Origin of the sequence: Cohnella hongkongensis, assembly GCF_042654645.1 — a bacterium.
Taxonomy (GTDB): Bacteria; Bacillota; Bacilli; order Paenibacillales; family Paenibacillaceae; genus Cohnella; species Cohnella hongkongensis.
Window position 1 is genome coordinate 1 of sequence record NZ_JBHSEP010000032.1, and the last position, 48,136, is coordinate 48,136.

Below are 48,136 nucleotides of genomic sequence, written 5' to 3' on the forward strand. Positions count from 1 at the left end.
TCTACACCACGAATCCAGGGGGCTGGCCCCCATCGATTTATCGTGAAAGAATGCTGTCACAAGCAGCCTAGCAACAGGATTTCTTCATGAGTGTGTTTTCAAACTGCACTTTTCTTGACAACTCCAGGTTGGCGTGGGTAGGCATGGTACAGCTGCCGAGTGAGACGATCATGTTGCGAAACAACACATAGTATTCCATAGAACGGGATGGTTCGTTACGCTTGTCTGACCTGGCCGAACCCGGTTTGCGCTCCCGGAAAACGGGCATGTTGGAGGGAACGATTTGTTTTATGGAATGGCTGGAGGAGGTTCGGATATGGTTTCGATCTTCAGGAAACAAGGCAGCATGGCGTTGCGCTTAAGCCTTTGCAGAGTGGGTGGAGGAAAACAGGCATAGGTTTGACGTTAACTAGATGGCATTTGATGATAGGCTTTAAAACTTGCAACTGGGAGACCAAGATGCAAAATACATGCAGTCTCCCCGTTTTTCTTTTTCGCCCTCTGCGCTGCAATGGAGCATCGCCAAACCTCTCGCACACCGGCATCTCCCCCGTAGATCCGTTCTGCGGGCGTTAGGATACGAAAGCGAAATCTAACCACAGCCTTCCCCCCCTCCTTGAATGGCAGAAGGTTAGGCTGTGGTGGATCGACTGCTGGCCATTCGCAGCTTGCCGACGCAATAGGCTACTGCTGAGATAATCTCGTCAGCAATACGACTGTCTCGGCGCGAGTTACGCTATCTCCCGGCGCGAACCGATTGCCGCTGCGTCCTGCCACGATGCCCCGTTCAACGGCTTTGCTAACGTATCCTTTGCCCCAATCCGGGATGTCCCGATCGTCTGCAAAATCCGTTTCGGCGTCCGTGGACGGTGGTTGTTTCACCAGCCGCATCATGACGGATACCGCTTCCGTGCGTGTGATAGGCTTCTGCGCTCGGAACGAACCATCCTCATATCCCGTCAGAATGCCTTCCTTGACTGCTATGGCCACATGTCCCTGCGCCCACGACGGGATGTCATCCAGATCTGTGAAAGGAAGCGCGAAGTCGCCTGAATTTGTCCAGCCCTTGGATTGGGCAATGAAAGCGACGAATTCAGCGCGCGTAACTGGTTGGTCCGGGCGGAAGGTTTGATCCGGGTATCCTTTCGCTATTCCCTTGCCGATCGCTTGTATGATTGCTTCCTTCGCCCAATGTCCCGCCAAATCGGAAAAACTCACTTGCGGTGTTTCAGTAACGGAGTCCGGGTCCGGCTGAACAGGAGGAGCGGCGCGTTCCACCTCAAGGACATACCGTTTCTTGGTACCGTTTTGCGCCGTGACTTCAATTTCTATCGTATTGCTGCCAACTTCTAGCGGGATCAACAGCGCTTCCCCGCTCGTCCGCTTGGTTTCGCCAATATGCAAGACAGCGTTGGCATCGTCGAGTTTCGCCGTTACTTCAATCGAACGGATCTCGTGTGCGACTTTCGCCTGGTAGTTCGTCGCGCTTCGACTAAACTGCGGACTTAGCGTGCCGGTATTCAGCGATAATGCCGCCAGATCAGCGTTGCTGCTTAAAACTGGCGCTCCTCCTCCGCCGCCGTTGCCGCCCCCATTGTTACCCCCGCCACTGCCGCCGCTGCTGCTCGCTTGCGGTGCGGCACTCGCAATATTGGACGTGCCCTGATGCTTGCCTCCCAGGACGTTCAGCCGGAACTGATAGGTCGCGCCGTTCCTCAGCCCCGTTACGATAGCGCTGGTTGAAGCGGCAGTGAGCGGAGCGGCAGTTTCTCCCCATTCCCAGGTCGCTCCGCCATCTTCGGAATACTCGACATTGATCGATGCCGCTCCCGTCGGCGGGCTGAACGACAGCGTCACCGTGCCGTCACCTGCAACAGCGGTCAAATCCGTCAACGGCTTCACTTCCGTGTAAAACACAACCTGATTAGGGACGAGATTCATGACCGCAATATCGCCGGAGCCGGTGACGGCGATCCCTCGCGGATACGACAAAAATTCGCTCCACTTCGTAATAAACTCGCCTTCTGTCGTAAAAGTCTGCACCCGGCCCCAGCCGGAATCCACCACATAAACGGTGCCGGCTTCATCTACCGCTACCCCGAAAGGTCCGGAGAATTGCCCGTCCGCATTGCCGGAAACTCCCCATTTCGTCAATAAGCTGCCGTTCGCCGTATATTTGACGATCCGATGATTATTGAAATCCGCAATATATAGATTGTCGCTGGCATCGATCGCAATGCCCTGCGGGTTGTTAAACTGATCATCCCCGGCGCCTTGGGCGCCCCATTTCGCTTTCACAATGCCGGTCGAAGAAAACTTTTGAATAGTATGATTATGCCCATCGGCTACATATACGTTATCCAGCGAATCCGTTGCTATGCCGGTGATAAATTGAAATTTCCCGGCAATAGTGCCGTCTCCGTCCCATTCCGTGATAAAGCTTCCGTCAGCCCCAAACTTCTGCACCCGGTCATTACCGTGATCCGCGACATATACGGCTCCGGCCTTATCGATCGCGATGGCCATAGGCTCGTCGAACTGTCCCTGACCCGATCCATAGCTGCCCCATTTCAACACAAACTGTCCCGTCGAATCGTATTTCAGAATCCGGTGATTCATCCGATCCGCCACATAAAGGTTGCCTTCGCTATCGGCAGCCAGATACAGCGCCTCCAGAAACTGACCGTCCTTGGAGCCGCCCAGCGAGGCGATATAGCTGCCGGTGGCGTCGAACACTTGCGCACGATATCGATCGGTCACATACAGATTTCCGTTGCCGTCTACCGCTATGCCCTTGGGGGCGTTCAAGAACCCTTCCCCGCCCCCAGCGCTCCCGATCGCCTCTGCATCAATCATTGTAAGTTCCAGATTGATCTTCTGCACGCGGCCGTTAGAGTCGGTAATATACAAGCCTTCATGCGCCCCGCCGTCAACCACGTAGAGTTGGGAAGGAAACTGCAGCTGATTGGGATTGCTGCCTTGCGAGCCCCACACCACCGGATTGGCGCCGTTCGCATCGAACTTTTGCACCCGGTGGTTGTTCTGGTCGACGACATACATATTTTTGTCCGCATCAACCGCAATCCCTGTCGGCTTGTCGAACTCTCCAACGTTCACGCCAACCGCGCCGGTGCCGAGTGTCAGGACATGATTGCCGCTGGGATCGAACTTCTGAATCCGGTTGTTGCCCGAGTCCGCCACATAAACACTGCCGTCGCTGTCAACCGCAACATCCTCTGGAAACAGGAAATATCCCGGCAGAGTCGAGCCCGCTCCCTTGCCGATATTGCCCACCACTCCCCCGCTTTCATCGAGAATACGCACGTACCCCTGCCCCTCAAGCACATACAATCTGTTGTTTATTCCCGCTGCGATGGCCACCGCGTTGTTCATCGGCCAAGTCTCCACATAGTCGCCATGGGCATCGAATATAACGATGCCCAGCCGTTCATCGACCACATAGCGGTGGCCCGCAGCGTCGACCGCAATGTCTTTCGGTTTGGTGATGTGACGGTTGTCCGTCTCCGCAGGAATGGCGGATGACAACGTATAACTCGGAGCCGCCGCCGCGCTCGTCAGCGGAAGCAGGTTGCCGAGCAAGCCGGCCAATGTGATCATGATCAAGCTTTTTCCTAATCTCATTTCGTCACTCCATTCAACATATTATTTGTATTGCAGTTTGCGCATACAATAACTATCATTCTAAAGCCGTTTGCTGGAAAAAGCGTCTATCCTCGGGTATACCGGATCGGTATACCCGATCCGGGAACCGGATACATCATAGGGAGAAAACAAAAAATCTGTCCCGGAACAATAGGACAGACCAGTCAGATCGAATATTCTCATTCGCTTTTGGGATCACTCTTGAATAAGTCGCAGTTCCTTGCTTTTGCGTGCCGCCTCGAAGCGGCTGCTCACGCCCAGCTTTCCGTAAATACGGTGAATGTGCGTTTTCACTGTGCCGACCCCGATGCCGAGCTCTTCGGCAATGCGCGTATTGGGCAGCCCAAGGCAGATCAACTCCAGCACCTTCGCTTCTTTCCTCGTGATCGGGGTCGTTAGCTTCGGCGCCAGGTCTCTATGGAGATTATGTGCCTCAGTCGGTATAGAATGGGCAAGTTCAAATTCGATAGCAAGTCGCTTCACATACTGCATGGGAACGCCGTCAGGAACCCGCATATGCTTCAGCTGCCTTAGGCGCATATACTCCGCGAGAATAAGTGCTGCCACCTCCCCTTCATCAACAAATAGACGGATCAGCTTTTCTGGCACTGCCAGCTGCAACGCTTTGGAAAACAGATGTACTGCAGCTTTCAAATCCTGTCGATAGAAGAAAATGAAGCTTTGTAACAGCAGCACTTCGATCTTGTCCAGCAGGAATCCGTCCTTCTGAATGTGTTCCGCCAAGCGTTCCAGCCATGCTTGCGCCTCATCATACTGTTTCGCCCCGATCATCGCCCGCGCCCGTGTAATCGACTCCAGCACGCTCCATCCCGGCAGATGATCGGCTTCCTTCCAGGCAACGGATTGCGGATGATCGTTCAGCCACCTGACGGAAATCGCCTGTGCCTCCGCCCCTTTAAGATCAATGCACAACCGGTGCAGCTTGAGGCAGTTCATCCAATACGGATTCGCAGCGACGGCCGGATGCTGTTCAACTTCCGCAATAATCCTCAGGTGCGCCGATACGTCCCCCTTCGCCAGGCGGATACGCGACAGCAAGATAGCCGCCAGTACGATGATCCCTTCATGACCGCATTTTAATCCGATGGCCAAGCTTGCGTCGGCGTATCTTTGCGCTTCCTCAAGACGGTTCCATTCATAGATCGCTTCCGCGTAACCATGTGCGCATATCGCCCTTCCGAGGGTCTGACTATCCGCGGCATGCTGAAGCAGCTGTCCGAAAAACACCTCGGCCTGGCTCGGTTTACCCTCAACTTTAGGATCGTGACGCATCGTTGAGATGGAGTTGAACTTGTGATTGACGAACAGGAACAGCCCGTCCTCGCGAATTTCCTGAAAATATTGCAGGATATAGCCGGTTGTAGCGGCGACATCCGACCGTTCGGTCGCGATGTAAATACGGATTACGAGTGAATCCGCATACAATTGTTCCGCTTCTTCCGTCGACCATCGTCCGACTAGTTCGGCGCGCAGTTCCTCCCAAAGGGACAGCAGATGTTCCGCCTCCTCGATCTTCCCATGCAGACAAATCAGGAATATGTACGTCAAATAAAGCCTCGGGTATTGCCGCAACCGGTCATCCGGCAGCTTCTCCAGCCAAACCGCCAGTGTGGACCACTCTTGCTTTAATTTCGAGGGCAACAAGCGCAAGATGATCGTGGCCGCATTGTCCGGCTGACTGGCCGCAAAATATTGTTCAATCGCATCCTCATCGTACCCGTGCTCTTCAAACCAGGCAGCCGCGGCGGCGTACAAATCAGCCAGCTCATCCCGTTCTCGTTTTCTCAAGCGGTCTTGCAGAAAATCGCTGAACAGATGATGATAGCGAAACCATTCCTTGCGCCGATCCAGCGAGATGAGAAATAGCTGGTTCTTATCGATATATTCCATCATCGACTGGCTATTCGGCCATCCGGTTACCCTGTCGCACAGCGAGGCGCAAATGCGAGGCAGAAACGAGGTTTTGAGCAGAAACGCCTGTACGTCTTCCGGCTGCTGCTCAAATACTTCTTCCCACAAATAATCGGTGATCGGCCACTCTTCGCCTCTGGGCGCGCTATGCAGCTCCTTCTGCTGAAAGGAAAGGGCGGCAAGCTGCATCCCGACAATCCAGCCTTCCGTTTTGTTCACCCAATCGACGATCTTTACGTTGTCCGCTTCCGTGTCCAGCCGAATGCGAAAAAACGCCGCGGCCTCCTCGTCAGAAAAACGCAGATCCTCATGGCTCAGCCGCTTCAGTTGATCCGTCGCCAGCAGCCTGGACAGAGGCAGCGGAGGGTCTGTACGCGAGAGCAGGATCAGGTGCATGTGGACAGGCATTTGCTGGATGAAATAGGCAAGTGTTTCGTGAATGTCGGGCATTGTGATGACATGATAATCGTCGAGCAGGATGACCATGTCGTCGGCAGCAGAGTGGCGGTTCAATTCGTTCAGCAAAATCGCAAGCCCCTGTTCGCAAGAACCGGGAGCTTTATTGATGAATAGCAACGGAAGTTGGCTGTCCAGTAACGAGTAGCCATCCGTCAGGCTTGAAGCGACATAACTCCAGAAACGCATCAGGTCATTGTCCCTGGCGTCCAGCGACAGCCAAGCAACCGGTTGGCGCTGCTCGCGGACCCAGGAGACAGCCAGCGAGGTTTTACCGTAACCGGCAGGCGCGCACAGAAGCGTCACTTTGTTGAAGAAGGCTTGGTCCAACTGCGAGAGCAGACGCGGTCGCGTGATATGATCGCGAGAGATGCCCGGCACTTCCATTTTAGTCATAATCATGACCTAGTTCATGCTCACAGTCCCTTCTCTGAAAAAATAAGCACCATTATACATTTGGTACACATTGTTAAGAGCGGGTGCAGTTGGAATCAACATAAATGATATTTTTATACGTGTCAACGCTATCCACAAAAACCTGGCGCGTAAAATGGCTGCGGAGGCCCGTTCTCACGGAGCGCGGATTGCGGTTCGTCGGTGCTGGCCGACGCTGATCGATGCGCTCGCCATGCCTATCGAGTCCAGATACTGCTATGCGACCGGTTATTCGTCTCCAATCGCGGCGACGATAACCAGCAGCGAACCGGTTACCGCGGACGCGGACCCTGGGGATGATCGGATGGCGTCAGATCGCTGAATGCCTACTTCGACTCATGAAGCCCCCTATTCACAATGCACTCTTGTTTTCTTGGTCCGGCATTGCTTTCATAATATCCGCTAATTTGCGCTCGTTGCAGATTAGACCGGAATACTGCCAGGTGCCGGACTCAACCTCAAACACCTGGCCTTGCCGGACTGCGGGCAATCCCGTCCAAAGCGAATTTCCCTCCAGATCCGAAATCAGATACCGTTCCGTCTTGATCACAAAAATATAATCCGCATCCAACTCACCCAATTTCTCCAGCGACAGTGCGCTCCATTCTTCCTGCGCAGGCGTCAGAGGATGCGGCCGCACTCCAAGCTCATCAAACAACAACCCGCCGCCTTGTACATGTCCCATCGTATAAAACTCTTTATCCGACAACACGATGATAGCCGCCTCTTTCTCCCCAATCGTCTGCCGCAAATGCTCCTTCGTCTGCTGTATCTTTTGATCATACATGGCCAGTTTTTCTTCCGCTATCTGTTTTTTCCCAAGCAGCTCACCCAACTGAAGCAGCGTCTCTCTCCAGTTCTTGTTCACGTTGTCAACCACAAAGGTTGGCGCAATTTTGGCGTATTGTTTGTAGGCGCCCTCTTCCGCCATTCCCTTGCCTAAAATGATCAGATCGGGAGACAGCTCCAACAGTTTTTCCAAAGGAAGCCCGCCTCCGGTGGTATCGATGATTTCCACGTCGGAAAGCTCCTCCTTCAAGTAATTTTGCTCCAAGTTTCCGTATAAGACTTGGGCAACCGGTTTTTCGCCCAGCACAACCAGCGGATCCTCCAAATAAGGCGCAATAATGCGCTGAGGATCAGCAGGCACAACGACCTGGTGGCCTGCGTCATCGACAACCGTTTTTTCACTCGCTTCTTGATTATCAGCAGCACTTCCCCCTGCCGCAGGCGATTCAATGGAGGCATTGCCTCCTTTGTTATCCATGTTATCGTCAGCGCAAGCGCTTGCCAGCAAAGCGAACAAGAGCGTAAACCCGACGATCACGGCCATTGAACGAAACCGTTTCATACAGCTTGTCTCACTCCATCCAAGGTTGTTCATGGATTCTCATTTCTAGACACTCCGAAAGAAAATGAGAATCATTATTATTAAATGAATGATATCAACCTTTTGTTCTGCTGTACATAAACGATTCTGATTGGATGGCATGGATGAATCTGATCGGCCGTTTGCCATCCTCTTCCACGAATGAACATGAACGTTAGAGACGACTCACGATCTGCTGGAGCTGTGCTTCGGTCGAAGCCGGGTCGTATCCGTAAAACCGGCCTCCGTCAAATTCGTAGACCCGGCCATGCTTCACTGCGGTCAGTGCTAGCCATTGCGGGCTGCGTTTCAGGAGCGAGGCCGTTCGTCGGCTCGTCTGATCATCGTGAACGATCAGAAATACAAGATCCGCATCATATTCGACAAGCTGCTCCTTGACGATATACTTATAGCCGGCTCCATCCAATACCTGTTCTCTAACGATCGCTGGCGGTGAAAAACCGATGGACCGGTACATAATATGCCCCGCTCTTCCATACGTATCGCCATAAACCATCAACTCGTCGGACCAGACTTCCAGAATCAACAGCGTTTCAATGAGATCGAATTTCCGGGCGATTCGCTCCCTTGCCGCATCGATCGCGGCGTCGCAACGGTCCAGCCAGGCCCTTGCTTTGCCGACTTCGTTCACCAGTTCGGCAACGATTATAAATTGCTCCCGCCAGTTCATCCTGCCGAATGGAATCGATAACGTGGGAGCAATTTCGCGAAGCCTTTCCAGCTGCTCCGGATCGTATTGTTTATCGTGGCATACGATAACGTCCGGACGAGGCTCGTCTTTCAGTGCGCCAATGTTGCAATCGTCCCAATAAATCGGTTTGAAGCCCCCCTGCTGCAAAACATTGCGGTAACGCCACTTCAGCCAAGGTGTGAGACTACCGATGTAAGGTACGTGACCAACGGCAAGCAAACCGGCCGTAAAATTGCTCCCCAGTGTAAATGCTTTTTTCGGCTTTTTGCGATAAACCGTCGGTGCAGTTCCGACTACCTGTTTAAATTTGCGGCTGAAGTAAAACTCATCCTTGTATCCGACTCTTCTGGCGATCTCAAACAAGCCGTCGCCGGAGGTCAGCAACTGTTCGCTCGCTCTGGACATGCGGATTTCCGCCACGAAGTCGACGAAGCTCCGGCCCGTTACTTTCCGGAACAATCTGGAGAAGTGATCAGGATGAACGCCAACCATGGCGGCGACCTTGTCGCGTGTCAATTGGTCCGCATAGTGTTCCCGTACATAGGAGACGACGTCCTCCATTCGTGCGGACTGCTCACTTCCGGCAAAATTCTTGTCAGCGATCATGTACAGCAATTCATAAAACAGGGACTGCACCTTGAAAAATCCGTTTGAGACGTCCTTCCGAAACGCGCTCGCAATGTCGCGAACAAGCCGGTAGGCCTTGCTTGGAGCATCGAGTCCCAACTCGCGCGTTCCCCAAAGGTTAATGAGTCGGTAATCGTCTTCTGAATCTCTTCCCGTCCTAGCCGTCGACAGAGGGACAAAATCGAATGAAATCCGGTAAACGCATACCGGTTCCATAGTTATCGAATGCATGACGACTTCCTCGCCCGGCTTGCACCAGTAGAGCTTCATCGGACCAAATGCGGCCGAATCGTTGCCGATTCGAATCAGGCCATTGCCAGCCGATATAAAGATCAGAGTAAAACGATTGGAGGAAACCGGCGACCGCAGTTCCCTCCAATTCGTTAGAAAATCGAATCCCGTTAAATGATAACAAAACAAACTTATGTCCATCGCCATCTCCATAAATGATAGATAAATGATTACCCTCATTCTATTTGATAACGATTCTCATTGTCAATTTGGTTTATACCCGTGTCCGTGTCCGGCCAAGCGGCTGAAATTTCAGTATGTGATACTTTGTTCCAGTTCCCGCTTTAGTTCGTTTTGGGAAAACTGTTCCCCCATAAACACAGCGACATCATGCACTTTGCCTTGCGGATTGATGCGAATTAGCTCCAACTGGCGGAATGCAAATTGAAACAGCATTCGTTCTCCGGTTTCTGCTGAGGTAAAGACGCCTTTTGCCCGATAAACGCGATCCGGCAACTGGCTTACAAACTGTTCGAACCGTTTACTCTCCACCGGCTGTTGAAAGTAATGGGTATAAACCATGACATGATCGTAGGAATGTGTGTGATGCCCTTCATGCTTGGGATCGGAATGGTCATGATGATTATGGTGATGATGGTCGTGATCATGAGGATGGTCGCATGTATCATAACCATCATCTTCATCATGATGCTGGCCTTCTACAATAGGAACAAATTCATGCGCTTGAAATACGCCCTCTATCAAAGAATGGTCGACTTCACAATACACCGTGGAGTGCATAACAGCTGCCGGATTGATCGTTTGAATCCTTTGTTTCATTTCATCCAACTCCGCTGTGCTTATCAGATCCGACTTATTGATCAAGAGAATGGATGCGCATCGAATTTGATCCTGCATCAGCCGATAGGTTCTTCCTGTTCCTTTTTGGTGCCAATGCATGAAATGCGCCGCATCGATCACCGTGATCATCGCTTTGATTTCAATATGAACCAGCAAAGCAGCTTCCGTTACGCCATCGAAAATTTCCATCGGGTTTGCCACGCCTGTTGCTTCTATCATAATCAGGTCGGGTGACCAATCTTCAACAAGCTGCTTAATCTCTAACCCCAGATCGCCTCGAATTGTGCAGCAGATGCATCCGCTCAACATTTCACGCATAGGGATGCGCTCTTCCAGGAGTTGTCCGTCCAGGTTGACGTCACCCACTTCATTCATGATGACGGCAGGTCGCATACCTTTCGCCACGAAGGCATTCAGCATCTTCTGGAGCAGCGTTGTTTTCCCGCTTCCAAGAAATCCGGATAAAACGAGGACAGGAACCTTTTTAATCAATTGATGAAGCCTCCCACTATATTTTTATCTCCCAGCCATCCGGCAATTTATTGTCGAATGGCTGGCTTGTACCCGGCATCGGGCTTCCAGTGCAGCAAAGCGGTCTTAAATCTATGTTTATAGCTGTAAACGCCGTCCTCTATCGTCACATGCCTCAGTACAATATCCTCTGCTGCTTTGCGATCATACGACGGATCGATAATGTCCTTCAGACAAGAGCGCAGCAACTCTTCTTTCGACGCATATAGATAGTTACGTTCCAATTCAAGGATCTTGCAGTTCGTATCAATGCCGAGCTCGTACAGTAAATTGGTCAGATGAATATAATCTCGCCGCTGAAACTTTACCTTCACCCCAAGCTCCTGATGAAAGTCCAGCAGATGCGGTCTTTCCGGTCCGCTCGTCCATCCGATCACCGCGTATTTTCGGGCTGCTTCATTCATGTGCAGCAACGTCTGCTCAATGTCCTCCATCCGATAAAAACAATTGACGCCAAATACCACATCGTATTGCCGCCCCGGCGTATATTGCTCCCACTTGGCATGGATCATCTCCATCGGACGAAGCCCTTTTCCGGCAGCTTCCTTCTGCAGAAAGTCCAGCACGCTGCGCGAGCTGTCCACGCAAGTCATCGCCGCGGCCTTCTCCGCAACGGAGAACGTATAGTTCCCCCATCCGGGTCCGATCTCCAGCACATCGTCCCCCGGCGCTATATACCGCAGCAATTCCTCGCGGATTCCGGCAGAGTACGCATCCGGCTCGCCCTTTTTCTCCTGCAGAAAGGTTTGCCAGAACGCCTCTTCCTTCTCGTCATCCGTCATGCGTTCCGAAAGCCCGCCGTTCCAATCCTTCATCCCCTCCACCCAAAGCTGCTTGTAGTCAGCTTTTAACCTTACACCGTGGTACAAGCGTATACAACTCCTTCTATAGTTCGCATTCGCGTATCATGATCCCGATTGCACCGGCTTCAATGCCGTCATCTTTAATCCATGCCCGGACGGCTCGATGATCATATGAACACCGTATACCTGCCTCATATGGTCGGCAACAAACACCTCTTCCGGCGTGCCGGAAGCATAGATTTTGCCCTTGTAAAGCATATGGATTGTATCGGAGTACCTGGCCGCCAGCTCCAGATCATGGAGAACAAGCACGACAAGCATATTCGATTGACGGGCAAAACCGCGAATAAGCTCAAGCACCTCCAGCTGATGGCGGATATCCAATGCAGACGTAGGTTCGTCAAGCAGCAAAATCTCGGGTTCCTGAGCAAGCGCCCTGGCAATCAATACTTTCTGCCGCTCGCCGCCGCTAAGCTCATCCATATATCGATCGGCGAACGCTTCGAGCTTCAATTGGTTCAGCAACTGTTCAACAACTTGCAGATCACGGGGCGATACTCGCCAGCGCATATACGGTTTTCGTCCAAGCAGCACCGTCTCCATCACCGTAAGCGGAAAAGAGAATGAGGCCTGCTGCGGTACGTAGGCTTGCTTCCGCGCCAACGCCTCCGGCTTCAAGGCACGCACATCCTGACCATCCACCCATATCCTGCGCTTTTCGGGCGGGAAGATCGCCGCCATACTTTTGAGCAGTGTCGTCTTGCCAGCGCCATTGGGCCCGACGATGCTGGCCACCTCGCCTTTCGCAAGCTTCATGCGAATATCGCTTAACACAGAATGGCGTGCGTATCCGAAGGAGAGCCCGGTTACTTCCATCATGGTCGTCCCTCCTATGCCCAATATTCTCTGCGCTTCTTGACCAACAGATAAATGAAGAACGGCGCTCCGAAGAAGGCGGTAACGATGCCCACCGGAATTTCAATCGGCGATAACAGCAGCCGGGCAACGGTATCCGACAACAGAAGAAGCAAGGCGCCCATAAGACAGGAGCACGGCAGCAGGAATCGATAATCCGTGCCAATCAGCATCCGGCTAATATGGGGAGCTACCAGCCCAATGAATCCGATAATGCCGGTAAATGCGATCGTCGTAGAAGCGACCAAGGTGGCCAGAAGCAAACAGATCCAGCGCATGCTCCGTATGTTAACGCCGAGCGTGCGAGCCGCTTCTTCCCCGGAGCTGAGCGCATTCAAGCTCCAGGCGTATTTCATCAATACCGTCAGCGACACCGCCAACAGCGGCAGCAGAATGCCGAGCACCTTCCAATTGGCGCCCCAGAACCCGCCCATCAGCCAAACAACCAGATCCTTAAGCGCCTCGTTATTGGAAAAGTACTTGAGGATGGACACTCCTGCGGCGAATAATTGACCGATCGCCACTCCCGCCAGCAGCAGTACGGTGATCGAGCTGTTTTTGAGCTGCGAGATGCCGTAAACGAGCAAGACGGCCAAACAACCGAACACAAACGCGTTAAAGGCAATCAGCCATTGCCCGCTGTATACCAGATTAACGCCGAAGGCGCTTGCCCCGGCCACGATCGCAAGCGCCGCTCCGAATGCCGCTCCGCTGGATACGCCAAGCGTGAACGGATCGGCCAACGGATTTTTGAGCAATGCCTGCATAATCGCCCCCGCCGCTGCCAGAGCCATGCCGGTTATGATCGCCATTACGATTCTTGGCAAGCGAACCTCCTGAAGAATGTACCTGTTCATCTCATCCGTTTCGCCGCCAACCAGCATCGCCCACAGATCGCCGAACGGGATATTCGCCGAGCCCTTCAGCGTTGCAAACGCCGCAACGAATACCAGGAGGAGCGTAACCCATACCACCATGAGCAATCTGCGCCGCACGCTGCGTCGGTATAGATGAACGACTGAATGATCCACGGTTATTGACTCTCCTTGAACGAATAATACCAGGTTCCCTGATAAGGCACTCCCAGCCATTCCTCAAAGTATTGCCTGGCGTACTTGTCAGCCTCCACATCTGCAAACCGTTCAGGGTACAGCCACTTGGCCAGCTGCAGAACGCCGATATATCGTTTGTCGGAACCGATGAAATTGGTGTGGAAGAAATAGACATCGCGAGTTTTACCTGCATCCAATTGCTTAAGCGACGATATCGCCATGATGTTGGCAAACGCTTCTTCGAATGGCGCGTGGTCTGCTGCATCGTATCCGCCAAGCCATGTGCCGTGCAAGGTGACGACTTGCGGATTACGGGTGAGCACATACTCTTCATCCACCAAAATCGTCGTAGACGCTTCAGCCGGATCCCACTGTAAATCGGCCGCGTCGACCCCGCCTGCCGTTATGGTGGCGTACCCTTCTCCAACGCCCGGCTTCCCGCCGAGAGATTGGCTGGGGAACACCCGGTAGCCTCCGTTGGAATTGAGGAAGCCTGCGGATAAGGCCAGCACGCTTTTCTTCTCTTCTTCCGCGAGTCCGCTCAACCGATCAGCCGGAATTTGTTCAATCGCATGCTTCCACTCCAGAAACTTGGCCGCACGCTCTTCTTTGCCGAACAACTGACCTAGCAGTTCCAACTCGGCATCCATCTGGTCCGGCAAATAGTTATTCATCCGAACCACCTGGATTCCTGCCGGCTCCAGCTTGTCCTCCAACGTCTGATCCGGTCTGTTCGTGTAGGCAAAAACGACCTGGGGCTTCAAGCTGAGAATCGTCTCCAGATTCACTTCACCGGTTTCTCCGACATCCGGCAAATCCTGCAAGCCCAAGTAACGGTTGTTCTTGACTGTCGTATCGCCTGTTGCAATAATCCGATCTTCTGCGCCTAACAGTTTGATGGCCTCCGCCGTATTGCGGTTGATCACAATCGCTCTTTGTATTGGAAATTTAAGCATGATCTCGGTTCCCGCTGTATCCGTGAAGGTGATGGACGTCTCCTGTACAGGCTGGGCGGCCGGATTGTCCGACGACGGGGACTCTGACTGAGCGGAGGGTTGCGGGGAGACCTTCGCGTTGCCCGGATTCCCGGTTTCGCCCGGATGGCTCGCACCTTGCGAGCAGCCCGTCACCATTACAGAAATCAGGATGAACAGAACAACCATAAAGGCAGGCATCTTGTTGCGCACGACCATTTCAGACAACTCCATTCTCAAATTAAATGTAATTTTTACAATTATAAAACGAGCTTGAACGCATTTTATTCACGCTGTCCTATAACAATCATTCTTGGCGACTGCCGCACATGATAGGTTTTTTCTTGATAATCGCCGTAAACCTGGTCCATCCGTAAACCTGCTGCATGCAGCAGGTTTTTCATCAACGGAAGCGTGTACAGCTTGACGCGTTCCCAATAACGGCGAGAGGGCGCTCCGACTTGTTCGACATGAATCTCTTTTTCTACAAAGCCGTTATGAAGACGTCTCGTTTCTGAAATCGTTATTCCGTCGACTTCCCGCTGGGAAAAAGGAACAAGATGCTCCTTGACGTATTCTTCGTTGAGTAGGTCTATCATATATTTGCCCTGGGGCTTTAACGCTTTATGAATTTGCTGCAAGACTTTAAGTTGCTCGCCGTCTTCTTCGAAATAACCGAATGAAGTAAACAAATTGACAACCGCATCGAAGCTCCCCTGCAAAGCCGGCTCTTCCGGCAATCTTCGCATATCGCTCTTGATCCAGGTAATCTGGCGTTTTTTATCCGCCTTTTGCGCTTCGTTTAGCAGACATCCGGATAGATCAATACCCGTCATCCGAAACCCAGCCTCCGCCAATGCCAGCGCATGTCTTCCCGCCCCGCAACAGAGGTCGAGGACATGACTGCCCACAGGCAGCTTGAGCCACCCTATCATTCTTCCGACTTGCTGATAAGCTTCATGCCGATCCCGATGCCTGTAAATCCGCAGATAATCTTCCCCAAAGCTTCTCTCGTACCAGTTGCTCAATTGATTCCCACCCCTTGATCATACCAAATATTAAAATGTAATTTTTACACTTTAAGCTCGTGTCTTATGTCATCTTATCGACATTCCACAAACAATGACTTCTCTATTTATTCCTCCCTCCTGAGAGGCGCGATGTTATAAATTGTAATAATTACATTTTATCATTATATTTCGGCCCTAGTTCTCTGTCAACGATATACTGAATCTGATGACACAGGAACCGGCCGGGGGAACGAAGCCTCTGTCCGATCTCGGCAACGCTCTGGCGAAGCCGTTTCGGATAAACGAAATAGGCCGTCAGGTTGTCTGTGGCCTGCAAATGGGCAAATAGTCGATTAAGGATCGGACTTACGTTTGACAAACTTCGCATATTCCGTACACCTCAAAACGATGACGTAAAATTTTGTAGTTGCCAGGTAATTGCGGCCCTTGATCCATCGGACAATATTCGAACGGAATCGTTTTTTCACAATTCACACAAATCAAGTGATGATGGTGATGAGAGACGCAGTTCTCCCTAAACTTTAGTCCTCCCTCCATAAAATAAAAATGCTCTAACACGCCCATTTCACTTAGCATGCGGAGATTGTTATAAATGGTGTGAAAACTGACGCTCGGGTATTGGACGGTCATTAGATCGTATACATCCTTCGGAGACAAATATCCGTCATGTTCAGCAAAAATTTTGGCCAGCATTTTGCGCTGCTCGGTCACCCTCCAGCCATTTCTGGACATTGTCTTCAGCATATCGTTTATCCTATCGGTTGTTTCATTCATGCTCCCAATTCCTTTCCTAAAAAAAGGTCTATGTGCACCTTTCATATACGGCGATGAGCCGCTCATCCTCTTTGTATTTTAACAAGAAAATGCAGGCTTTGTCATATGCACATTTCCACAAGATCGAAAAGCCCGACGATTGCGTCGGACTGTCCATCCATTATTTTGGGTACCTTTCTCTACGCTTTATCGATGCCTGTCACGGAGCGGCCCGTCGCTATGAATTGGTGATCAAACGCATACACGGCCTTTTCTTCCACTCTCGTCCCGGTGAGATGTCGACGCACCAACAACCGGCCCTCTTCCGGTGTAATGTCCTTGTACCATACCCCTTCAGGATAAGCGATGACGACACAGGCATCAGCACATCGACCATTGCAGCGGGTACGTGTAGTATGAATAAGCCGATCCAGTCCAAGGCTCGTGATCTCGTCCCGAATCGCCAGCGTAACTTCATCCGCCTGCCTCTTCATGCAGCTGTCGCCATTACATATCAACAGATGGCATCGAGTCTGTTGTAAATTCCAAGTCGCCATAAAAACTCCTTTTGCGTTTTAATTGTAATTATTACAATTTTAAGCGATCTGATTTCAAATGGCAACTCCTTCTCCTATTTGACAAAATGGAATCGGCATCTTATACTCGTTTTAATAGTAAAAATTACATTTAAACAAAAAGGACGGGATTTCATGTCTGATGTACAAATGGATCGGCGTATTCCTGTTAGCGTTCTGACCGGCTTTCTCGGCGCAGGTAAAACGACCTTGCTGAATTATATTCTTACCGCCAATCACGGCCAGAAGATCGCGGTCATTGTCAATGAATTTGGCGAAGTCGGGATCGACAACCAGCTTGTCGTCGGAGCGGACGAGGAAATTTTTGAAATGAACAATGGATGCATTTGCTGCACCGTACGCAGCGACCTCATTCGCATACTCGGCGATTTGGCGGATGCCAAATTCGGCAAAGGCAATCGAAAGGTCGATTTTGACCGCGTCGTGATCGAAACGACCGGATTGGCCGATCCCGCACCGGTAGCGCAAACCTTCTTTGTCGACCAGGAAATCGCCGAAAACTTCAAACTCGATGCCATCGTTACCGTTGTGGACGCCAAACATGCCGATCAACATCTGGATGAAGGGCATGAGGCTCAGGAACAAGTCGCCTTTGCCGATGTCCTGCTTCTGAACAAGACGGATCTCGTCTCTGAAGAAGATCTTCAAAAATTGGAGCACCGACTGCGTTCTATGAATTCGGCGGCGAAGCTTTACCGTACGCAGCAATCAGAAATCAATCTGCAGCATATTTTAGGCATCAACGCCTTTGATTTGCATCAGAAGCTGGAGATCGATCCCGGCTTTCTCGAAGAAGAAGACCATGACCATGATGACGATGTTACATCCATCTTCTTCCGTGAAACAAACCCGCTTGATCTGAATAAAGTGGAACGCTTCATCAACGAATGGCTGGTGGAGCACGGAGCAGACACCTTCCGCTATAAAGGCGTCTTGAACATCAAGGGAGTCAAAAGGCGCGTCGTTTTCCAAGGGATCCATATGCTGTTCAGTTCCTACCCGGACCGAGAGTGGAAATCAGGCGAAGCGCCGGCGAGCGAGTTCGTTGTCATTGGCCGCAACTTGGATGAAGCTTGGTTTCGACAGCAATTTGCCAACTGCGTCGCCAGCTGATTCGTAAGCCCCCGCGTTGAAAGGCCTCCCGTCCGGAGCTATACGGACTGCGAGGTCTTTTCTTCGTGTCCCCGCTCCATTCGTCATAAGAAAAAGCGGCGATATTTAAGATGCCAATATTCTGCCCTGCCGTCAATGATCGGAAGCGGTGCACGGGTAGAAAAATGCGGCCATTGTCAATGATTCGGTGTAGTCGGCATCGTGCCATGTTCGAGGTTGTGGATGCAAAACAATTATCAGGGCATTGGCACAGCCAGACAATACAAGCCACAATGTGGGAAGGATGGCCCCCTCATGCAAGAACTACTAAGGGTTTACGCCTATGCGAAGCAATATAGAAACCAGATGTACAAAGCAATCATTTGTTTAACGATCAGTGTAACGTTGAGTATAGTACCTTTTTATATCATCTCCGAAATGATCATGCGATTCACCGACGAAGGTAGTGTGACGATAAGCGATTTGGCCATGATGGGCAGTATGATGTTTATTGCCTTGGTGCTTCGAACGTACACTCATAATAAAGGACTATCTGCCTCCCACCATCTCGCTTACGATACGCTCATGGGCATGCGGAAGCGTACCGCTGACAAGCTGAGGCGGATGCCGATGGGAGCGATCCAGCGACAAAGTGCAGGCAGTCTGAAGAAAAACTTCGTCGAGAACATCGAAGACATGGAGATCATTTTGGCGCATAGCGTTCCTGAAGGCATTTCCAATCTGCTCACCGTCCTGGTCGTAACATGCACCCTCTTTCTGCTGGATTGGCGCCTCGCCTTGCTCTCCCTTGGCACATTGCCAATCGGCATTACAGCGATCTCCATGATGATGAAGAATGGCAAGAAACGAATAGGGCCTTACTATCAGGCGGCCAAAGAGATGAACGATACGATTATCGAATATATTTCAGGCATAGAAGTCATCAAGGTATTCAACCAGACAGCGACATCTTTTCGCAAATATACGTCATCCGTGGAGCATTACAAACGGACTGCGCTTGACTGGTATCGTGTATCGTGGCGCTTTATGACGGTTTACACCATTGTCTTGCCGTCAACCCTGCTTTTTCTTCTGCCTGTTGGAACGATCCTGTTCAAGAACGGCTCACTTTCGCTCGGCACATTTGTCTTATGTATACTGCTGGCGCTCAGTATGGGGCTGCCTTTGATGCGATTGGTCGAGCTTGTACCCGAACTCCCCAACCTGAGGGTTAAAGCGAAAAAAATCGAGCAATTGTTCGATGAGCCGGAGATGCTGGACGGGACGATTCATAAGGCGCCGCCCAACCACTCGATTGTGTTCCGCGACGTTTCGTTCGGCTATGCGGATCACAATGTGATCGAGAAGCTGACCTTCACAGCGGAAGAAAACCAGGTAACGGCGCTGATCGGGGAATCAGGCGCAGGCAAAACAACCATAGCCAAGCTGCTTGTACGGTTCTGGGACGTGAAGAGCGGAGAAATTACGATCGGGGGAATTCCTGTCCAGCACCTGACGTTCGAGGCGTTAATGAACGCCATCAGCTATGTGTCGCAGGACGTGTTTTTGTTCAATACGACCATTATGGAGAATATCCGGATGGGCAAGCCGAATGCTTCCGATGAAGAGGTCATTCAGATGGCCAAATATGCGCAATGCCACGATTTCATCATGGAATCAGAGCACGGCTATCAGACCCTTGTCGGCGAAGCGGGCGATAAGCTGTCTGGCGGACAACGTCAGCGTATCTCGATCGCGCGCGCCATGCTAAAAAATGCGCCAATTGTTGTGCTTGATGAAGCGACATCGGCGACCGACCCCGAGAATGAGGACAAAATTCAGGAAGCGCTCATTCCTCTTATTGAGGGAAAAACGCTGCTGGTTATCGCCCACCGCCTGTCGACGATTGTCGAGGCGGACAAGATTATTCTGATGGATAAAGGAAAAATGGCCGCTCAAGGCACACACGAGGCTCTGCTTAGCTCTTCCCCGCTCTATAAGCAGATGTGGCAGTCGCATATGGAAGCTATGAATTGGGATATTACGGTAAAGGAAAGGAGCGAGCTGCATGCTTAAATTTATTAGCAGAATGCTTGCTCTCGCAGGCGAACACTCGTGGCGGATCAAGCTCGCATTCGTCTTCAGCTTCCTGGAAAGTCTGTTAGCGAACACGCCTGTCTTTGCACTGCTTTATATCTTTACAAAAATCATGAACCAGTCCTTAACGAGCTTTGACGGCTGGCTGTGCGGCGGCATTATGCTCGCTGCTATTCTGGCGCGCTTTGCGCTGCGGCGTCTTTTCCTCAGCTTGCAAAGCGGTACGGGCTATGAAATATGCGCCCGCGAACGATTAGTGATCGGCGACTTATTCAAACGATTTCCCATGAGCTACTTTACAGAAGGCAATCTGGGCAGGATCACTTCATCCATCTCGGTTGACTTGGTTTATATCGAGGTACAGGGCATGAAGGCGATGGATAGAATCGTGAATGGATTCATGTCCTTGTTCATTGGTTGTGTTGTGATTCTCTTCCTCGATTGGCGGATTGGGCTCATGACTGTCGTCCTTGCCCTATTTGCATTAGCTGCCCTCGAACGGCTGCAGCGAGTCGGAAAGCTGCACTCTCGAATCAAACAGGAGCAGCAAGCCAAGCTGACTTCGTCTATTCTGGAATATGTGCGCGGCATGTCCATCATCAAATCGTTGAACATGATTGACGATAAAGCCAGCGCTGTCAATAAAACCATTGAGAATGCCCGCGACTCTTCCATCGACTTCGAGGAGAAGTTCACACCGCCAAGCTTTCGCTATCAATTCTGGTTTTCACTCGCTACTGCATTAACGGTTTTTATGGCAGCAAGCTTTTATCAAACCGGTACGATGACCATGCCGCTAATGACGATGCTCATTATTTATGTGCACTTCATGTATATTCCTGTCAAAGCGTTGGGTTCCCTAACTGGCCAAATACGGGTTATGGAGGCAGCATTGGATCGGTATGAGCAGTTGCTTAACGTCAATGTTATCGATAGAGACTGCAAGGATATTCCCTTGAAGCGATTCGATATCGAGTTTAAGGATGTATCCTTTTCTTATGAGGAAAACGCAACGTTGCGCAACATCAGCTTTCATGTGCCGGAGAAGAGCATGACTGCGCTTGTCGGAGCATCCGGTTCGGGCAAAACAACGATAGCTAACCTGATCGTCCGCTTCTGGGATGTCCAGCAGGGCGAGCTCCTTGTTGGCGGTATTAATGTAAAGGAGCTGACTTGCGAAAGCTTGTTGCAGAATATCAGCATGGTATTCCAGAACGTATATTTGTTCCGTGATACGATCTGCAACAACATCAAATTCGGCAAACCGAACGCCACATTTGAGGAGGTTGTCGCAGCAGCCAAAAAAGCGCGTTGCCACGAGTTCATCACCTCGCTGGAGGGTGGCTACGATACGATTGTTGGTGAAGGAGGAGGAACGTTGTCGGGTGGCGAAAAGCAGCGGATTTCGATCGCCAGGGCCATCTTGAAGGACGCGCCGATCATCCTGCTTGATGAAGCTACTGCAAGCGTCGATCCGGACAATGAGAAGCATATCCAGAAAGCGATCAGCGAGCTGGTAAAGGATAAGACACTCATTATCATCGCTCACAGATTGTCAACGATCCGCAACGCTGATCAAATTATCGTTCTGGATAAAGGCAGCCTGATTCAGAAAGGCACCCATGAGGAACTAATCCAGCAGGATGGCCAATATCGGCATTTGTGGAACAAGCGAATGACATCCCGCAGTTGGAAAATCCCCGCTTCTACAGCAGTTTCCAGCATAGATCGTTAACGATACCTGATCGAAAAGCCCGCAACCTGACTAACGGTGGTTCCGGGCTTCTAAATCATTACCGGGATTGCTACGCAATGACCATCTCCAGCAATTTCCTTGCATATGCGGACTGGACGTCCTTTAACTTTTCAATTTTGACGATTTCTTCAATTTGTCCATCTTTAACAATCATGACTCTGTCACAAATATAAGCAGCGGCCTGTATATCATGAGTAATAAAAATATAGCCCATATTGTAAATTTTTCGCAAGCTTTTTAACAGTTCAAGTACCTGGGCTTGAACAGATCCATCCAAAGAGCTGATGGCTTCATCTAATACCATACACTTCGGTTCCGTTGAAACAGCTCTAGCTATACACACTCTCTGAGCCTCGCCGCCCGATAACTCATGAGGGTATTTGGTTCGATAAGACGGGTTCAGCCCAACTTGATGCAAGAGCTGCTCAATCTTGCTATCCGCCTCCTGGTTAACTATTCCTCGCAGCTTCAGGGGCTCCATCATGGCCTGCTCCACGGTATAAAACGGATTAATGGATGAGGTATAATCTTGAAATACGGCACTGATATTTCCCAATCTCGCTTTTGGATTCTCTACGCTCTTTCCCTCAAGCAAAATGGTTCCGCGATCAGGCTTTTCAATTCCTAAAAGCAATCGCCCCAAGGTAGATTTGCCGCTTCCGCTTTCTCCGATAATGCCCAAACATTCCCCTTGCCGGCATTCGAAGCTAACATTTTTCAAAACCTTCTGCCGTTCTTTGGAGAACAATCCGCCCTTTTTATAGGATTTCTCAACGCGTTCAACACTCAGCAACGCTAACGCCCCCTATGATTCTCTTAAAATGATGATTGAGCGCCAGCTTCGTAGAAACCAAATAGCGGGTATACTCGTGCTGAGCATCCGAGAAGATGGTCCGGGTTGTCCCTCTTTCCACAATTTCTCCGTCTTTCATGACCAGAACCTCATCCGCAATTTTTTGGACAATGCCCAAATCGTGAGAAACAAAAATCATCGAGCAGCCCATTTTCTCCCGCAACTGTACGAACTGTTCCACAACCTCAAATTGCGAGATCGTATCGAGTGCTGTAGTCGGTTCGTCAGCGATCACAATGTCGGGTTCCAATACGATGGCCAGGGCAATCATGACCCGTTGCAGCATACCGCCCGACAACTGGTGCGGATACTGATTCATCACCGCGATCGGATCCTTCAGCATTACGCTTTCCATCGCCTCTTTCATTCTGTCAGTGATTTCGCCACGGCTCCAGCCGAAATGCCAAGCAAGGGTCTCCTTTAAATGAGCCCCGATCACACAAGAAGGATCAAAGGCACGCATGCCATTTTGTAAAATCATGTAAAGCTGTTTTCCTCTTTTTTTTCGTATCTCTTTTTCGGAAAGCTCGCTTAAATTGACCCCGCAGAGCAGAATATCTCCGGATTGGCTGAGCCCGGCTTTATTCAATCTCATGATGGCCCTGCAGGTCAGAGACTTACCGCTTCCGCTTTCCCCAACGATGGCCAGACAGCTTCCCTTTTTGACCTCAAATGAACTATTCGGAATCAGCACATTGCCGGTGTGGCTATCCCAAATCTTCAAATTGGCTACCTCTAAAATATTCATCAATGGATTGCGCCACCTCTTTCCCCCTGCAGCTTCGCTGCCGCTGCACGGGTTTGTCCTTGCCGCTTGTATCGCGAGGTCCTTAACTTCGGATCTAACGCAACTTGAAGCGAATCAGACAAAAAGTTGATGGCCGAAACGACAATAATGAGGGTTAAGCCGGGCGCCAGCATAAGCTCAGGCCTTGTGAACATGACCTCCCTCGCCTCATTTAACATCATGCCCCACTCCGCCTTCGGCGCTTGAATGCCTAATCCGAGGAAGGAAAAGCCCGATAATTGCAAAATCATAGTACCGAAGGAGCTGCTGGAGATGACTGCGATGTCCGGAAACGAAACGGGAACGATATGTTTGATCATAATTTTGATGCTGCCGACACCAAGCGTCTTGGAGAATTTCACATAACCGGCATCGGCATATTGCATAACAGACGTTCGGATGACGCGGGCAAACCATGCCCAGTTCACCAATACAAGCGCGATCAAAATATGATGAAAACCAACGCCCATAATACCAATCACGGCCAAGGTCATCACATATCCCGGGAACGAAAGCATCACATCGCAAGCTCTCATCACAAGGGCATCCGTCTTTCCCCTAAAGTAGCCCGCTATAAAACCCAGAATCGCTCCAATTCCTACCGATATCGCCAATACAACCAGTACCCAAAGCACACTGGGACGGATGCCATAAATGAGTCGGGATAAAATACACCGCCCCAGATGATCGTTTCCTAACAGGTATGCCCACGATGGGGATGCAAAGCGGAGCTCCATATAGACTTCTTCGGGATCGTGCGGCGCAAATAAGGGGGCAAATATCCCGACAATCATGGTAGCCGATAGAATGAACAGCGATATCGCAGCTATTTTATCTTGCCCTATATGCTTGATCAGCTTCATTTAACGATCCTTCCTTAGCCTGGGATTGATCGCCGCATTGAGAATGTCCGATGCCGCATTAAACAGAACAAAGGTTGCAGCCAGTACGAGGACATAAGCCTGAATGATCGGCAAATCCCTGCTTAAAATCGCTTTAACGCTTAACGTTCCTAATCCGGGCCATGCGAATATATTTTCTACAACGACGGTGCTTCCCAAAATAATGGGGATTGCCATGCCAAACACGGATATCGCAACCTGCAATGAGTTTCTTAACAGATGGAGCGTTATTTTCCTTTCCGGCAAGCCGCATGCCCTGCCGTACAGCACGTAATCTTCGTTTAAGTTGCTTATCATCGAGCTTCTTATGATTCGAAAGAAAACGCCCGCAAAGCTGATCGTGATCACAATAACAGGTAGAATGTAGCTTCTATACGAATCCATGCCGCTGGTCGGCAACAAATCCAGCTTCACGGAAAAATACCAAACCATAAGCGCCGCTAGCCAGTAGGATGGCATAGAAGTCAGTAAAAAGGCGACGCCTCTTACCGATTTGTCCATCGCCCTTCCTTCTGTTAAAGCGCAGATGACGCCTAACGCCACAGACAGTGCTATAATGACCGTAATAGAAAGCAACGTCAGTTTTAACGTATTGAGAAAAGCCGGGCCGAGCAATGACCACACCGGTTTTCCCGTGATGTACGAGTGTCCGAAATCGAACTGCAAGCAAGAAACAAACCAATTGAAATAACGGATAAGAAACGGTTGATCCAATCCGATCGCCGCTTTCGTTTCGGCTATTAACTTGTCTGTTATTTGGGGAACGCCTTGCGCGTGCAGTACCACTTCGGCAGGATCTAAAGGCGATAGATGGATAAAGACAAAGGTTAAGAACGATATCAGCACAAGCAAAGGAATCGATATCAATAACCTCTTCATGATGTAACTGCTCATAGCATCCTCCCTTATCAATAAATAAAAAGGGGGGAAGCCCCCTTTTATTTATCTACTCGAAGTACATACGCTCGAATGGCAGCACATATTGCGTTTGCTTAAAGGAGATGCCTTGTAGCTGTTTCGGGGCAACAATGGTTACAACACCATTGGTGATAGGAATAAAGACGGCTTCATCATGAACCATTTTCAAAATATCCGCATATAACAATTGGCGGTCCTTCTCATCCATCGTCACCATAACCCGATCAATTTTCTTGTAGAGTTCATCCGCTTGCGCAATGCCCTTGGTCGTATAAAGAAAGGACGACTCGGAAGTAAATGCAGCGATTGTGCTTTGCGGATCATAAGCGAGCCCCCATGTATTATTGAACATTAAATCATAGTCCCCTATCGATCTCCTTTTGGCGATGGAAGCAGACTCCTCTCCAACAATCTCCAGCCCTATTCCTATTTTTTTTACGGTGTTTTGAATGAATTCCGCTTGCATTTTTTGAGAGGGAGAGTTGATGTCATAGTCAAGCTTCATCGTTAATTTGCGGCTGGCTTTCGATCTGACCTCGCTGCCATTCTCTAATTTCCACCCGGCTTTATCCAAAATCTGTTTCGCTTTATCTAAGTCGTAGCCTCGTTTTTGTAGCTCCACATCGGCATAATTGACATTGGGGGAGAATAAAGTATCGGCGACCGTTTCTGCATCATTTAGAATTTGCTTGCTGATCGTTTCCCTGTCAATCGAATACCAGATCGCTTCGCGAACAGCAGCTTCGTGCACAGGACTGTCCGTTTTGCTGCTATTGGCCAGGATCATATTCGTATTCATGGGTTTACTTCTAACCAGTTGGTAATTACCTGTTTTCACCAACTCATTCATCGCTTCCACTTCAATACTGTCCGCGCCCCGATCATCGGTAAATATAAAGTTGACTTCTCCCTTTTGTAGAGCCAAAAATGTCGTTTCTCCTGCCGGAAGCACCTTTGCCGTAATTTTCTTCACTTTTGGCGTACCGCCCCAATAGCTTTCATTGGCTTCAAACATGGCATATTGATCGATTTTGTGTTCGGTTATCTTATAAGGCCCTGTGCCGTGGTAACCGTTTAGGCCATCCTTTGTTTCTCCATTCTTAAAGTCCTTGGGGGAGATGAATACATAAGGTCGAGTCATCGCCAATTCAAGCAAGGTCGGGTAAAACGGCTCCGATAGAACGAATTCAACCGTATACTCATCGATTGCTTTGACGCTTACGATTTTCGTTGACAGCTTGATCCAGGAATGCAAATCTGGATTACGTTGCACAGCCTCGATGTTTATCTTTACAGCTTCTGCGTTGAATGGCTCTCCATCATGAAATTTAACGTCTTTTCTTAAATGGAAGGTGTATATTTTCCCATCATCGGAAACGTCCCAGGATTCGGCCAACAATGGCTTGATTCCGTCCTCCGTATTTTCAACCAATGGCTCGTATACCATCCCTTGCGCCGCCGTTGAACCTATGTACAAATGGGGATTCATATCCGTAATATCTACTGCAGTAGCGTACACCAGCTCTTCGTTTGTATCTGTTCCTCCAAAATCCGCAGTTTTGCCGCCGCTGCAGCCTGCCAGTAGAACAATAGAAGCGATAAAAGCGCATAATAAAACAAACATTTTTCTGGACATGTCGTATTCTCCTCTATATGGCACGTATTCATTTTTAATCATCTTCTTATGGGGTTCCTAGACGATAACATACACTGCAAATTAAATTGTAATTATTACATTTAAACAATTCAAAAAAAACTTATACTCTGCCGTTAACATCGCGTAGCTGCCGATCTCTATCACCGTTCCTCTCCCTTGTATGCGCTTATCACGATTGTCGTATTGCTGTGTTTCGCTTTGATCGCAGATTAATTGTAATTATTACTATTAAATTGTATCCCAATCTTCTTTACTCCGCAACTTTTTCTTTAATAGAGAAAAACTGCCCCAAGACTCAAATCGTTATTTCTTGCAACTCTCTGCATCATATCGAAAGATACAGGGTCGTCCGCACCTTCGGCCATCCAACTTATCCTCAAGCCCCCAGCGTTCGCTTCGCTCTTTTAAGCGCAACCAGGATCATCAGCACCCCTAATAATCCGCAAATCATATACATGACCGAATAAGAGAAGTGATCCGCAATCGGTCCCATAACAACCCCGCTCATCGAAATGCCCAGATCAGCCATACCTATAAATAAGCCGAGCAGTACATTCCGATTGGCTTGCGGCAATACAAAAGACAAGTACGTCGTTAACATCGGATACAAAAGCGCGTAAGCGATCCCCATTAATATAGCGCCAATATACAGAAAGCCAGCTCCTCCTGTTACGGAAACGCTTATGAGCACGGAAGCGAACACTAGGATCATCATAATTCCCGCCACAAAATTGGGATGCCACTTGCCGTCTGAAGGGATTTTTTTACTCCAAGCAAATCGGACCAAGACAACCGTGCTCGCTTGAAGCATAAGATAAACTGCCGCATTTCCGCCCTCGATTCGGGACGCATATAAAGGGATAAAGGTCGTTACCGCGCCAAACACAATAGACGCCGTCGCCATTAGGACACTGCATTTGAGTAAATCCTGATTTTTGATCAATTGAACGATGGACTGCAGCATTGTTGCCTGATGCGTGGTTGCCTCGTGCGCGGTTTGGCTTGAATCAGATTCTGCCTTTCCGTTCTCCATTCTGGCGTTAAAGCCGACGACTCCAGTCAGTATGGCAATGGCAATCATAACCGCTGAAAAGAGGCTCATTTCCCCCGTTTGCCACATTCCTACAGCGAGTAACGGACCGATTATTCCCGGTAAAGACGCCCATAAGGAATACATCGAAATTCCTCGGGAGCGATCCTTATCCGGCAGCGAGTCTATAATCCCCAATTGCAAAGCCATGGAAAAGAAAGCCGTACATATCCCTTGAAGCATCCGGGCAAGGAAATAGCCGCCCAGGCCAGTAAACGTGTACAACAGGAGAGCCGTTCCATTGATCGCCAAAATATATCGCAGTACTCTTAACGGCCCATGCTTCCGGATAATTTGGCCGGCCCAAGGCCGAAATAGCATGGTCGTAAATAGGTATGCCCCCATTACGATACCGATTGTCGTATTGGTTGCGCCTAGGGACTCTCCCCTCAAAGGAATCACGACATTCAGAATCGCATTTGCGCTAAAATACAAAAACGTCAGGCTGTATAGCCGAAAAAAATGACCTGACAAAACTCCGTTCAATAGGATCTCCCTCCTGGTCGTCCGTCCTATCATGGTTAACGCCTTCGGTCTCAACCGCCGATTTCGCTTATTGCGCCGCAAATCTTAACATGCGTGTATAGAGGTGACGCTCATCAAGCCAAAGCTCGTTTGCTGCAAATTCATCTACAATTCGTCCCTCTTGCATGACAAGCAATCGGTTGCAGAGCTGGACCGCAGCGGCAAGATCGTGAGAAATAAATAGAACGGACATGTTTAATTGCTTCTGCAAGTTTTGCAGCAAATGCAAGATTTGACTCTGGGTGGTTACATCCAGACTGGAGGTAGGCTCATCGCAAATGAGCAGCCGCGGACCCAGGCTGATGCCGCGAGCCATACAGACGCGCTGCCGCTGTCCTCCGCTCAGCTCGTGCGGGTAACGATCCATATGTTCAGCAGATAGACCTACCATACTCAACAGCTGCTCCGCTTTATCCCTTCTGGTTAACATGGTTCCTTGAAAAAAAACGGGATTGGCACGCGCATAATTGTCCAGCGGTTCCACCACGGAACGCCAAATCGGCAAGCGATCATTGAGCGAAGCGGCGGAATCCTGAAAGACAACCTGAAAATGTTGTCTCAGCTGACGCAGTTCCCGTTTCCTCGCCCGTATCAGGGATTGTCCCTGGAAGAGGATTTCCCCTTGATCTGGAAGCTCAAGCGCAAGAAGCAGGCGCACTAGTGTGCTTTTGCCGCTGCCGCTCTCTCCAACCAAGCCGACGCATTCCCCTGGCCTGATCGTAAATGACACGCGATTTACAGCAATCACGTTGTCCGCGCCGTGCGAATATTGCTTCAATAAATCGTTCACCTGCAGGCACTCAGACATGAAGAACTCCCCTCTCCGCTTCGCTCGGCTTCAATCGAGGACAAGCAGCCAGCAGCTCCCGTGTATAAGGATGAGTTGGGCGCTCGCGAAGCTCGGACGTGATTCCCGCTTCGACAATGGTCCCATTCTTCATCACAGCAAGGCGTGCGGCTCTTCTCCATACCTGTCGCAGATCATGGGTAATAAACAGTACGGCGCAGCCCGTCTCAGCTTGAAGCCCGGCAATCAGCTCCATCATACGCTCCCCCGTCAAGACATCAAGCGCGGTCGTCGGTTCGTCTGCAATCAATAACGAAGGACCCGGCATCAGCGCCGCGGCAAGCGCAACTCGCTGCCGCTGGCCTCCGCTAAGCTGAAACGGATAGCTCGCATAGGTTCTTTCCGGGGGCAGGCCGACCCGCTCAAGCCAATCGAGAATACGTGCTTTGGCCTCCTTTTTGTTCATCCGGTCGTGGGTGCGAAGCAGTTCCAGCAACTGAGCTCCTATTTTCATAAACGGAGTAAAGCTGCCCTGATAGTCCTGAAACACCCATCCAATCTCCTTGCCGCAAAGACGCCTGCGCTCGTTTCGACCAAGCTGATGCAAGTTTCGATGATGGAGCCAGATCTGCCCGGAAGCCTGAAGCGATTTTGCCAGCAAACCGCCAACAGCCGCTGCTGTCACACTTTTTCCGCTTCCGCTTTCTCCTACGAGCGCCAGCATTTCGCCTTGACGAATCGTGAACGAAACATCTTGAACAATCGGCCTAATCCGTTTCTGCTCCGTAACCGCGACCTGCAAATGATCTATGCGAAGCACTAGCGGCGCTTCCTCGCTTAACGTTTTTCGCCGCTTCCGATCTGCGTCCGAATAGGACAAAAGAATTTTCGACTCATCTATCCCATGCATACCGCATTCCCCCGCCTTCAAGGTTCATTCCCCCGCAATTTGCCTCGCACATCGAGCAGATCTCTCAAACCGTCGCTTAACATGTTGCAGGCCAAAACAACGGCTAAAATACAAAGCCCTGGATACAACATGAGTTCAGGCGCAGCCTGAAAATACGGACGACCGTCATTCAGCATCGCTCCCCACTCCGGGGCTGGGGGCTGGGCTCCTAATCCCAGATAGGATAATGCCGAAATAAGCAGAATGGTTTTTCCGATATCACCCGCTGCAACAATCGCGAGGGGCGAGGCAATCTGACGAAGCAGATGACGTCGGATGACCGACCAGTTCGAACTCCCGGACACAATCGAAACAAGGATATAATCCTTCTCTCTCTCGGAGAGGACAATACCCCGAACGATCCGGGCGTAACTGATCCATTTCACGCAAGCAATCGCCAGCATGACATTCAACAAACCGGGACCCAAGAAACCGGCTACCGCTACCGCAACCAACATTTCGGGCAATGCTCCCGCTCCATCGGCGACGCGCATAAGCAGAGCATCCACGCGTCCTCCTTGATATCCGGCAATGAAACCGATCGGAACGCCTATCGACGCAACCGCAACGATAACCGCGGTTGAAAGCCCCAGCGTGGTATGCGTGCCCGCCATTAATCTGGACAAAATACAGCGGCCAAGATGATCGGTTCCTAAGGGATAGGCGAGGCTCGGAGGCTGTAAGCGCTCCGACATTTGAATGAGCAACGGATCGTTAGGGGCAAGCCAGGAGCCGCAGAGGGCGAATAAAAGAAAGAAAACAAGCAAGGCCATGCCTATGGCGATTAAAGGATGTTTAGCGACATATTTCGATAAGCGCATGCTTCCCAAACGAATGACGATCGTTCCCTTCTTCATACACGCCGTCCCTTCTGCATTCGAATGCGAGGGTCGAGCGCCGCCGCTCCGAGATCCGAAAGCCAGTTGGCGGCCATAAAAAACAGGCCGCAAAACAGGACATACCCTTGCACGACCGGATAATCCCGCAACCGAATCGCTTCGATCGCCAAGCTGCCAAGTCCCGGCCAGCCGAATATGGACTCCGTGACGACAGAACCAGCCATCAGTGCGCCAAGACTGATCCCGGACACCGCAACGATAGGCAGCAAGGCTGCGCGCATGGCATGACGAATTGTAATACGCCATTCGGCAATTCCTCTTGCCCGAGCTGCTCTGATATATTCCTGAGAGAACGTATCCAATAAACCGGCGCGCAATAACCGGATGTATTCCGGGGTCATGACGAATCCTAGCGTTAAGGAAGGCAGGACAAGATGCCGAAGACTTCCGCTCCCCATCGTCGGAAGCCAGTTTAATTGATAGGCAAACACATAAATAAGCAGCAAGGCGAGCCAAAAGCTGGGCACCGATGCGCCAAGCAGCGCGACCATCCGGCTCAGCCTGTCAGGCGCTTTGCCGCGGTATTTCGCAGCAAGCACGCCGAGCGGGAAAGAAAAAAGCACGATTACCAGCATAGCTCCAAGCGACAGATAAATCGTTGCGGGCAAACGCTCTATCAGCATCTCCCAGACATCCCGGTTGTTCGCCATGGAATAACCCCAATCGAGCTGTACAACCTTGGTCAGCCAATCCCCGTATTGTTCGTACACGGGACGATTCAATCCAAGCGATTCACGTACCGCTTCCTGATCGTCTTGCGACAACGCGCCGTCGCTTGCCCGCAAAATAGCCAGCACCGGATCGCCCGGCGCCAGCTTCATTAAGGCAAACGTTACTATACTTAATAAAAACATCACGATGATCAGTTGGATGAAGCGGTTTGCCCATGAGTTGAGCATGCTACTTCACGTCCAGCTTATTCGTCACCATATAAAATTCTTCAGCTCCCGGCTTCCAGTTCGTTACACGTTGATTGAGCCCAACCAAAATGTTCGGATGAATAATATAGGAATGAGGCATCGTTTCTTTTATGGCTGCAACCGCTTCTCGAGTAAGCTCATTTCGCTTCGGGACATCCCCTGTTCCGTTCAGCTCCTTAAGAATCGGGTCCAGCTTGTCGATTTTTATATTCGCCGGGTTATAGGATCCGCCAGGCACATAAGCGGAATGGAGGAACGATCCGCCATCGCCGCGCGGCGCGGTCAAATAGGTTGCTGTCGACATGTCCCAATCGGTGTTTTCTTTAATATAGACCTCGGGATACTCCACAGATACAATCTCAATCGTAATGCCGGCTTTAGCCGCTTCAGATTGCACCAACAACGGAATGAGCGGCAGCTCCGGGTTTATGCCTGCGAACGCGATTAGCTTGAGCGTAAGCGGCTTTCCGTTCTTCTCCAGCTTTCCGCTTCTCCCCTTCGCATAGCCGGCACTCTCAAGCAGCTTCAAGGCTTCAGCCTGATCCAGCTTCTGTGCGGCATCCTGACTGCCAAACGGGAGTGTAGGGTTAAACGGACCGCTTGCCGGCATCGCGTGGCCAAGCATAATCTCCTCTACGATTGCATCGCGATCAATCAGTTTGTCCAGCGCTTGCCTTACACGAAGGTCCGACACGTTCGCGCTAACCGGATTATAAGTGAAATAATGGGTCCGAAGGCTGGTTACGGACTGCATGGACAATTCCTTGTCCTTTTGGATCGATTCAAGCGACTCGGGCGCCAGATGATATACGATGTCCGCTTGCTTGGACTGGAAGGCCAGCGTTCTGACGTTGGCATCGGCATTAAACTGGATGATGACGTCTGTTAATTTGGCTTTCTCGTCCCAGTAATTTTCATTGCGAACGAGTTTGATCTCTTTGCCTGCAACGAATTCGGTCACCTTGAACGGACCGGTTCCAATCGGAGCCTTATTGAAAGCTTCCTTGCCCAATGCCTTCTCGGCCTCGACGCTCATAATGCTGGCTGTCGGATGAACAAGTTCGGTCGGAAATGCCGGATGCGGTTCCGTTGTTTTAAACGTAAGCTCCTGGCCGTTAGCTTCGATGGAAGCGATTTTTAGCGAAGCTGCCAGCGCCACGCTGTCGGCAATCCCTCTTTCGAAAGAAGCCTTTGCCGCGGCGGCATCCAGCTTCGTTCCGTCTTGAAAGCTGATATTGTCGCGCAACGTAAATACCCAAGTGACCGGATCCTTCGCTTCCCATTTGCTGGAGAGCCACGGCGAAATCTGCATATTCTCATCCAACCGAACCAACGTTTCCGTAACGCCTGCCCGGAGCGCAGTCCAACCGTTATGCGGATCAAGGGTATCTACTGGGAGACTATGGATAAGGGTCGCCGTCTTGCTGTCGCTTGACTGGCTTTGCTCGGATCTGGCAGCCGGCGGCTGTGTCGAATTCATATTGTTTTCCTTGCCTTCATTCGCTGCGCATCCTGTCATGAATAGAGCAAATGCCAGCAAAATAATCCAACCTATGGGCAAGGCTTTACGATGTCGCTTTTGAATCATCAATTGATCTGCTCCCCTTTTCAATCGGCTCACTCTCCACTCCTGCTCAACAAATACAATTCAATTGTATCCTGCCTCCAGCCTGTTTCCTATGACTCATAAGAGCTAGGTGTTTGTTTATTTGTGAAGATAAAATGACAATGTTTTTCCCTTTTATCCTACCTATGGGTTCGAAGACGGTCCCGATAAAACAACAAAGCAAGCGGACTAAATACTGCGTGGTCCGCTTGCTTCCCAAGATATCATTAGGTGTTTAAGACTCCATGGTTTCCATTAACTGCAGAATGGCCTGTTCGTTTTGTTCCGATATCTCCATTTCCGATTTCAAACGGTTTTCCTGAAAGAACAGCAACCGATCGCAGGCTCCGAACAAGAGCTCGTAATCGTGGGTAATGACCAGAACGGTAATACCGGTATCTGCCATTTGACGAATAAGCTTCACAACACGGCGCATGTTACGACCGTCCAGTCCTGAAGTCGGTTCGTCCAGAACAAGAAGATCCGGTCGGTTCATAAGTCCTACCGCAAATGTGAGCCGCTGCTTCTGACCGCCGGACAGCGAGGCCGGGTGGCGATCTCTGAACGCCCATAAATCCAGTTCCCTGAGCAAGCCTTCAGCTCGTCCGGCGGCGTCCTTTTCCTTCTCATGCGTTAGCATCAATTCGTTCAGGACGCTGTCGGAAAACAATTGGTAATCGCTGTCCTGAATAACGAACCACGTCCGTCCCAAGCGATTTTTGGCTTTCAGCGGTTTTTCGTCCATTGCGATCGTTCCCGCTTGTTCTTTCAACAATCCGCAAATCGTTTTGGCCAGTGTCGTTTTTCCGGTCCCATTGGGGCCGACAATGGCTGCAATCTCGCCTTTTCTCACGGAGAAGTTAATGTCATCCAGAACGGTCGGTTTGAACCGTCCGTGGGCAATCGCGACGTGGCGCAGCGACAATCGCTCCTGTGTACAGCTTTCGTTGGCTGAGGGAACGGAAGGCGCACGGACTACCGGCGAGCGGAGGCCGCGGCGCTGCCATTCTTCCGGTGCCAGTGCCATCAATTGTTCAGGCGTCCATTCCATCTCAACCTCTCCATCGCGCATGTAGACGATCCGATCGGCCAGCGGCAATAAGTAGTATAACCGATGCTCGGCAATCAAAATCGTTTTTCCGCTTCGCTTCAGTGCTGCCAGCTGATCGGCCAATTGCCGGGTCGCCGTCATATCCAGATTGGCCGAAGGCTCGTCCATGACGAACAACTCGGGGTCCACCAAGCAAGCGGAGGCTACGGCTACCTTTTGTTTTTCTCCACTGGAAAGACGATGCACCTCCTGCTTCAGAAGCCCGGTTAATTGGCTCTTTACGACCAATCGATCCACACGTGCACGAATCACTGACGGGTCCATACCGTAATTTTCCCCGCTGAAGGCGATTTCCTCCTCCACGATAGGCGCGAAAAACTGGCTGCGCGAATCCTGGAACACACTCCCGACGATGCGTCCGAAATCCCAGGGCGCCATGTCGCTCACGTCCCGCTCCCGCAACCGAACCGAACCGGTCAGCCGGCCTTCATAATGGTTCGGAATCAAACCGTTCACAATTCGGGTAAGGGTTGTCTTCCCGCTTCCGGAAGGTCCCGTTACGACGACACATTCCCCTTCATGGATCGTCAAGCTTACATTTCTCAGTTGCTCGGTGGCGTTGTCGTATTGAAAAGAGACGTTTTCGATTTCAACCAACCGTTGTTTCCGTTTCATGACAGGCCTCCGAAGTAAACTAGCGCGATTAAGCCGATGATAAACAGCATTAACACTGCGACATCCTGTCCCTGCCATACAACGGGATAGAGGCTGGTTTTCCGGCCCGGATGATCGATTCCCTTGGTCGTCGCCGACGCGGCCAACTCGTCCGATATTTTCAAGCTTCGCATCAGCAATGGGACAATCGCATATTCAAACGTGCGTAAAGGCCGCAGCCAGTTTCGCGGAGACGCTACGGACAGGCCTCTCAATCTCGCCGAAAGCTGAATGGCCTCGAACTCCGTCCGCATGACGGGAAGAAAACGCGAGCCGACGGCAAGCGCAATCAGCACTCCCATGGGGATGCGCAAGGTTCGCAGCGCAGCGATCAATTGGCCTGAGGGAGTGTTCCCCAAGGCGGAAGCCGCCATCAGCACCGGCAATAAGCGCAAGCCCAGGAAAGCGAAGAAGGAGACAAAAGTGATCAGACCGTGCGCAAAGTAAGAGCTCCATCCTTGAATCAGGAAGAAGGCAACCGCCAGCAGGCCAAACCGGACCGCGTTCTTGTACATACCTTGCACAAGCAAATATGCCGCCATAAACCCGATGATCCACAGCAACGCGTAACGGTCCGCCCAAAAGCTGACCACGCTGGCTGCGAGCAGCAATAACAATTGGGCACGCGGGTCAAACTTGATTCGTTTAAACGTCATTTGACCCGCCACCCGTCCGTGTTCATTTGCAACTGCCAAAGGCGCGCATACAGCCCTTGGCGAGACAGAAGTTCGGCGTGGGTGCCTTCTTCCGCCAGCCGGCCTTGCTCCAGCACGATGATCTTGTCCGCCTGCTGAATCGTCCTCAGTCGATGGGCGATCAAAATGACCGTTTTACCCGTCACCAATTCGTTGATCGCTTGCTGTACGGCCGCTTCGTTCTCCGGATCAAGCGAAGCCGTCGCTTCGTCCAGCAGCACGATCGAGGCGTCCTTGAGCAAAGCGCGAGCAATCGAAATCCGCTGCTTTTCCCCGCCGGACAACGTCGAACCGCCTTCTCCGACATGCGTATCGTAGCCTTGCGGCAGGCTTCGAATAAAATCATGACATTGCGCACGCTTGGCCGCATCCTCAATTTCTTCCTGAGAGGCATCCATTTTGCCGACGCGAATGTTGTTGCCGATCGTATCCTGAAACAAATAGACGTCTTGAAATACCATGGATATATGCTTCAGCAGGTGCTCCGGATTGACGCTGTTCAATGGCTGGCCGCCGATCGTGATCGCCCCTTGCTGCACATCCCAAAAACGCGCGATCAGACGCGTAACCGTACTTTTGCCGCTTCCGGAAGGGCCGACCAGCGCCGTAATCGTATTCGGTTCGATCGTAAATGACAAGTCCTTCAGCACCGGCTTGGCGGCATCGTAGCCGAACGTTACCCGTTGGAAGACAATGGGCTGGCGAGGCTGGATGGTTGCCGACCCTTGCAGCGGCCGTTCCAGTCGGACGTCCATGATTCGCTCGGCGCTAAAGGCGGAATAACGCATTTCGCCGTAATTCATCAGCACGACGGTGAGCGGCTCGAACACCTTGGTGCCGACGAGCAAAAACAACAGAAAGACGGGAAGCGAAAGGCTGCCGCCAGCGAGCAGATAACTGCCGGTCAAAATCATCAGCGTCATGCCAGAACGAGCCAGCAGCATCGCCCCCATAATCATCGGCCCCATGATGCCTTCCAGACGAATGGAGGCGCGCTTCAGCTCGTCGAAGGACTGCCGCAGCCGCTCGAATCGCCGCCCCCCCATGTTATACGCCTTGATCTCGCGAATGCCTGTCAAGTATTCCTGCAATCGGCTGGCCGCTTCGTTTTTGGCTTTCACATGCGTTTCGCTAAGCTTCGCCTGGATGGAGTCGGTCAGCCAGAGCAGCAACGCGCCGAACGGGACGGCGACGAACATCGCGATCGCCATCTGCCAATCGACAAAAAGCAGCCCGACCAATGCCAGCGTCGGCAGCACCACCGCGCTGATGAGCTGAGGCACATTATGCGAAATCGTATGCTCGACCTGCCCATAATCGCCAAGCAGCAAATTCGTCAGATCGCCCGGATCGCGCCTGCCGAAAAAACCGAGCGACAGCTGGCGGATATGCTCGGCCAAGCCTAACCGTCCCTTTGCGGCCAAGCTGTAAGCGACGCCATACGTCTTGTCATACAAGGAGGCGTAAGCGGCATATTCCACAACCAGCCAGACGAACAGGATCGCACTGACGATCCACATTCTCGCGATATTCAAGCCGGTTTCCGGTTCGACGAAAGAAACATAGATCGTGTTGAACAGGTCGACCAGCAATGCGGAGGGAACCATTTTGGCAATGCCGTCTAGCAGCGCGGCGAACGCAGGAGGAATGAGGCTTCTTGTATTTCCTCCTGAAATATTGTAAAAGTAGCGGTTCATCCCCGCAGTCCTCCCTCGACAGCGCCGGACTGGGCCGCCTGCTTGCCTTGCCCGCCCAGCCTCCAGGACGCCGCCCGCGTATGCGCCTGCCACATTTGCTCGTACAGACCGTTCGCCTCACGCAAACGATCATGCGCCCCCCGTTCCACAATTTCTCCTCGGCTGACGACCAAAATTTGCTCCGCCGCGCGAATGGTGGACAGCCGATGCGCAATCATCAACACCGTCTTTCCTTTAACGAGTTGAGCAAGCCCCTCCTGGATTTTATGCTCGTTCTCCGCGTCCGCATACGCCGTCGCTTCGTCCAACACCAAGATCGGAGCATTTTTGAGGAGCGCCCGGGCAATGGCAATCCGCTGGGCTTCTCCTCCTGACAAATAGGTGCCGCCTTCGCCGATCTTCGTCCCATAGCCTTTTTCCAGCTTTTCGATAAACTCGTGACAACAGGCCGTTCGCGCTGCGGCGATGATGTCCTCCCTGGAGGCCGAAACGTTGCCCATCCGGATGTTTTCTTCAATCGTATCGTAAAACAAGTGAACGTCCTGAAACACAAAGGAAACGAGCTCCATCAGCCGCTCCGTGCCGATGTCCCGAATGGGCACGCCGCCGATCGTAATGTCGCCCTCCTGCACGTCCCAGAAACGGAGCAGCAAGCTCGCGATCGTCGACTTTCCTCCGCCCGAAGGACCAACCAGCGCTGTCATTTCTCCCGCCTTGGCCACGAAATCGACGTCTCGCAGCACCGGCTTGTAATCCTTGCTGTCCGGCTGCTCGTAAGCGAAGGAAACATGCCGGAACGCGATATCGTAATGCTCGGGAACACGGGGAACGTCCGGTTCGGCGACCGCCGGTTCGGCGAAAACGGCCTCGATTCGCTTATTGCCCTCCACAATCTCGCGCAATCCGCTTCCGAGCTGCAGCAGCTTGAGCAGCGGGATCGACAGACTCGGACTGATCAGAAGAAACAGAATAAAGGTGAGCGCAAACGATTGATTCCCCGCCTGTCCGCTGAACAACAGAATGCCGACGGGAACGACAAACGTAAACAGCGAGATGACCATGACGAAGAACAGACTGTACGACACCTTGCACAAATAAGTAATACGCAGCGAGATATCGCGGTATTTGGTAACGGCCTGTTTGAAGGTAAGAAAGGAATCGGCGGTAATGCCGAACACTTTGACGGCCGGCATCCCCCGAACATATTCCACTCCTGTCGCGTTCATTTCCTCCACGGCAAACTGAAAGTCGCGATAGGCTTGCTGTCCGGCCTCGCTGGTGAACATCCGGGCCTGCAGCCAAAAGGAAGCAGCAATCGGAATGAGCAGGACGAGCGCCATTCGCCAATCGAGCCAGAACAAATACCCCAGCAGCAGGAACGGAATGATCGCGGCGCTGACCAGATCGGGCAGCTGGTGGGCGATAAATTTTTCGATTTTCTCCACGCTGACTTCAATTATTTTTTTTAACTCGCCCGTTGCCGTTTTCGTATGATAACCCATCGGCAATTTAGCCACATGGTCGGCCAATCGTACCCGGAGCTGATACAGAATGTTGAATGCCGCAATATGAGAGCACATGCCACTGATATATATGGAAACAAGCACCGCAATCAAGGCGATAAAGGCAAAGACTCCCCAATAAAGAAGCAAGTCCTTGTCGATGCCGGAAGGCTGGCGCGCATGCGTCAGCAATTCCTCGACGATTTTATACACCGCAATAAAAGGGGCTATCTGCAGCAAGCTGGAGAAAACGGAAAAAACGCCGGCCACGATCAACAGCCCTTTCTTCTCCCCGGCAACCTGCATCAACCCTGACATTTCCTCACTAGCTTTCATCTCAACCCACCTTACCGAGGTCCATAAGTTACTTGATCATACCGGCTTTAATAAAGTGCTTGTTAAGCAGCTTAGCCCCAAACCAACAGCCTAGCAATGTCAGCACGAACGAAAATGCCATGCTCCCGACCATCCAGGTCGGCGAATGGGCAAATGTGAGCATGTTCCCTCTCATCTCTTCATCGTACATCTTCTCGAGGTAGTCACTGCCATACACGTACACGGTGATATAGGCGCCGGTTCCGAATAACGCCCCGTACACGGCATAAGCCAGAGCTTGCCGCTTCAAGTAGCGATACTGGCTCCCGTCGCCCTTCAACAAAACCGCCTCGCCAAGCAGGCCCGCCAACATAAAAAACGGAAGCAACAGCGGAACCCCCATGATCGTATAAATGATCCCCGTCACGACGGCGAGCAGAAGCAATACGCCTCGCTTGCCGATCTTCATAGCCATGATCAAATACACGATAGCGGAGAAGAACAAGCAGACGCCGGATATGAGCGGCATCGCGGCCGTTGCCATGACCGGAGTCAGGGCAAATCCTACGATGGCGTTAACGATGTAAATTAAAACGCTAAAAACGCCAATTAAAATGTAATCTTTGCTTTTGAGTCTAGCACGCATGCACAATCGCTCCTTGACAAGATCTCTTATAGAATGAAAATCAATTTCAATCAGAGTCATCATCTCATAACCCTGCAAATGGGAGAAACCCAAATCCGGAGCATGTAATACGGATTCGGATTATTTTTCATCCCTTGCGGGAAATGACTTTTGGCATTCGGAAGGGGTGATCCCATATTTGCGTTTGAAATATTCGGCGAAATGTCCGGCTTTTCCGAAACCTGCTTCATGAGCGGCAGCCGTAACCGTTCGCTTCCCCTCCTGTAACAGCAAGCAAGCCACTTCCAGCCTTCTGTCGATCACATAGGCGTGGACGGACATGCCAAACAACTGCTTAAATCCTTTTTTTAGCTTGAATTCGTTTAGGGCAACCAATCTGGTAAGCGCACTAAGGCCGGGAGGCGAAGCCAAATTTGCATCCAGCAGTTGTTTCGCCTGATACAAGCTGGCGATATCGCTTCGGGTCAGGCCGGGCTGTACCGGACCTGTTTCACGTTCCAGAACCATCTCGTTTAGGTATACGGAAGTCAATTCCATTGCTTTGCCTGTTAAGTACATTCGCTTGATTGCGCCTTGGTACGGGCACTGGATCATCTCCCGAACGAGCCGCTTCAACCCGGGCGTTGCTTGACGATTGGCGAACATTTTGGGATTTCGCGTCAAAGCGGCAAGCCAATCGTCCAGCGGAAGCTGCCATTCCTCCTTCAGCTTGGCTGGGGCCAGCTTGACGGTTAATCCCTTGAACAATCGTCCCGAATCGTATTGGCAACTGCTCGCGGCCTCCATATTGGCAAACGCTATAACCTCCCCATTGCCAAGCTCCAATTCCTCCTTGTTTCCTTCCACGCGCCACCGAATGCCCTCGCCCAGGCAAAATCCGAGATTGACGCTTTCTTCCCTCTCTATGCTGCTTAAGGTGATTGTCCGCTCAAAACAAGCCTCGCTTAACGCAAGCTCGACATGCGGCTGCAGCCGCATGTGTTGCCAGTATCCGTTTCCCATCGCCTGCGGAACCCGGACAGTTCGCTCGAACCTCTCGATTGGTTCCGACTCGTTCGTGCGATACAGCTGGTTCAAACGGGTGGTTAATGGGCATTGCCTGTCGTGGGGGTTCATAATTTCATACCAGGATGTTGCGTTTGCCATGTAATCTCCTTTCCTCTCTTGATATAAGTGTAATTATTACTATTTAATGGCTGAGTATAGCTGACGATTACGCGTGCAGCAGATGCAACCGTTTGACATTTCCACCAGCTTCTCTTCCGTGCGGCTAAGCCCACCACCGTCGCGAACCCAATCGGCATCGATATTAACTTCGCTCAAATCGTTGACGATGACCGCCACTTGGAGTCCTTCCCGTTTTGATAGATGGAGCTTCTCCCTTCGACAAATGCAGTCACGTCTTCCGAAAGGCGAATCGTCTTAATGGTAGTTTTCTAGTAAACGTATCGTTTGATCCGACAGTATCATGTGGACTTTCTTTCTACGGAATGCTGCACTCCATACAGTAACCAAACACATCGAGCTGATAATTCACCAAATGAAAACGTTGCGGAAGCGGAAGCTCCACTTGAGCCGGATTAAAATCGACCATAATTGTTTTTTCGCAATCCATGCAAATAAAATGGAATTGAGGCTGTTCCCGATCGATGAACCGATAACGGACTTCATTTGCCATCGCAAATGTTTCAATGAATCGAAGCTTGCTGTACAGTTTCAAATTTTGATACACGGTGCCGTAGCTCAAACCCTGAAACTCTTTTTCCATCGTTTGATGCAGCTCCATCGCGGTGAACGGACGTTCGAAGCGCAAGATCAGATCGAGCATCACTTTCCGCTGAGCGGTAATTCGAAATCCATGCTGGAGCATATGGTTCAGCAACTCATCCAGTTGCTCTTTCTTTTGCATGTCGGATAGTCACCTGCCTGCCGCAAGCATGATGATTCCTGTTGAAACGAGAGACGTAAGCGCTTGTTTGCCGGCCAACGAAGAAGCAAACGACCAGCCGAGTTCCTTTCTTACGGTCCATAATGTCATCAGACAAGCGGTCAACGTAGAAGCCAGGTATACCGGCACAAACACTTGACCCGCATGCAGCGACTGCAAGTACACCGGAGCGGCAAGCCTGCCCGATGTTCCGCTCCGTAATTGCGTATGCAAAGCGCCGACGAAACGTTCGACGCCCAAATCGTGCAGCGCACATCCCATCCCGATTCCCCCAGCGCCTCCTCCCATAATCAGACAATCGTAGCCACTCAATCCGTGCACCTCTTTTGGCTAATAGCAATTATTACTATTGATTCCCGTGAATCGACTGCTATCTTTAACTGTATAAGGATAATTATAGGATCCGACCATTTAATTAATCGTAATTATTACAATTAATTAACAGTGTACTCTACTCGACAATGGATGTCAAATTGATCGACAACATTCCCCAATTCTCTTGAATGTAAGAAATCCACCATACAAAAAGCCCGACATATTCGTCGGGCCATCCTCCGAGCATAAGCCGTTTCCGGTATTCGGAGGGCAACGAGCTCCCCCGCCGGCCCAATGCCTGTGAGGGAGCTCGCGTTTTTTCTGATCAGCATGCAAAAAATTAAAAGATTGTCGGTACCATTCCGCCATCTATGCGGATCGGGGATCCTTTGAAGGCGGAGGCCATTGGGCTGCAAATGAAAGCAGTCAATCGGCCGATCTCCACTGGTCTGATAAACCGCCCGATTTCGGATTGAGGCAGGTTTTTCGTCATAAAGTCTTTCTCTTTAGCCTCGAAGGTCATCTCTTCGTTCGAATACATGCTCTCGATGATCTCCAGCACGTTCTCGGAGAGGGTCGGTCCCGGCAGGATCGTGTTCACTGTAACTTCAGCGCCGCGGGTCAGCTTGGACAAGCTCTTGGACAATGACAACAGCATGGACTTGGTCACACCGTATTGAGGCATCTGTCCGGAAGGCATAACAGCTTCCTCACTCGCGATGAAGATCATACGGCCGTAATCCCGACTCAGCATGGAAGGCAAATAAAACTTGCTTAAGGCGTTGGCGGCGAGAAAGTTCGTGCGGAAGTACTTCTCCCATACGGCATCGTCTACGTTGTTATAGGACATGATCTCATAGATGCCCATGCTGTTGACGAGGATATCGACGTGGGGGAAACTCGCGAATAAAGCTTCTCTTTGCCGCGAATCGACGAGATCGGCGGTTGCATTTCGAGGCTCCGTTTCCGGGAATGCCGCTTGGATCTCAGCTACCGTACGCTCTACGTCGTCGTTGTTACGACCATTTATGAGAACATGAACGCCTTCCCTGGCAAGTTCAAAGGCAATCGCTTTTCCTATGCCTCTAGTTGATCCCGTTATTAAAGCTGTCTTATTCTTTAATCCCATATCCATCTGCCTGCACTCCTTGTGTCTAGGATAGGGATCATGATACATCTTTTCGTCTATTCGGTAACTAGCACGGAACGCCAATTTTCTTGTGTGACGCGCCAATTGGCAGGAGTCTCCCCTGTCCACGCGCGAAACGCGCGATAAAACGAATTTGGGTCCTCATAGCCGACGAGAAAAGCGACCTCTTTGATCTCCAGCGCAGGGTTTGCCAAGTAAGCGACGGCCATCTCCCGCCTCGTTTTCGCCAGCAGTTGATTAAAGCTTTCGCCTTCTTCCGCCAGCCTTCGCTGCAAGCTGCGCTCGCTCATCCTTCAGACTAGTCCAGAAACCTGGCGCGATCTTGATGCGGTCTGCGGAAGGAGCGTTCATGGCTGTCGACCTCCAAGGACAAAGTCAAATGGCAATCATCCACGATACCGTGGACCATTGATTCTTCTGATTATAGCCTAACCGTACGGGACGAGGCCACCCGGTTCATTCCTTTGCGGTGGCCTCATGATCTATTTTTCTGCTTTATCGTTAAACACTCCCGCCAAGAAATTCATGGCTATAGATTTCAGATATTTTCTCCAGCACATGCTGAGCATGCTCTGTAAACTTCACGTCCGCAATCCGATCTTTGAACAGAAACACACCGGTCTCATTGCTGTTTTTGCCCAGAGCTCCCTCATATAATAGGTTGGCTCCATGAGCAGGCGGAGAGGAAAAAAACTTCATAAACAGTTCAAACCCTGCGGTCAGTCCGGAATCTTTTCCTTTTCTTAGCGTATTGTTAATGCCCGGGTCAACGCTGCGGATCTTGATGCCTTCCTTGGCAAGCTGCGGTGCGACGGCTTGAGTCCACAACGAAAGAGCCAGCTTTGAAGTCGCGTAGGGTCCATACATTTTGCGGAAGGTTTTAGGATGCTCCAATTTTTCGATCGTAAACTCCTTCGTAAATCTAAACACCTGCGACGAAGTGTTAATCACCGTTTTTAAACTGCCGTTCTTCAGCAGCTCCTTCAATTCCATCAGAATAATATAAGGAACGACCGTCAACAACTCATAATGCAGTTCGCGGCCTTGTTTCGAATAGCGCAGCTCGCTTAAGCCTCCTCCAGCGTTGTTAAACAAAATATCGATCCGCTGTTCCTTGCTTCTGATTTCTTCCAAAGCGTGTCTCAAGCTGTCATATTCGGTGAGATCCTTCACTTTATAGGCTCGGAGCCGTCCGTCCTTGAGATGATTTTGGAGGAATCTATCGTCCGCTGGAAAATCCGACCGGTTCAAAGCAACCACCTGCCAGTTCTCCGACAGCATTTTCCGGGTCAATGCCAACCCGATCCCGTTACTTGCGCCTGTAATCAGTGCAATATGTTCTCGTTGGTTCTTACTCAATGCATGTCCTCCTTCATTCAGAATTTCAGATCTGGGAGCCGCCTCCGTCGACAGGGAACTCAGCCCCGGTGGTATAGGTGGCCTCAAATGCCAGGAATGCAGCAGCCTTGGCGACCTCAACTGGATCGCCTAAACGCAGCATTGGGATCTGCTGTCTCATCTGTGCCTTTGTCTGCTTGGCAGCTTCTTCCGGCATTGACTTTTCCATGATGCCTGTGTCAATAACGCCGGGACTGACTGCGTTGACGCGAATATTTCGAGGTAATAACTCGCGGGCCAGACCTCGAGTCATGGAGCGCAGCGCCGCCTTACTAGCTGCGTAAGCACTGAGCATTGGGAGACCCACTACGTTCACGATTGAGGTCGTAAGGACTACCCCGCTACCTGAGCCCAACAGCGGAGCGAGTTTCTGCACGGTAAAGTACGGTCCTTTGGCATTGACTGTAAGTATCTCGTCGTACTTTTCTTCTGTCATTGTCTCGAAAGGGACAAACCCCGTGACGCCAGCGTTAACGAACAGGGCATCTATTGTTCCAAATTCAGCCTTCACTCGATCAGCTAACGCGGCGATATCCTTCAATGAGGCGGCATCGCTTATGACCGCGATTGCGCTGCTGCCGAGTTGTGCACGAGCCGCATCCAACGTCGCCTGAGTACGTCCAGTAATCAGAACGTGTGCGCCTTCATCCACTAGCAGCTTCGCCGTCGCAAGGCCGATTCCGCTGCTGCCTCCTGTGATCACGACCTTTTTGTCAGAGAATTTGCCCTTACTGAATAATTCCATTTAAGTCGTCCTCCTTTTGTATAATCCGTAATCGGATAATTAGATACAGGAGCGATTATACAGCAATGAATTTAATAAGTAAACAAAATTAATTAATTTAGTTCATTTAATCAATTTCATACATAAAGCGCAGCAAATTTGTTATAATGTGTTTTGTAGGCATCAAAGGGAGGTACTTATCCGTGAGAAAAGCTGTGAGTGTAGACTCATATGTAGGAAAAATAAAGCCCATTATAAGAAAAACAAAATTCAGCCAACTGAAGGTCGACGACCTCGCAAAATATATGGATATCAGCAAAGTGACACTTTATAAGCATTTTTCCTCCAAAGACGACATCATCGAACACGTCGTGGATTATTACATTGATTATTCGAAGAAGGCTGACACTGTAGTCAAAGACGATTCCGTCTCTTTTTTGGATCGTTTTCAATTAACATTTTTACAATCCTTGATGTGTGCCGCATATATCTCTGATTTGTTCTTGCAAGATCTTAAGGAATTTTATCCACACCATTTTGAGAATCTGTCCATTGCCCTACAAAATCGGAATAAAAGCTTGCAAACTTTTTTTGAATCCGGTATGGAGCAACAGATTTTTAACAGATTAAATGCCGTGTTGTTTATGGTTCAAGATGACGCTGTGCTGCGACGCTTTATCGAGCCGTCCTTTTCGATTCAGTATGATATCACTTTGAAACAAGCGATTTTGGATTTCTACTACATGAAGCAGTATCAATTGCTAAAACCTGAATATCTGAAGATCATAGACAATTCCAATATGGAAAGGAAGATCGTTAACATTTTGCAAGCCATTTCATAAGTGAAGGGCCATATCCGTTTCTGTTGTGTTTCGCTGAACGTAGAGAGGTCGAAGGACGTCAAGAAAAAGGAATGCCCCTTGAGGAATCCAGCACCTTCTAAGGCTGAATTGAACGCTTCGCGGCCTTGACTCGCTTAAGATGAAATTGGACCAAAGAAAGCAGCCGCACAGTTAGGCGTGTCCTATGGTACGTTGCAGGATTGGAGAAAACTTAGAACCCTGCACGGCGACGGAGCGTATATCGGGAGCGGACGAGCTTATGCATCTGCCGAAAAAACTGCGAGTGAACTCGAATTAGAAAGAGAAATCAATGAGTTTTTATCGTGTCTACGCTTTCAATATGCTCTAACCGATAATGCAAGGCGACACGGCGCCGCCTATCGCCCCTTCCATAACCTTCAAAAGCGAGTAGATCACTGACAAGTTATCGACAGAAAACCATATATTCTGATTTTAGATCACTATGTTATATTGAATGACTTTCAATCAAATATTCCGAAGATCCAGAAAATAAAAGCGCGTGAGGAATAAACAAAGGGGCCAACCTTTTTAGCTCGCCCCCCATCCTATTAATGATTAGCCTCTCAATTTCGCTCCCGCTCAAGCCCTTGTCGATCCACGCGCTGGCTCTCGATTAACTGCATAACCCACGTTTCATCAAATCGAAGCTTTTCCAGCCGATGCCGGAAGAAGATCTGAATATATTTCTGCTCCCCCCCAGGAATCCGTTCGTCTTTGCTAGCATATTCCAACCGTTCTTCCTCGTGACGGATTTCATAACGCAGGTAATCTTTGTATTGATGCAAAATTAAAAACTGTAATTCCTTGCTGATCAGTTCAAAATTTTTCAGTTTCGTATAAAAATGCAGCTCGTAATCCGGCGAATATGGAATCGGTTCTTCCATCAACCGAAAAAAACGTATTCTACCTTCGTCCGTAAGTTTATAAGTCTTTATTTTTTTCCCTTTTCCTTGTTTGGAACCCTCCGGTTGCTCATCGGGAACCTGTTCGATCAGCCCGTCCGCAAGCATGCCGTGGATCAGCGGATAAATCGCCCCCCAGCTGACTTTTCGCGTAGGACCAACGATTCCGTTCAAAATCTGATGCAGCAAATAGCCGTGCATCGGGTTATTCATCAATTCGCCGAGTATGAACAATTCGTACAAACGAATGGCCCCCCTTGTAGGTTTTACTGCTTTTAAGCAAACAACAGTATAACATACGGCTGCCTGAAGTCATAACCACCGGCTTAGCCGGTGGCTTCCATCAGCCCTATAAGGGCATGGTACTAGCAAGCGCCTAAGAAGGCGCCCTGAAAGTCTGCCAACCGCGAGCGGTCTCGGGCTTGCCCCTTAAAGGG

At 50.6% G+C, this 48,136-nt stretch carries 39 protein-coding genes and 2 pseudogenes; 4 read left to right on the forward strand and 37 right to left on the reverse strand.

Annotation, left to right across the window (positions count from 1 at the left end; translation table 11 throughout):
- Positions 1-684: 684 nt before the first annotated feature.
- From ACFO3S_RS26755 to ACFO3S_RS26810, 12 genes are all read right to left on the reverse strand, one after another.
- A complete protein-coding gene (locus ACFO3S_RS26755) occupies positions 685-3,618 on the reverse strand; it encodes an S-layer homology domain-containing protein (protein WP_378102527.1) in 2,934 nt (977 codons plus the stop codon).
- A gap of 240 nt (positions 3,619-3,858) precedes the next feature.
- Positions 3,859-6,453 carry a winged helix-turn-helix domain-containing protein gene (locus tag ACFO3S_RS26760; RefSeq protein ID WP_378102529.1) on the reverse strand — a complete coding sequence of 865 codons (2,595 nt, stop codon included), beginning with the start codon at positions 6,451-6,453 and terminating at the stop codon, positions 3,859-3,861.
- A gap of 385 nt (positions 6,454-6,838) precedes the next feature.
- Positions 6,839-7,837 (reverse strand): ABC transporter substrate-binding protein, encoded by a 999-nt coding sequence (locus tag ACFO3S_RS26765; RefSeq protein WP_378102532.1) that lies wholly within the window; start codon positions 7,835-7,837, stop codon positions 6,839-6,841.
- Positions 7,838-8,030: 193 nt separating this feature from the next.
- Entirely contained in the window at positions 8,031-9,626 is a 1,596-nt protein-coding gene (locus ACFO3S_RS26770; RefSeq protein WP_378102534.1) for a helix-turn-helix domain-containing protein, read from the reverse strand.
- A 111-nt stretch (positions 9,627-9,737) separates the two neighbouring features.
- Positions 9,738-10,778: a CobW family GTP-binding protein gene (locus ACFO3S_RS26775; protein WP_378102537.1), complete on the reverse strand. Its 1,041-nt coding sequence runs from the start codon at positions 10,776-10,778 to the stop codon at positions 9,738-9,740.
- A 47-nt stretch (positions 10,779-10,825) separates the two neighbouring features.
- Positions 10,826-11,686, reverse strand: a complete 861-nt coding sequence (locus tag ACFO3S_RS26780; protein WP_378102539.1) for a class I SAM-dependent methyltransferase — start codon at positions 11,684-11,686, stop codon at positions 10,826-10,828.
- Between the two features lie 36 nt (positions 11,687-11,722).
- Positions 11,723-12,499, reverse strand: a complete 777-nt coding sequence (locus ACFO3S_RS26785; protein ID WP_378102541.1) for an ABC transporter ATP-binding protein — start codon at positions 12,497-12,499, stop codon at positions 11,723-11,725.
- A gap of 11 nt (positions 12,500-12,510) precedes the next feature.
- A complete protein-coding gene (locus ACFO3S_RS26790) occupies positions 12,511-13,566 on the reverse strand; it encodes a FecCD family ABC transporter permease (RefSeq protein ID WP_378102545.1) in 1,056 nt (351 codons plus the stop codon).
- Positions 13,567-13,568: 2 nt separating this feature from the next.
- Positions 13,569-14,780: an ABC transporter substrate-binding protein gene (locus ACFO3S_RS26795; protein ID WP_378102547.1), complete on the reverse strand. Its 1,212-nt coding sequence runs from the start codon at positions 14,778-14,780 to the stop codon at positions 13,569-13,571.
- A gap of 65 nt (positions 14,781-14,845) precedes the next feature.
- Positions 14,846-15,589, reverse strand: coding sequence for a class I SAM-dependent methyltransferase (locus ACFO3S_RS26800; RefSeq protein WP_378102549.1), 744 nt, complete (start codon positions 15,587-15,589; stop codon positions 14,846-14,848).
- 348 nt (positions 15,590-15,937) lie between these two features.
- Positions 15,938-16,366, reverse strand: a complete 429-nt coding sequence (locus ACFO3S_RS26805) for a Fur family transcriptional regulator (RefSeq protein ID WP_378102551.1) — start codon at positions 16,364-16,366, stop codon at positions 15,938-15,940.
- A gap of 179 nt (positions 16,367-16,545) precedes the next feature.
- The gene (locus tag ACFO3S_RS26810; protein WP_378102554.1) at positions 16,546-16,902 is read right to left on the reverse strand and encodes a (2Fe-2S) ferredoxin domain-containing protein; all 357 of its coding nucleotides are present in this window, start codon (positions 16,900-16,902) and stop codon (positions 16,546-16,548) included.
- A 153-nt stretch (positions 16,903-17,055) separates the two neighbouring features.
- Between ACFO3S_RS26810 and ACFO3S_RS26815 the strand changes: the two genes are divergently transcribed.
- The 3 genes from ACFO3S_RS26815 (at position 17,056) to ACFO3S_RS26825 (ending at position 21,865) form a co-directional block, all read left to right on the forward strand.
- On the forward strand, positions 17,056-18,054 hold the full coding sequence (locus ACFO3S_RS26815; protein ID WP_378102557.1) for a CobW family GTP-binding protein: 999 nt from the start codon (positions 17,056-17,058) through the stop codon (positions 18,052-18,054).
- Positions 18,055-18,348: 294 nt separating this feature from the next.
- Entirely contained in the window at positions 18,349-20,109 is a 1,761-nt protein-coding gene (locus tag ACFO3S_RS26820; protein WP_378102561.1) for an ABC transporter ATP-binding protein, read from the forward strand.
- Positions 20,102-21,865: an ABC transporter ATP-binding protein gene (locus tag ACFO3S_RS26825; protein ID WP_378102564.1), complete on the forward strand. Its 1,764-nt coding sequence runs from the start codon at positions 20,102-20,104 to the stop codon at positions 21,863-21,865. Before ACFO3S_RS26820 ends, ACFO3S_RS26825 begins: the two co-directional genes overlap by 8 nt.
- A 70-nt stretch (positions 21,866-21,935) precedes the next feature.
- Here the strand turns inward: ACFO3S_RS26825 and ACFO3S_RS26830 are convergent, their stop codons facing one another.
- From ACFO3S_RS26830 to ACFO3S_RS26945, 24 genes and pseudogenes are all read right to left on the reverse strand, one after another.
- Positions 21,936-22,679, reverse strand: a complete 744-nt coding sequence (locus ACFO3S_RS26830) for an ABC transporter ATP-binding protein (protein ID WP_378102567.1) — start codon at positions 22,677-22,679, stop codon at positions 21,936-21,938.
- The gene (cntD, locus tag ACFO3S_RS26835; RefSeq protein ID WP_378102570.1) at positions 22,666-23,487 is read right to left on the reverse strand and encodes a staphylopine uptake ABC transporter ATP-binding protein CntD; all 822 of its coding nucleotides are present in this window, start codon (positions 23,485-23,487) and stop codon (positions 22,666-22,668) included. Before cntD ends, ACFO3S_RS26830 begins: the two co-directional genes overlap by 14 nt.
- Entirely contained in the window at positions 23,487-24,389 is a 903-nt protein-coding gene (gene cntC, locus ACFO3S_RS26840; RefSeq protein ID WP_378102573.1) for a staphylopine uptake ABC transporter permease subunit CntC, read from the reverse strand. Before cntC ends, cntD begins: the two co-directional genes overlap by 1 nt.
- Positions 24,390-25,322, reverse strand: a complete 933-nt coding sequence (gene opp1B, locus ACFO3S_RS26845) for a nickel/cobalt ABC transporter permease (protein ID WP_378102576.1) — start codon at positions 25,320-25,322, stop codon at positions 24,390-24,392.
- A gap of 52 nt (positions 25,323-25,374) precedes the next feature.
- A complete protein-coding gene (gene cntA, locus ACFO3S_RS26850) occupies positions 25,375-26,982 on the reverse strand; it encodes a staphylopine-dependent metal ABC transporter substrate-binding lipoprotein (RefSeq protein WP_378102578.1) in 1,608 nt (535 codons plus the stop codon).
- A 397-nt stretch (positions 26,983-27,379) separates the two neighbouring features.
- Entirely contained in the window at positions 27,380-28,579 is a 1,200-nt protein-coding gene (gene cntE / locus ACFO3S_RS26855; protein WP_378102580.1) for a staphylopine family metallophore export MFS transporter CntE, read from the reverse strand.
- A 67-nt stretch (positions 28,580-28,646) separates the two neighbouring features.
- Positions 28,647-29,426 (reverse strand): ABC transporter ATP-binding protein, encoded by a 780-nt coding sequence (locus tag ACFO3S_RS26860; protein WP_378102583.1) that lies wholly within the window; start codon positions 29,424-29,426, stop codon positions 28,647-28,649.
- Positions 29,419-30,336 carry an ABC transporter ATP-binding protein gene (locus ACFO3S_RS26865; protein ID WP_378102586.1) on the reverse strand — a complete coding sequence of 306 codons (918 nt, stop codon included), beginning with the start codon at positions 30,334-30,336 and terminating at the stop codon, positions 29,419-29,421. Before ACFO3S_RS26865 ends, ACFO3S_RS26860 begins: the two co-directional genes overlap by 8 nt.
- Entirely contained in the window at positions 30,333-31,211 is an 879-nt protein-coding gene (gene nikC / locus ACFO3S_RS26870) for a nickel transporter permease (protein WP_378102589.1), read from the reverse strand. The genes ACFO3S_RS26865 and nikC overlap by 4 nt, the downstream gene beginning before the upstream one ends.
- Complete coding sequence (gene nikB / locus ACFO3S_RS26875; protein ID WP_378102591.1) at positions 31,208-32,152, reverse strand: nickel ABC transporter permease; 945 nt, start codon at positions 32,150-32,152, stop codon at positions 31,208-31,210. Before nikB ends, nikC begins: the two co-directional genes overlap by 4 nt.
- 1 nt (position 32,153) lies before the next feature.
- Positions 32,154-33,761 carry a nickel ABC transporter substrate-binding protein gene (gene nikA / locus ACFO3S_RS26880; protein WP_378102628.1) on the reverse strand — a complete coding sequence of 536 codons (1,608 nt, stop codon included), beginning with the start codon at positions 33,759-33,761 and terminating at the stop codon, positions 32,154-32,156.
- A gap of 253 nt (positions 33,762-34,014) precedes the next feature.
- Positions 34,015-35,505, reverse strand: coding sequence for an ABC transporter ATP-binding protein (locus tag ACFO3S_RS26885; RefSeq protein WP_378102593.1), 1,491 nt, complete (start codon positions 35,503-35,505; stop codon positions 34,015-34,017).
- A complete protein-coding gene (locus ACFO3S_RS26890; protein ID WP_378102595.1) occupies positions 35,502-36,200 on the reverse strand; it encodes an energy-coupling factor transporter transmembrane component T family protein in 699 nt (232 codons plus the stop codon). Before ACFO3S_RS26890 ends, ACFO3S_RS26885 begins: the two co-directional genes overlap by 4 nt.
- Positions 36,197-37,936, reverse strand: coding sequence for an ABC transporter ATP-binding protein (locus ACFO3S_RS26895; protein WP_378102598.1), 1,740 nt, complete (start codon positions 37,934-37,936; stop codon positions 36,197-36,199). Before ACFO3S_RS26895 ends, ACFO3S_RS26890 begins: the two co-directional genes overlap by 4 nt.
- Positions 37,933-39,774: an ABC transporter ATP-binding protein gene (locus ACFO3S_RS26900; RefSeq protein WP_378102601.1), complete on the reverse strand. Its 1,842-nt coding sequence runs from the start codon at positions 39,772-39,774 to the stop codon at positions 37,933-37,935. The genes ACFO3S_RS26895 and ACFO3S_RS26900 overlap by 4 nt, the downstream gene beginning before the upstream one ends.
- Positions 39,775-39,802: 28 nt before the next feature.
- Positions 39,803-40,399: an MptD family putative ECF transporter S component gene (locus ACFO3S_RS26905; protein ID WP_378102604.1), complete on the reverse strand. Its 597-nt coding sequence runs from the start codon at positions 40,397-40,399 to the stop codon at positions 39,803-39,805.
- 120 nt (positions 40,400-40,519) lie between these two features.
- Positions 40,520-41,545 (reverse strand): helix-turn-helix transcriptional regulator, encoded by a 1,026-nt coding sequence (locus ACFO3S_RS26910; protein WP_378102607.1) that lies wholly within the window; start codon positions 41,543-41,545, stop codon positions 40,520-40,522.
- A gap of 42 nt (positions 41,546-41,587) precedes the next feature.
- Positions 41,588-41,767 (reverse strand): annotated as a pseudogene (locus ACFO3S_RS26915) (GTP-binding protein); the annotation flags it as partial.
- A 115-nt stretch (positions 41,768-41,882) separates the two neighbouring features.
- Entirely contained in the window at positions 41,883-42,308 is a 426-nt protein-coding gene (locus tag ACFO3S_RS26920; RefSeq protein ID WP_378102610.1) for a Fur family transcriptional regulator, read from the reverse strand.
- Positions 42,309-42,317: 9 nt separating this feature from the next.
- A complete protein-coding gene (locus ACFO3S_RS26925) occupies positions 42,318-42,659 on the reverse strand; it encodes a hypothetical protein (protein ID WP_378102613.1) in 342 nt (113 codons plus the stop codon).
- A 343-nt stretch (positions 42,660-43,002) separates the two neighbouring features.
- Entirely contained in the window at positions 43,003-43,797 is a 795-nt protein-coding gene (locus tag ACFO3S_RS26930; RefSeq protein ID WP_378102615.1) for an SDR family NAD(P)-dependent oxidoreductase, read from the reverse strand.
- A gap of 50 nt (positions 43,798-43,847) precedes the next feature.
- A pseudogene (locus tag ACFO3S_RS26935) lies at positions 43,848-44,102 on the reverse strand (helix-turn-helix transcriptional regulator); the annotation flags it as partial.
- A 211-nt stretch (positions 44,103-44,313) separates the two neighbouring features.
- Positions 44,314-45,171, reverse strand: coding sequence for an SDR family NAD(P)-dependent oxidoreductase (locus ACFO3S_RS26940; RefSeq protein WP_378102618.1), 858 nt, complete (start codon positions 45,169-45,171; stop codon positions 44,314-44,316).
- Between the two features lie 25 nt (positions 45,172-45,196).
- Positions 45,197-45,955 carry an SDR family oxidoreductase gene (locus ACFO3S_RS26945; protein WP_378102620.1) on the reverse strand — a complete coding sequence of 253 codons (759 nt, stop codon included), beginning with the start codon at positions 45,953-45,955 and terminating at the stop codon, positions 45,197-45,199.
- 182 nt (positions 45,956-46,137) lie between these two features.
- Between ACFO3S_RS26945 and ACFO3S_RS26950 the strand changes: the two genes are divergently transcribed.
- Entirely contained in the window at positions 46,138-46,776 is a 639-nt protein-coding gene (locus ACFO3S_RS26950) for a TetR/AcrR family transcriptional regulator (protein ID WP_378102622.1), read from the forward strand.
- Positions 46,777-47,360: 584 nt separating this feature from the next.
- On the opposite strand, the gene ACFO3S_RS26955 is transcribed toward ACFO3S_RS26950, so the two are convergent.
- Complete coding sequence (locus tag ACFO3S_RS26955) at positions 47,361-47,942, reverse strand: PadR family transcriptional regulator (protein WP_378102625.1); 582 nt, start codon at positions 47,940-47,942, stop codon at positions 47,361-47,363.
- Positions 47,943-48,136: the final 194 nt, after the last annotated feature.

What these genes read in the sequence shown, in the direction of transcription:
- ACFO3S_RS26890 (WP_378102595.1), bottom strand. Translation starts at nt 36,200, where the DNA reads ATGACGTTTAAACGAATCAAGTTTGACCCGCGTGCCCAATTGTTATTG.
- nikA (WP_378102628.1), bottom strand. Translation starts at nt 33,761, where the DNA reads ATGATTCAAAAGCGACATCGTAAAGCCTTGCCCATAGGTTGGATTATT.
- ACFO3S_RS26895 (WP_378102598.1), bottom strand. Translation starts at nt 37,936, where the DNA reads ATGAACCGCTACTTTTACAATATTTCAGGAGGAAATACAAGAAGCCTC.
- cntA (WP_378102578.1), bottom strand. Translation starts at nt 26,982, where the DNA reads ATGTCCAGAAAAATGTTTGTTTTATTATGCGCTTTTATCGCTTCTATT.
- ACFO3S_RS26820 (WP_378102561.1), top strand. Translation starts at nt 18,349, where the DNA reads ATGCAAGAACTACTAAGGGTTTACGCCTATGCGAAGCAATATAGAAAC.
- ACFO3S_RS26805 (WP_378102551.1), bottom strand. Translation starts at nt 16,366, where the DNA reads ATGAATGAAACAACCGATAGGATAAACGATATGCTGAAGACAATGTCC.
- opp1B (WP_378102576.1), bottom strand. Translation starts at nt 25,322, where the DNA reads ATGAGCAGTTACATCATGAAGAGGTTATTGATATCGATTCCTTTGCTT.
- ACFO3S_RS26765 (WP_378102532.1), bottom strand. Translation starts at nt 7,837, where the DNA reads ATGAAACGGTTTCGTTCAATGGCCGTGATCGTCGGGTTTACGCTCTTG.
- ACFO3S_RS26755 (WP_378102527.1), bottom strand. Translation starts at nt 3,618, where the DNA reads ATGATCACATTGGCCGGCTTGCTCGGCAACCTGCTTCCGCTGACGAGC.
- ACFO3S_RS26945 (WP_378102620.1), bottom strand. Translation starts at nt 45,955, where the DNA reads ATGGAATTATTCAGTAAGGGCAAATTCTCTGACAAAAAGGTCGTGATC.
- ACFO3S_RS26815 (WP_378102557.1), top strand. Translation starts at nt 17,056, where the DNA reads ATGTCTGATGTACAAATGGATCGGCGTATTCCTGTTAGCGTTCTGACC.
- nikB (WP_378102591.1), bottom strand. Translation starts at nt 32,152, where the DNA reads ATGCTCAACTCATGGGCAAACCGCTTCATCCAACTGATCATCGTGATG.
- nikC (WP_378102589.1), bottom strand. Translation starts at nt 31,211, where the DNA reads ATGAAGAAGGGAACGATCGTCATTCGTTTGGGAAGCATGCGCTTATCG.
- ACFO3S_RS26860 (WP_378102583.1), bottom strand. Translation starts at nt 29,426, where the DNA reads ATGTCTGAGTGCCTGCAGGTGAACGATTTATTGAAGCAATATTCGCAC.
- cntD (WP_378102570.1), bottom strand. Translation starts at nt 23,487, where the DNA reads ATGAATATTTTAGAGGTAGCCAATTTGAAGATTTGGGATAGCCACACC.
- ACFO3S_RS26810 (WP_378102554.1), bottom strand. Translation starts at nt 16,902, where the DNA reads ATGGCGACTTGGAATTTACAACAGACTCGATGCCATCTGTTGATATGT.
- ACFO3S_RS26905 (WP_378102604.1), bottom strand. Translation starts at nt 40,399, where the DNA reads ATGCGTGCTAGACTCAAAAGCAAAGATTACATTTTAATTGGCGTTTTT.
- ACFO3S_RS26785 (WP_378102541.1), bottom strand. Translation starts at nt 12,499, where the DNA reads ATGATGGAAGTAACCGGGCTCTCCTTCGGATACGCACGCCATTCTGTG.
- ACFO3S_RS26930 (WP_378102615.1), bottom strand. Translation starts at nt 43,797, where the DNA reads ATGGATATGGGATTAAAGAATAAGACAGCTTTAATAACGGGATCAACT.
- ACFO3S_RS26760 (WP_378102529.1), bottom strand. Translation starts at nt 6,453, where the DNA reads ATGATTATGACTAAAATGGAAGTGCCGGGCATCTCTCGCGATCATATC.
- cntC (WP_378102573.1), bottom strand. Translation starts at nt 24,389, where the DNA reads ATGAAGCTGATCAAGCATATAGGGCAAGATAAAATAGCTGCGATATCG.
- ACFO3S_RS26770 (WP_378102534.1), bottom strand. Translation starts at nt 9,626, where the DNA reads ATGGACATAAGTTTGTTTTGTTATCATTTAACGGGATTCGATTTTCTA.
- ACFO3S_RS26900 (WP_378102601.1), bottom strand. Translation starts at nt 39,774, where the DNA reads ATGAAAGCTAGTGAGGAAATGTCAGGGTTGATGCAGGTTGCCGGGGAG.
- ACFO3S_RS26920 (WP_378102610.1), bottom strand. Translation starts at nt 42,308, where the DNA reads ATGCAAAAGAAAGAGCAACTGGATGAGTTGCTGAACCATATGCTCCAG.
- ACFO3S_RS26795 (WP_378102547.1), bottom strand. Translation starts at nt 14,780, where the DNA reads ATGGTCGTGCGCAACAAGATGCCTGCCTTTATGGTTGTTCTGTTCATC.
- ACFO3S_RS26825 (WP_378102564.1), top strand. Translation starts at nt 20,102, where the DNA reads ATGCTTAAATTTATTAGCAGAATGCTTGCTCTCGCAGGCGAACACTCG.
- ACFO3S_RS26885 (WP_378102593.1), bottom strand. Translation starts at nt 35,505, where the DNA reads ATGAAACGGAAACAACGGTTGGTTGAAATCGAAAACGTCTCTTTTCAA.
- ACFO3S_RS26910 (WP_378102607.1), bottom strand. Translation starts at nt 41,545, where the DNA reads ATGGCAAACGCAACATCCTGGTATGAAATTATGAACCCCCACGACAGG.